General features: G+C 65.8%; 52 protein-coding genes (1 of these 52 only partly in view). 25 read left to right on the forward strand and 27 right to left on the reverse strand.

What is annotated here, in order from left to right; translation table 11 throughout:
• Nucleotides 1-39, forward strand: the 3' end of a protein-coding gene (locus tag GTZ99_RS08655; protein WP_161717900.1) for a hypothetical protein. The gene continues 1,749 nt to the left of window position 1, outside the view; 39 of the gene's 1,788 nt are visible here — the last part of the coding sequence; its start codon lies beyond the left edge, outside the window; it ends in the stop codon at nt 37-39.
• A gap of 2 nt (nt 40-41) precedes the next feature.
• Here the strand turns inward: GTZ99_RS08655 and GTZ99_RS08660 are convergent, their stop codons facing one another.
• Nucleotides 42-983 (reverse strand): AEC family transporter, encoded by a 942-nt coding sequence (locus GTZ99_RS08660; protein WP_161717901.1) that lies wholly within the window; start codon nt 981-983, stop codon nt 42-44.
• Between the two features lie 516 nt (nt 984-1,499).
• On the opposite strand from GTZ99_RS08660, the gene GTZ99_RS08665 reads away from it, so the two are divergent.
• Entirely contained in the window at nt 1,500-4,337 is a 2,838-nt protein-coding gene (locus tag GTZ99_RS08665; RefSeq protein ID WP_161717903.1) for a TonB-dependent receptor domain-containing protein, read from the forward strand.
• 70 nt (nt 4,338-4,407) lie between these two features.
• Entirely contained in the window at nt 4,408-5,352 is a 945-nt protein-coding gene (locus tag GTZ99_RS08670) for an isocitrate lyase/PEP mutase family protein (RefSeq protein WP_161717905.1), read from the forward strand.
• A 148-nt stretch (nt 5,353-5,500) separates the two neighbouring features.
• Here the strand turns inward: GTZ99_RS08670 and GTZ99_RS08675 are convergent, their stop codons facing one another.
• The 6 genes from GTZ99_RS08675 to GTZ99_RS08700 all read right to left on the reverse strand — a co-directional run bounded on the left by GTZ99_RS08675 (nt 5,501) and on the right by GTZ99_RS08700 (nt 10,689).
• On the reverse strand, nt 5,501-5,665 hold the full coding sequence (locus GTZ99_RS08675) for a hypothetical protein (RefSeq protein ID WP_161717907.1): 165 nt from the start codon (nt 5,663-5,665) through the stop codon (nt 5,501-5,503).
• 123 nt (nt 5,666-5,788) lie between these two features.
• Nucleotides 5,789-7,138 (reverse strand): spinster family MFS transporter, encoded by a 1,350-nt coding sequence (locus GTZ99_RS08680; RefSeq protein WP_161717909.1) that lies wholly within the window; start codon nt 7,136-7,138, stop codon nt 5,789-5,791.
• Nucleotides 7,139-7,202: 64 nt separating this feature from the next.
• Complete coding sequence (locus tag GTZ99_RS08685) at nt 7,203-8,120, reverse strand: NAD(P)-dependent oxidoreductase (protein ID WP_161717912.1); 918 nt, start codon at nt 8,118-8,120, stop codon at nt 7,203-7,205.
• A complete protein-coding gene (locus GTZ99_RS08690; protein ID WP_161717914.1) occupies nt 8,117-9,202 on the reverse strand; it encodes a LacI family DNA-binding transcriptional regulator in 1,086 nt (361 codons plus the stop codon). Before GTZ99_RS08690 ends, GTZ99_RS08685 begins: the two co-directional genes overlap by 4 nt.
• An 84-nt stretch (nt 9,203-9,286) precedes the next feature.
• A complete protein-coding gene (locus GTZ99_RS08695; protein WP_161717916.1) occupies nt 9,287-9,619 on the reverse strand; it encodes a hypothetical protein in 333 nt (110 codons plus the stop codon).
• On the reverse strand, nt 9,616-10,689 hold the full coding sequence (locus tag GTZ99_RS08700; protein ID WP_161717918.1) for an L-idonate 5-dehydrogenase: 1,074 nt from the start codon (nt 10,687-10,689) through the stop codon (nt 9,616-9,618). The genes GTZ99_RS08695 and GTZ99_RS08700 overlap by 4 nt, the downstream gene beginning before the upstream one ends.
• A gap of 213 nt (nt 10,690-10,902) precedes the next feature.
• Here GTZ99_RS08700 and GTZ99_RS08705 point away from each other — a divergent pair, with 213 nt between their 5' ends.
• The 10 genes from GTZ99_RS08705 (at nt 10,903) to GTZ99_RS08750 (ending at nt 20,613) form a co-directional block, all read left to right on the forward strand.
• Entirely contained in the window at nt 10,903-11,667 is a 765-nt protein-coding gene (locus GTZ99_RS08705; RefSeq protein ID WP_161717920.1) for an SDR family oxidoreductase, read from the forward strand.
• A gap of 6 nt (nt 11,668-11,673) precedes the next feature.
• Complete coding sequence (locus GTZ99_RS08710; protein ID WP_161717922.1) at nt 11,674-12,621, forward strand: 2-hydroxyacid dehydrogenase; 948 nt, start codon at nt 11,674-11,676, stop codon at nt 12,619-12,621.
• Nucleotides 12,618-13,382, forward strand: coding sequence for an SDR family oxidoreductase (locus tag GTZ99_RS08715; RefSeq protein ID WP_227711203.1), 765 nt, complete (start codon nt 12,618-12,620; stop codon nt 13,380-13,382). Before GTZ99_RS08710 ends, GTZ99_RS08715 begins: the two co-directional genes overlap by 4 nt.
• The gene (locus tag GTZ99_RS08720; protein ID WP_161717924.1) at nt 13,382-14,389 is read left to right on the forward strand and encodes a sugar kinase; all 1,008 of its coding nucleotides are present in this window, start codon (nt 13,382-13,384) and stop codon (nt 14,387-14,389) included. The genes GTZ99_RS08715 and GTZ99_RS08720 overlap by 1 nt, the downstream gene beginning before the upstream one ends.
• A gap of 23 nt (nt 14,390-14,412) precedes the next feature.
• Nucleotides 14,413-16,200, forward strand: coding sequence for an IlvD/Edd family dehydratase (locus GTZ99_RS08725; protein ID WP_161717926.1), 1,788 nt, complete (start codon nt 14,413-14,415; stop codon nt 16,198-16,200).
• A gap of 221 nt (nt 16,201-16,421) precedes the next feature.
• Nucleotides 16,422-17,837, forward strand: a complete 1,416-nt coding sequence (locus GTZ99_RS08730; protein ID WP_161717928.1) for an aldehyde dehydrogenase family protein — start codon at nt 16,422-16,424, stop codon at nt 17,835-17,837.
• 156 nt (nt 17,838-17,993) lie between these two features.
• Nucleotides 17,994-18,794 (forward strand): molybdate ABC transporter substrate-binding protein, encoded by an 801-nt coding sequence (gene modA, locus GTZ99_RS08735; RefSeq protein ID WP_161717930.1) that lies wholly within the window; start codon nt 17,994-17,996, stop codon nt 18,792-18,794.
• Complete coding sequence (gene modB / locus GTZ99_RS08740; protein ID WP_161717932.1) at nt 18,791-19,477, forward strand: molybdate ABC transporter permease subunit; 687 nt, start codon at nt 18,791-18,793, stop codon at nt 19,475-19,477. Before modA ends, modB begins: the two co-directional genes overlap by 4 nt.
• The gene (locus GTZ99_RS08745) at nt 19,467-20,093 is read left to right on the forward strand and encodes a molybdenum ABC transporter ATP-binding protein (protein WP_161717934.1); all 627 of its coding nucleotides are present in this window, start codon (nt 19,467-19,469) and stop codon (nt 20,091-20,093) included. Before modB ends, GTZ99_RS08745 begins: the two co-directional genes overlap by 11 nt.
• A 52-nt stretch (nt 20,094-20,145) precedes the next feature.
• Nucleotides 20,146-20,613: a GreA/GreB family elongation factor gene (locus tag GTZ99_RS08750; protein ID WP_161717936.1), complete on the forward strand. Its 468-nt coding sequence runs from the start codon at nt 20,146-20,148 to the stop codon at nt 20,611-20,613.
• Between the two features lie 59 nt (nt 20,614-20,672).
• Here GTZ99_RS08750 and hcp read toward each other — a convergent pair whose 3' ends face one another.
• A complete protein-coding gene (gene hcp / locus GTZ99_RS08755) occupies nt 20,673-22,313 on the reverse strand; it encodes a hydroxylamine reductase (protein WP_161717938.1) in 1,641 nt (546 codons plus the stop codon).
• 148 nt (nt 22,314-22,461) lie between these two features.
• Between hcp and GTZ99_RS08760 the strand changes: the two genes are divergently transcribed.
• Entirely contained in the window at nt 22,462-22,845 is a 384-nt protein-coding gene (locus tag GTZ99_RS08760; protein ID WP_161717940.1) for an Rrf2 family transcriptional regulator, read from the forward strand.
• A 46-nt stretch (nt 22,846-22,891) separates the two neighbouring features.
• On the opposite strand, the gene GTZ99_RS08765 is transcribed toward GTZ99_RS08760, so the two are convergent.
• The 13 genes from GTZ99_RS08765 to GTZ99_RS08825 form a co-directional block, all read right to left on the reverse strand.
• Nucleotides 22,892-25,183 (reverse strand): TonB-dependent receptor, encoded by a 2,292-nt coding sequence (locus GTZ99_RS08765; protein ID WP_227711204.1) that lies wholly within the window; start codon nt 25,181-25,183, stop codon nt 22,892-22,894.
• 65 nt (nt 25,184-25,248) lie between these two features.
• Nucleotides 25,249-25,659, reverse strand: coding sequence for a hypothetical protein (locus tag GTZ99_RS08770; RefSeq protein WP_161717942.1), 411 nt, complete (start codon nt 25,657-25,659; stop codon nt 25,249-25,251).
• Nucleotides 25,660-25,669: 10 nt separating this feature from the next.
• Nucleotides 25,670-26,455 (reverse strand): uroporphyrinogen-III C-methyltransferase, encoded by a 786-nt coding sequence (gene cobA / locus GTZ99_RS08775; RefSeq protein ID WP_161717944.1) that lies wholly within the window; start codon nt 26,453-26,455, stop codon nt 25,670-25,672.
• A complete protein-coding gene (locus GTZ99_RS08780) occupies nt 26,448-28,979 on the reverse strand; it encodes a nitrate reductase (RefSeq protein ID WP_161717947.1) in 2,532 nt (843 codons plus the stop codon). The genes cobA and GTZ99_RS08780 overlap by 8 nt, the downstream gene beginning before the upstream one ends.
• The gene (nirD, locus tag GTZ99_RS08785; RefSeq protein ID WP_161717949.1) at nt 28,976-29,329 is read right to left on the reverse strand and encodes a nitrite reductase small subunit NirD; all 354 of its coding nucleotides are present in this window, start codon (nt 29,327-29,329) and stop codon (nt 28,976-28,978) included. The genes GTZ99_RS08780 and nirD overlap by 4 nt, the downstream gene beginning before the upstream one ends.
• Entirely contained in the window at nt 29,326-31,833 is a 2,508-nt protein-coding gene (nirB, locus tag GTZ99_RS08790; protein ID WP_161717951.1) for a nitrite reductase large subunit NirB, read from the reverse strand. The genes nirD and nirB overlap by 4 nt, the downstream gene beginning before the upstream one ends.
• A 266-nt stretch (nt 31,834-32,099) precedes the next feature.
• Nucleotides 32,100-33,380: an alginate export family protein gene (locus GTZ99_RS08795; RefSeq protein ID WP_161717953.1), complete on the reverse strand. Its 1,281-nt coding sequence runs from the start codon at nt 33,378-33,380 to the stop codon at nt 32,100-32,102.
• Between the two features lie 207 nt (nt 33,381-33,587).
• Nucleotides 33,588-34,388 (reverse strand): ABC transporter ATP-binding protein, encoded by an 801-nt coding sequence (locus GTZ99_RS08800; protein WP_161717955.1) that lies wholly within the window; start codon nt 34,386-34,388, stop codon nt 33,588-33,590.
• Between the two features lie 29 nt (nt 34,389-34,417).
• Nucleotides 34,418-35,374: a nitrate ABC transporter permease gene (ntrB, locus tag GTZ99_RS08805; RefSeq protein WP_161717957.1), complete on the reverse strand. Its 957-nt coding sequence runs from the start codon at nt 35,372-35,374 to the stop codon at nt 34,418-34,420.
• Between the two features lie 20 nt (nt 35,375-35,394).
• On the reverse strand, nt 35,395-36,675 hold the full coding sequence (locus GTZ99_RS08810) for a CmpA/NrtA family ABC transporter substrate-binding protein (RefSeq protein WP_161717959.1): 1,281 nt from the start codon (nt 36,673-36,675) through the stop codon (nt 35,395-35,397).
• 321 nt (nt 36,676-36,996) lie between these two features.
• A complete protein-coding gene (locus GTZ99_RS08815; RefSeq protein ID WP_161717961.1) occupies nt 36,997-38,214 on the reverse strand; it encodes a CmpA/NrtA family ABC transporter substrate-binding protein in 1,218 nt (405 codons plus the stop codon).
• The gene (locus GTZ99_RS08820) at nt 38,211-38,792 is read right to left on the reverse strand and encodes an ANTAR domain-containing response regulator (RefSeq protein WP_161717963.1); all 582 of its coding nucleotides are present in this window, start codon (nt 38,790-38,792) and stop codon (nt 38,211-38,213) included. The genes GTZ99_RS08815 and GTZ99_RS08820 overlap by 4 nt, the downstream gene beginning before the upstream one ends.
• 225 nt (nt 38,793-39,017) lie before the next feature.
• The gene (locus GTZ99_RS08825; protein WP_161717965.1) at nt 39,018-40,721 is read right to left on the reverse strand and encodes a bifunctional protein-serine/threonine kinase/phosphatase; all 1,704 of its coding nucleotides are present in this window, start codon (nt 40,719-40,721) and stop codon (nt 39,018-39,020) included.
• Between the two features lie 136 nt (nt 40,722-40,857).
• Between GTZ99_RS08825 and GTZ99_RS08830 the strand changes: the two genes are divergently transcribed.
• The 4 genes from GTZ99_RS08830 to GTZ99_RS08845 all read left to right on the forward strand — a co-directional run bounded on the left by GTZ99_RS08830 (nt 40,858) and on the right by GTZ99_RS08845 (nt 44,403).
• Nucleotides 40,858-42,081 carry a nitrate/nitrite transporter gene (locus tag GTZ99_RS08830; RefSeq protein ID WP_201742443.1) on the forward strand — a complete coding sequence of 408 codons (1,224 nt, stop codon included), beginning with the start codon at nt 40,858-40,860 and terminating at the stop codon, nt 42,079-42,081.
• A gap of 124 nt (nt 42,082-42,205) precedes the next feature.
• Entirely contained in the window at nt 42,206-43,129 is a 924-nt protein-coding gene (gene msrP / locus GTZ99_RS08835; protein ID WP_161717969.1) for a protein-methionine-sulfoxide reductase catalytic subunit MsrP, read from the forward strand.
• 8 nt (nt 43,130-43,137) lie between these two features.
• Nucleotides 43,138-43,767, forward strand: a complete 630-nt coding sequence (locus GTZ99_RS08840; RefSeq protein WP_227711205.1) for a protein-methionine-sulfoxide reductase heme-binding subunit MsrQ — start codon at nt 43,138-43,140, stop codon at nt 43,765-43,767.
• A gap of 87 nt (nt 43,768-43,854) precedes the next feature.
• Nucleotides 43,855-44,403, forward strand: a complete 549-nt coding sequence (locus GTZ99_RS08845) for a hypothetical protein (protein WP_161717971.1) — start codon at nt 43,855-43,857, stop codon at nt 44,401-44,403.
• A gap of 3 nt (nt 44,404-44,406) precedes the next feature.
• Here GTZ99_RS08845 and GTZ99_RS08850 read toward each other — a convergent pair whose 3' ends face one another.
• Entirely contained in the window at nt 44,407-45,060 is a 654-nt protein-coding gene (locus GTZ99_RS08850) for an NUDIX hydrolase (protein WP_161717973.1), read from the reverse strand.
• Between the two features lie 102 nt (nt 45,061-45,162).
• Here GTZ99_RS08850 and GTZ99_RS08855 point away from each other — a divergent pair, with 102 nt between their 5' ends.
• Together GTZ99_RS08855 and GTZ99_RS08860 are read left to right on the forward strand one after the other, a co-directional pair.
• Nucleotides 45,163-46,227, forward strand: a complete 1,065-nt coding sequence (locus tag GTZ99_RS08855) for a bifunctional nicotinamide-nucleotide adenylyltransferase/Nudix hydroxylase (RefSeq protein WP_161717975.1) — start codon at nt 45,163-45,165, stop codon at nt 46,225-46,227.
• 65 nt (nt 46,228-46,292) lie between these two features.
• Nucleotides 46,293-47,675 (forward strand): nicotinate phosphoribosyltransferase, encoded by a 1,383-nt coding sequence (locus GTZ99_RS08860; protein WP_161717977.1) that lies wholly within the window; start codon nt 46,293-46,295, stop codon nt 47,673-47,675.
• Here the strand turns inward: GTZ99_RS08860 and mdlC are convergent.
• The gene (mdlC, locus tag GTZ99_RS08865) at nt 47,672-49,225 is read right to left on the reverse strand and encodes a benzoylformate decarboxylase (RefSeq protein WP_161717979.1); all 1,554 of its coding nucleotides are present in this window, start codon (nt 49,223-49,225) and stop codon (nt 47,672-47,674) included. The two genes, GTZ99_RS08860 and mdlC, sit on opposite strands and share 4 nt — an antisense overlap.
• Nucleotides 49,226-49,315: 90 nt before the next feature.
• On the reverse strand, nt 49,316-49,699 hold the full coding sequence (locus GTZ99_RS08870) for a ribonuclease HI (protein WP_161717981.1): 384 nt from the start codon (nt 49,697-49,699) through the stop codon (nt 49,316-49,318).
• A 212-nt stretch (nt 49,700-49,911) separates the two neighbouring features.
• Here GTZ99_RS08870 and GTZ99_RS08875 point away from each other — a divergent pair, with 212 nt between their 5' ends.
• From GTZ99_RS08875 to GTZ99_RS08890, 4 genes are all read left to right on the forward strand, one after another.
• Nucleotides 49,912-50,631, forward strand: coding sequence for a hypothetical protein (locus tag GTZ99_RS08875; RefSeq protein ID WP_161717983.1), 720 nt, complete (start codon nt 49,912-49,914; stop codon nt 50,629-50,631).
• A gap of 11 nt (nt 50,632-50,642) precedes the next feature.
• Nucleotides 50,643-51,455, forward strand: coding sequence for a COG4705 family protein (locus GTZ99_RS08880; RefSeq protein ID WP_161717985.1), 813 nt, complete (start codon nt 50,643-50,645; stop codon nt 51,453-51,455).
• Between the two features lie 89 nt (nt 51,456-51,544).
• Nucleotides 51,545-52,210: a response regulator gene (locus tag GTZ99_RS08885; protein WP_161717987.1), complete on the forward strand. Its 666-nt coding sequence runs from the start codon at nt 51,545-51,547 to the stop codon at nt 52,208-52,210.
• Entirely contained in the window at nt 52,207-53,508 is a 1,302-nt protein-coding gene (locus GTZ99_RS08890; RefSeq protein WP_161717989.1) for an ATP-binding protein, read from the forward strand. Before GTZ99_RS08885 ends, GTZ99_RS08890 begins: the two co-directional genes overlap by 4 nt.
• An 18-nt stretch (nt 53,509-53,526) precedes the next feature.
• Here GTZ99_RS08890 and GTZ99_RS08895 read toward each other — a convergent pair whose 3' ends face one another.
• From GTZ99_RS08895 to GTZ99_RS17110, 3 genes are read right to left on the reverse strand one after another with little or no spacing between them, the layout of a single operon-like run.
• A complete protein-coding gene (locus GTZ99_RS08895; protein ID WP_161717991.1) occupies nt 53,527-53,853 on the reverse strand; it encodes a hypothetical protein in 327 nt (108 codons plus the stop codon).
• Nucleotides 53,854-53,888: 35 nt separating this feature from the next.
• A complete protein-coding gene (locus GTZ99_RS08900) occupies nt 53,889-54,884 on the reverse strand; it encodes an aldo/keto reductase (protein ID WP_161717993.1) in 996 nt (331 codons plus the stop codon).
• A gap of 12 nt (nt 54,885-54,896) precedes the next feature.
• Nucleotides 54,897-55,145: a lipocalin-like domain-containing protein gene (locus GTZ99_RS17110; RefSeq protein WP_406818586.1), complete on the reverse strand. Its 249-nt coding sequence runs from the start codon at nt 55,143-55,145 to the stop codon at nt 54,897-54,899.
• A 337-nt stretch (nt 55,146-55,482) separates the two neighbouring features.
• Between GTZ99_RS17110 and GTZ99_RS08910 the strand changes: the two genes are divergently transcribed.
• Complete coding sequence (locus GTZ99_RS08910; RefSeq protein ID WP_161717995.1) at nt 55,483-56,373, forward strand: AraC family transcriptional regulator; 891 nt, start codon at nt 55,483-55,485, stop codon at nt 56,371-56,373.
• Nucleotides 56,374-56,423: the final 50 nt, after the last annotated feature.

Consider the following 56,423-nt stretch of genomic DNA (forward strand, 5'->3'; position numbering starts at 1 on the left):
GGCGGGCCGGAAAAGAGCAAGATATTGATGATCCTGTAAATTCAGGGATGGGCGGGCAAATGCACGCCCAGCATCCCCATCACCACCACCAGCGTCACAAACGACACGGCCGTTGCCACCAACAGCGCGGCACTGGTGGTTTCCACGTCGTCGGCGCGTTGGGCGATGATCGGAAAGACCGAAGCGGTGGGAATCGCCGCCGCCAAGATCACCATCGTGGCAAACACCGGATCGCCCACCGGAATCAGCCACAGCAGCACCGCGGCCAGCGCCGGATGCACCAACAGCTTGCCCACCGTGATCCCGGCAATCGCGCCGCGCCGCCCATGCAGGCTGACCCCCGCCAGACTGGCCCCGATGGTGAACAGCGCCAGCGGCGCCGATGCACCCGCCATCATCGCCACCGGCTTTGCCAGCACCGGCGGCAGGCTGACGCCCGCCAGCGAGCACGCGCCCCCCAGCAGGATGGCGATCAGGATCGGCGTGCGCAACAACCCTTTGCCAATCGTCGCCAGCGTTTGGCCAATATGCGGGTGCTGGCTGGTGGATGCCTCGATCAGGGTCAGCGTCAGCGGGATGATGACAATGTTTTCGACCAGCAGGTTGATCGCCAAAGGCCCCGCAGCGGCCGGGCCAAACAATTGTGTCGCCAATGGAAAGCCGACAAAGGCGGTATTGGACAGCGACATGCCCAAGCCCCGCACCGCCGCCGTTGCCGTGTCGCATCCGGCCGCCAGACGGAACCACGCATAGCCCAGCCCCATGCTGCCCAACGAGGCCAGCCCATAGACCACCAGATAGTCGGCGCGCAGCACCTGACTGATATGGGTGTTTGCCAGCGCGTTGAACACCAGCGCGGGCAGCGCCACCAGCAGGACGAAGCGGCCAAAGCCGCGCACATGATCAGGGCTGAACAGCCCCAGCCGCCCAATGCCAAATCCCAGCCCGATAAGCAGGAAAACAGGGGTGATTATCGCTATCATTGACAACATAATGCGCCGTTTTGGCCAGCTTGGCGCTGTCGTCAACCCCTGACGGTCAGATCTGGCGCCGGACATTGGTAACGGTGTGGCGCTGATCCGGGCGCCGGGCGGGAATATGGCCGCGCGCAAGGCATTGTTTCTGTGGGTGGAATGCGGGGCGGGACCGATACCATGACGGCCTTGCGCCGGGCATGGAATGGGCGGTGGGAGGGGGCGTCACCATCTCACCGCGCTGTCGTCCCCCGCCGGGAAGGAGGAGATCCCTTGGCGCAGGCCCCGAATCTGTCGGGAAATCGCCATGATCTCGATATCATCATGCGTTACCGCAGGAGGGATACGGTGGCGTTTGGCAATGCCAAAGGCCAAGAATATGCTGCTGATAGAAAATCATAAAACGGCCATTCCCTGGGGCGTTTACCAAGGGGCCGCAGGACCTGTGTTGACTTGATGTTGTTTTATGATATCGGTCCCATAAGGCCCGCTGAAGCATGGGCGAGAATTCAAGGAGGGGCTGTGATGAAATTGCGTCAAGACGCGGCCATGGGGCGCCGCTTTGCCATCGGTCTGGGGCTGCTGTGTAGCACCATGCTGGCGCCTGCCGTACTGGCTCAGGAGGCGCCCGCGCCTGCCGCGCCCAAGGCCACCGATGCCGAAATCATCGTCACCGGATCGCGAATCAAACAGAACGGTTTTCAGGCGCCGACCCCGGTCACCGTTGTGGGCGCCGAGGCGATGCAGAGCCGCGCTGTCACCAACGTGGCCGATGCGCTGAACGAAACGCCGCTGTTCCGTCCGCTGATCACGCCCGCCACGCAACAGGCGGTGGGCGGCAATGTGGGCGCGCGCATTCTGGATCTGCGCGGTCTGGGCTCGACCCGCACGCTGGTGCTGGTCGATGGCAAGCGGTTCGTGCCGTCCACCACCACCGGCACGGTTGACGTCAATCTGGTCCCCTCGATGCTGGTCAAGCGCGCCGAGGTGGTGACGGGTGGCGCTTCGGCGGCCTATGGTTCGGACGCGGTGGCCGGTGTGGTCAACTTCATCCTTGATCGCACCTTTACCGGGTTCAAGGCCTCGGCGCAGGCCGGGTTCTCGCAGCGGGGCGATGCCAATTCGCAGAACGTCCAGCTGGCCTGGGGCACCAAATTTGCCGACGGCGCGGGCCATTTTGTCATCGGCGCGGAATATGACAATGCCACCGGCATGGGCGATTGCTACACCCGCTCGTGGTGCCCGAACGAGCAGCTGGTGGGCAACACCGCCGGCTGGAACGGCCTGCCCGCCAGCCTGCGTACCGGCCCGGCCGGCACCGGCACGCTGTCGTCGGGCGGGTTGATTGTGGCCGCCAGCGGCCCGCTGCGCGGCATCGCCTTCAACCCCGACGGCACCTATCACAATTACAATTTCGGCACGATCTATGGCACCAACCCCTCACCGCTGTTCACCGGCGGGGGCGAGGAAAGCAGCCGCAACGGCTTCCTTGACGGCATTTTGCTGATGCCGCCGGTCGAACGCGTGGTCGGCTTTGCCCATGGCGATTACGAGGTGTCGGACGCGCTGAAGCTGGGCATGGACCTGAGCTATGGTCAGGTGCGCGGCATGGTGATCGGTTCGGACGCGCGCTCGACCGTGACGATCCGGCGGGACAACGCCTATCTGCCCGGCGCGGTCGCCGCGATCATGGACGCCAACGCCATCACCTCCTTCTCGCTGGGCCGCGCGTTCACCGATCTCAAGGGGTCGGTCAACCACAGCATGAACAAGACCTATCGCGCGGTCTTTTCCGCCGAGGGCCGGATTTCCAGCGCGATCAAGTGGGACGCCTATTACCAGTACGGCCGCAACGAGTTCCGTCAGGACTATAGCGGCAACATCGTCGCCGCGCGCGTGGCCAATGCGGCGGACGCCGTGCAGGTGGGCAGCAACATCGTGTGCCGGATCAACGCTGTAACGGTCACCGATCCCAATTGCGTGCCGGTCAACCTGTTCGGTTCGGGCAATATCTCGGCCGCGGGCAAGGCCTATATCGCGCCATCGGGCTATCAGGCGATCAACACCGATCAGCATGTGCTGGCCGCCAATCTGCAGGCCGATCTGTTCCGCCTGCCGGGCGGCATGTTCAGCGTGGCGGGCGGTGGCGAATGGCGCCGCGATTCGATGAGCGGCGCGGCTGACGCGCTCTCGGCCTCGAACGCGTTCTGGTCGTTCAACGGCAAGGCGATCAGTGGCACGCTGGAAGTCACCGAAGGCTATCTGGAAGGCAATGCCCCCGTGCTGGCCGACCTGCCGCTGGTGCGCAAGCTGGAGCTGAATGGCGCGATCCGCCGCACCCATTACAACCGCTCCAGCCCCGGTCTGGCCAGTTCCAGCCTGGCGGTGACGACGTGGAAGTTTGGCGGCGTGTGGGAGCCGTTCGACATGCTGCGCCTGCGCGCGACACGTTCGCGCGACATCCGCGCGCCCAACATCGCCGAGCTGTACGGCCCGGTGACGTCCGGCCGCACCACCGTGGTTGATCCGGCCAATGCCGGGGCGCAGGTGCAGGTCACGTCATACTCGGGCGCCAACCCGCGCCTGCAGGCGGAAAAGGCCGATACCTTCACCATCGGCGCGGTACTCAGCCCGCGTCTGCCGTTTGCCCGCTCGCTGCAACTCTCGGTCGATTACTTCTCGATCCGCATCAACGGGGCGATCGCCACGCTGGGCGCGCAGACCGTGGTCAACCGCTGCAATTCGGGCGCGACCGAGTTCTGCTCGTTCATCACCCGCGACAGCACCAATGCGCTGACCGTGGTGCAGGACGTGTTGCAGAACGTGAACCAGCAAAAGGTGCGCGGTCTGGACATCAACCTGGCCTATAGCACGCATACCGGCCCGCTGGGTTCGGTCGATGTCAACCTGATCGCCACGCGCTATCTGGAGTTTTCGACCCGTGACAGCGTGGGCGTGACCGACCGCGTGTGCCAGACCGGCTATCGCCCCGGCACCACCACGGGTGTGCCGTGCTGGATCGTGGATGGCAACATCGGCTGGAACATCGGCAAGGTGAAGCTGAACCTGCATGGCCGCTATATCCCCGGCGGCAAGTTTGACGTGCTGATGGTTGGGCCCGAAGATCCGGGCTATACCGCCACCGCCTCGAACAGCGTGAGCAGCAACCGCGTGGCTGGCCGGTTCTATCTGGATCTGGGCACCACGGTAAAGATCAACGACCGGTTTGAACTGTTTGGCGTGATCAACAATCTGATGGACAAGGATCCGCCGATGGCCGCCAGCGCGCAAGGCGCGACCAATCAGGTCTATTTCGACCCGATCGGCCGCAACTTCCGCATCGGCGCGCGCGTCAAGATGTAAGCATACCCGCCTTTCCCCGGCCCGTCCTCCCTCGGGCGGGCGGGGAAAGGCACAGACAAAGGTGACGATGATGGCAAAGAAATCTCTGGAACAGGTCCTGATGGAAGCGGACCGCTGTGTAGTGGCCCCTTGCGTCTATGACTGCGCATCGGCGCGCGCGGTGGAAATGGTGGGCTTTCCGGCGATGATGCTGTCTGGCGGCGAAGTGTCGATCGCGATGAATGGCGTGATCGACTATGGTTTTTCGAACCTGACCGACATTGAATGGATGTGCAGCCGCGTGACGCAGACCAATGCGATCCCCATGGCCGCCGATATCGAGGACGGCTTTGGCGGGCCGCTGGCGGTGTATCGCAGCACCAAGCGGATGATCGCGGCGGGTGCGACGGCGTTGCAGCTGGAAGATTCGGGCGACATGGAGAATTCCACCAGCCTGCTGCCGCGTGAAAAATATTACGAGAAGGTGCGCGCCGCGCTGGCCGCGATGGAGGGCACCAACTGTTTTCTGATCGCGCGCACCAACGCCGACCCCGAAACCGAAATGGACGAGGGCTGTGAGCGCATGCGCGCCGCCGTCGAGATGGGCGCCAAGATGAGTACCGTTGTGCGCATCAGCACGCTGGACCACGCCAAGGTCAACGCTGCCAAGGTGCCGGGCTGGAAGATGTTCCCCGACGTGCGCGACATCGACGGCAAGCCGGGCGTGACGGTTGAGCAGATCTATCCGCTGGGCTTCAATTTCCTGACCATGCATTACACGCTCAAGGCGGCGATGGACGGCATGCTGGAGCACGGCATCCACAATTTCGCCCAGCAGGGCTGCCACTATACCTGCCAAAAGCAGGACGCGACCGGCATCATGGGCATGAGCGCCACGCCGCTGTTCGATCCCCATTCGTATATGGAGCTGGAAAGCCGCTTTGGCGGCGCGCGCAAGGATTTCACCATCGTGGGCAACGCGGTGGAGGACTTCCCCAAGGGCTTTGTGCGCAGCGCGATCGACGATCGCCTCTAAGCTTTGACGTCATCCTCCCTGGCCCGTGGCGATAGGACCGCTGCGGGCCGGGTCACTGGCCCCGGTCATGGCCTGCCGTCTGGCGGGTGGTGGCCGGGGTATTTTTGCGCCCCCATGCGTGGCGGGGCGATGCGGTATGGCGCGCGCTTCAGCGCTGAGCCTTGCGGCTTTGCAGATAGCGCCCGATGATCCAGCCGACCACCGCGCCAGCCACCATCGAGCCGATGCTTTTCTCCGGCGGCTCGCCATTGGCGATGCTGGCCAGCATCCCCACAACCGCGCCAATCGCCAGAGCGCGATGTGCTAAACCCATGTCCGGTTTCTCCTGTGGCATGGAGGGTGGTTCGTCCCGTGCCGGAACCGATATGCCCGATGCGCCACATCCCTGCCACCCCAAAGGGCGGCAGGGATGCGTTTACGTGTCAGGCTAGAGGGATCAGGCGTCGCGCAGCGCTCGATAGGGGCGCAGCGCCAGCAGCAACAGCCCCACCATCGTGGGCGCGGCCATGCCCACGACCAGCGCCATGGAATAGCGGATCTCGTGCGGGTTGCGGAACACATAGTCGGTGATCGCGCCAATCACCATCGGCCCGATCGCCAGCCCGACCAGCGTGGTCAGTGTGATATACAGCGCGCTGACCTGTGCGCGGGCGCGGTTGGGGACGATCAGCTGGATCGATGTCGCCGCGCAAGGATAGGGGAAATTGCCAAAGAACACCGTGGGCGCCAACAGCGCCAGCGCCAGCTCTGCGCTGGGCATCAGCGGGGCCAGTGCGCCGCACACGCCCCCAATGGCAAAGCCGCCCGCCGCCACCCGCAGCGGCGCATCGCTATGGCCCCGCGCGGCCAGACGGTCCGACAACCAGCCGCCCATCCATACCCCGCCTGTGCCAAACACCATCAGCATCGGGCCATAACTCCACCCGATCTGCTGCGGGCTCCAGCCATAGCTGCGCGAGAGCAGGGCGGGCGTCCAGATGGCAAAGGCATAGGACACCAGGCTGACACAGGCGAAACTGGCGAACATCGGCGCCAGCGCGCGGGCGCGGTCACGCACGATGCCCCAGACCTCGGCGGCGGGCAGGGCGTCGCGCCCGCCGGTGCCACGGCGCAGCGGTTCGGGGAACAGAAAGAACAGCGGCGCCAGTACCAGCCCCGGCAGAGCCACGATGATGAACGCCGCCTGCCACGGCGCCAGTCCCGAAAACAGCGCCCCATGCATCACCGGCGAGGTGTTGAGCCACACCAGCAGGCTGCCCCCGCCCATGAAGGCCAGCCCTTGCCCAATCGGCGCGCTCATCAGGAAACCGCTGAGCGGTTTGCCCAGACGCTCGGGCGGGAACTGGTCGGACAACAGCGAAAAGGCGGCCGGTGACAGGCTGGCCTCGCCCACGGCCACGCCGATGCGCGTCAGGAACAATTGCCAATAGCCGCGCGCCAGTCCCGACCCCATGGCAAAGAGGCTCCATAGTGCCAGCGCGACGCCGATGATTACCCGCCGCTGATACCGATCCGCCAACCGCCCGATGGGCACGCAGGCGGTGATATAGAAGATGCCAAACGCCACCCCCTGCAACATGCCGAATTGTGTGTCGTTCAGGCCAAACGCGCCCTTGATCGGTTCGACCATCAGATTGATGACGGTGCGGTCAAACTGCGACACGATCGAGGCCAGCGCCAGCAGGCCGACCAGCAACCAGCCACGCACCGGGCTGGGCCAAGGGCGCGCATCGGTGTGGTCGGGCTGGTCCGGCGCAGGCGCTTCGGCCGTGGCGGGGGTGGTCATCGGTCCTCTCCTCTGATGATGGTGCGACCCGCTTTTTTGCGGTGTGGCGCGCTGCGCGCCGGGCCTATGTGTGGCCCAGATCGAACAGGCGCATATATTCGGCGCTGTCGGCCGGACCGTATCCGCCCGCCACCAGCATCCGGTGCAAATCGGCCGCCATGCTGGTCAGCGGCAGGGGAATGCGCCCCGCCAGCGCGGCGGATTGCGCGGTTTCCAGGTCTTTCAACATGTTGTCGATCCGCCCGGTCGAGCTGAAATCGCGTGCGGCCATCTTGGCCATGAATTCCTGCATGATGCGGCTGTCGGCGCGGCCCCCGGCCAATGCGGCGGGGATCTGGCTGGCGTCGATGCCATGCCCTTCGGCAAAGCGCACCGCTTCGGCCACGGCCAGAAAGTTCAGCGCGCACAGGATCTGGTTCACCAGCTTGACCGTCTGGCCCGCGCCCACCGCGCCCATATGGCTGGCCCGCGCCGAGAGCAGCTCCAGCACCGGTTGCGCCTGCGCGACATCATCTGCTTCGCCGCCGATCATCAGCGTCAATTCACCCTTCAGCGCGGCCGGCGCCCCACCAGACAGCGGCGCGTCCACCCACGCCACGCCCGTGTCCGCGCGCAGCCGCGCGGCCAGCGCCGTGGTGCGGTCGGGCGCGATGCTGGACATGTCGATCAACAGGCCGGGCAGGGGGCTGGCCTGCGCCACGCCATCGGGGCCAAACACGGCGGCCTCGACAATGGCGGCGCTGTTCAGGCTGGTGATCACCGCGTCCATGCCCGCCGCCGCCTGCGCCGGGCTGGCACAGGCCCGCGCGCCCAGTGCCACCAGCGGGGCCATCGCCGCATCCGACAGGTCAAACAGCGCCACATCCGCGCCGCAGGCGATCAGGCGCCGGGCGATGGCTGATCCCATCACCCCCACGCCGATCACGCCCACGCGCATCTCCTCCGCACGGGGGGCTGTTGTCCCTGTCGTCTGCTCGCTCATTTCACTCTTCCAACCGAGGCGCGCTCGATGATCGAGAGGCCGATGTCCTCGATATGCGGGGGGGTGTCGCCATCGCGCCCCAGCAGTTCCAGAATCAACGCGCCCGTCCGCTGACCCAGCGCGCGGAAATTGACATTCACCGTGGTGAGCGGCGGGTTGACCTCGCCGCCGATCTCGAAATTGCCGAAACCCATGACCGACAGCTTGTCCGGCACGGGCACATGGCGGCGCTGGCATTCCATCAGCACGCCCACCGCCGACAGGTCGGACACGGCAAACACCGCCTGAATGCCCGGATCGCGTTTCAACAGGATGGCGATGGCCGCCGCGCCATGGTCATAGGACAATGGCGGGCTGCCGTGGCGCAGCACCAGATCGGTCGCCAGGCCTGAAAAGCGCAGCTCGTCCTCGAACCCGCGCATACGTTCCTCGCCGCGATGGTCGCGCACGGCGGCCTCTTGCGATCCGCCCACTGCGCCGATGCGGGTAAAGCCGCGCTCGATCAGATGGCGCGCGGCGGTGCGCCCCACCTCGTAATTGGAAAAGCCGATGGAATGGTCGATCGGCTGGCTGGGCAGGTCGGCGATCTCGATCACGGGGACATCGCATTGCATCAGCATCCGCGCCGCATTGCGCGTGTGCGAGGCGCCCGTCATCACGATCGCCTCGGGGCGGCGGGCCAGCAGCTTGTTCAGCTGGCGCTCCTCCTCGGCCTGATTGTATTCGGTATAGGCGATCAGCAACTGGTAATCGGCTTCGCGCAATTGCTCGGTCAGGCCCTGTGCCACGGCGGCAAAGTTGGCGTTGGTCAGCGTCGGCAGCATCAGCGCGACAAAGCCGGTGCGGCGGCTGGACAGGCTGCCGGCCACGCGGTCGGGGACATAGCCCAGATCGGCCACGGCCTTGAGCACCTTTTCGCGCGTGGCAGGCAGCACCAGATCGGGATCGCTGATCACGCGGCTGACGGTCATGCGCGACACGCCCGCCAGTTGCGACACATCGCGGATCGTCGGCCGCCCGGTGCCGCGCGTTTTGCCACGCGGTTTGACGGGCGGGACGGTCCCCTCGCTGGTGCTGCTCATCTTGGTCCTTTCGATCACCTGACGTCTTTTGCCGCGACTATAGCATCGCGCCCATCGCCCGCCATGGCGTCCTTGGGCTTATGCTCAGGTGTTGACCAATTCGTCCTGGCCGCTGATCAGATGGTAAAAGCGGCCCTCGAACATCTGCATCAGTTCCAGCGTCAGCGCCCGCGCCCGGTCGCGCTGGGGCGAGGCAATGGCGGCGGCCAGCGCCGCGCGGCTGGGGTAATCCACCTGCTGGATCATGGCGATGGGGGCCGCGTCCGCGTCCGCATCGTTCACCCGGAACCAGCGCACATTGCATGCGCCCGGAAAATCGGCCCACATCGGCGCCAGACGGCTTTCCACCGCGCCAAAGAAATCCTCTTCCTTGCCCGGCGTTACGCGGCCTTCGAAAATGGCGGTACGGGTAATCATGCGGTCGGTTCTTCCTGAATGGCGCCGTCCTGAATGGCGATGTGCAGTTTGATCACCCGGCTGCGGTCACCGGCCTGATGAAAGGCGTCTTCGGCGCGGGCGATGGGGAATGTGCCCGACAGGATCGGGCGCACGTCGATGCGGCGGGTGACGATGGCCTCCACCGCGTCGCGGAACTCGCCATTGGCGCGAAAGGCGCCCAACAGCTCGATTTCGCGGGCTTGCAACATGTTGATCGGGATGGGCGCGGGGCCGGGCGGGCACATGCCCACCTGCACGATCTTGCCCCCCTTGCGCAGGATCGGGAACAGCGAGTTCAGCGCCGCATGCGTGCCCGAAGCCTCGAAGGCGACGTCGAAATGACCCCCGGCGGCGGCCCAGTCGTCAAAGCGGGCGGCATCGCGCGCCACGTTCACCGTGTCGGTCGCGCCCATGTGCGCGCGGGCAATGGCCAGCGGGGCGTCCTCGATATCGGTGCAGACCACCTGCGCCGCGCCCGCCAGCGCCGCGCTGCGCGCCGTCAACAGGCCGATCGGGCCGGACCCGGTGACAATCACCCGCTTGCCCAGCAGATTGCCCGCGCGGTTGACCGCATGCAGCCCCACCGACAGCGGTTCGGCCACCGACAGTTCCAGCAGATCGGTGTCATCGGGCACCGGGATGATCTGATCCATGCGCAGCGTCAGCGCCTGCGAAAACCCGCCCTGCGAGTGCGGAAAGCGGCCCGCGCTGCCCAGAAACCACATGTCGGCGCACAGGTTCATCCGCCCTTCGCGGCAATAGGCACATGTCAGGCAGGGGCGGCTGGGGTCCAGCGCCGCCTTCATGCCGGGGCGCAGATGGGTCGCGGCCGCGCCCACCTCGGCCACCACGCCCGAGATCTCATGGCCCAGCACCAAAGGCTGCCGCACGGCAAAATCGCCCACCGCGCCACGATGGAAATAATGCATGTCCGATCCGCAAATGCCGCCAAACGCCACCGCCACGCGCACCTGATCGGCGGCCAGCGGGGTGGTTTCAACGGGTTCGACCCTCAGGTCATGGCGGCCATGACAGACAACAGCGCGCATCGGCATCTCCACGGGTATGTGCGTTTCGTTGGGACCGATATCATCAATTGCGGCGCGATGTAAACCGGCAGAATGCGCATGCGGCAATCCCTGGTCGGAGTTTCCCGGAAAATTGGCGGAAAATGGGCGATGTGCAAAATAGGCCTTGCAATGGTATCGGTCCCTTTATAGGCCAAGAGCAAGACGAATCCGCGAAAGTTTGGGGGTGGAGGAATGAGCCGGCTGTTTGACTTGTCCGGGCGCACGGCGCTGATTACCGGCGGTTCGCGCGGGATTGGCCATGCCATTGCGCAGGCGCTGACCGGGGCGGGCGCGCGGGTGGTGATCAATGGTCGCAGTGCCGATGCGCTGGCGCAGGCGGCGCAGGCCTTGCGGGTTGATGGCGCGCAGGTCGACACCGCCGCCTTTGACGTGTGCGACAGCGCCGCCGTCACCGCCGGCATCGCCGATATCGAAAGCCGGATCGGCCCGATCGACATTCTGGTGAACAATGCAGGCATTCAACGCCGCGCGCCGCTGGACCAATTTGCCGATGATGATTGGCATGCGTTGATGGACACCAATCTGAACAGCGTGTTCTATGTCAGCCGGGCCGTTGCGCAGGGGATGCTGGCGCGCGGTCGGGGCAAGATCATCAATATCGCTTCGGTTCAGTCGGAACTGGCGCGGCCCAATATCGCCCCCTATACCGCCAGCAAGGGGGCGATCCGCAACCTGACGCGCGGCATGTGCGCCGATTGGGCGGCGCGGGGCTTGCAGATCAACGCCATCGCGCCGGGCTATTTCGATACCCCCCTGAACAAGGCGTTGGTCGAGGACCCGGTGTTCGATGCGTGGTTGTGCAAGCGCACCCCCGCCGGGCGCTGGGGCCGGCTGGAGGACCTGCACGGGGCCGCCGTGTTCCTTGCTTCGTCCGCTTCGGATTTTGTCAACGGCCAGACCATCTTTGTCGATGGCGGCATTGTATCGGTGATTTGATTGGCCATGACCGCTTCTCTTCCTTTGGCGCTGCAACTGTGCCCGCTCTCGCCCTATCTGGAGCAGGCACTGGGCCAGCGCGTGGCGATCTGCCGCTGGTTTGAACTGGATGGCGCGGGTCAGGCCGCATGGCTGGCGGCGCATGCCGGTGATGTGCGCGCGGTGCTGACGGGCGGGCATATCGGCTGCCCGGCGGATCTGATGCAGGCGTTGCCCGCGTTGGGGCTGATCGCGATCAACGGCGTGGGTTTTGACAAGGTGGACCTGAAGCTGGCCGCCGCGCGCGGGGTGCTGGTGGGCAATACGCCCGATGTGCTGACCGATGATGTGGCCGATCTGGCGGTGGGGCTGGTGATTGGCCTGTTGCGCGATCTGGCGGGGGCGGATGCCTATGTCCGGGCGGGCCATTGGGGCCACCGCGACTGGCCGCTGGCGCGCAAGGTGTCGGGGCGGCGGTTTGGCATTGTCGGTCTGGGCCGGATTGGCGCGGCCATCGCCCGCCGGTTGGAACCGTTTGGCCCGGTCAGCTATTGCGGCACCGCGCCCAAGGATGTGGCCTGGGCCTATCACCCGGATGCGGCCACGCTGGCGGCCCATTGCGATGTGCTGGTGGTGGCCTGTGCCGCCAATGCCGCGACGCAGGGGCTGATCAATGCCGATGTGCTGGCAGCGCTCGGGCCGCAGGGCTATCTGGTGAATGTGGCGCGCGGGTCGGTGGTGGATGAGGCCGCTTTGGCGCAGGCTTTGGCGGCGGGGCATATTGCCGGCGCCGCGCTGGACGTCTTTGCCGACGAGCCCAATGTGCCCGACAGCCTGCTGGCCTGTGACAACACGTTCTTTACCCCGCATATCGCCAGCGCCACGGTGGAGACGCGGCTGGCGATGGCCGATCTGGTGTTGGCCAATCTGGACGCTTTTCTGGCCGGGCGCGATCTGCCCGCCCGCGTCGTATGAGCGCGGTGCCCGACATGACCGGATCGGTCGCGCTGATCACGGGGGCGGGCAGCGGCATTGGCCGCGCGGCGGCGCTGGCGCTGGCGGGGCGGGGGTTCCGTCTGGTGTTGGCGGGGCGGCGGCTGGGGCCTTTGCAGGAGACGGCGGCGCTGATGGGCGGGGCCGACACCCTGTGTGTCGAGGCGGACGTCACCAGCAGTGCCAGCGTCACCGCGCTGTTTGACGCGGCGGTGGCGCGGTTTGGCAGGGTGGATGTGTTGTTCAACAACGCGGGGATCAGCCTGCCTTCGACCCCCATCGCCGATGTGGCCGAGGACGATTGGCGGCGGGTGATCGACACCAATGTCACGGGCATGTTCCTGTGCCTGCAGGCCGCGTTCCGGGTGATGGGCGCACAGTCGCCACAGGGCGGGCGGATCATCAACAACGGGTCGATCTCGGCCTATGTGCCGCGCCCCGGATCGATCGCCTATACCGCCAGCAAACACGCCGTGTCCGGCATGACCAAGGCGGCATCGCTGGATGGGCGGGCGCTGAACATCGCCTGTGGCCAGATCGACATCGGCAATGCCGCCACCGACATGGCCGCCGCGATGCTGCGCGGTGTGCCACAGGCCAATGGCACGATGGCCCCCGAGCCGGTGATCGACGTGGCACTGGTGGGTGAGGCGGTGGCCAATATGGCCTGTTTGCCCCTGTCGGCCAATGTGCAATTCATGACGGTGATGGCCACGGCCATGCCGTTTGTCGGGCGCGGCTGATGGCGCGGGTCGCCTGTTTTGGCGAAGCCCTGCTGCGGCTGAGCACGCCCAATGGCCGCCGCCTGTCGGGCGTCGACACACTGGACGTGGTGGCCGGCGGGGCAGAGGCGAATGTGGCGGCAACGCTGGCGGGGCTGGGGCATGGGGTGCGCTATGCCTCCTGCGTACCGGGCAACGGGCTGGGCGACCGCTTCGTGGGGGCGATGCGCGGGGCGGGCGTGGATGTGACGCATCTGCGGCGCGGGGCCGGGCGCATGGGCGTCTATTATCTGGAAACCGGTTCGGGTGTCCGCCCGGCGCAGATCACTTATGACCGCGATTTCAGTGCCTTTGTTCAGGCCGACCCCGACGCGTTTGACTGGGACGGGTTGCTGGCGGGGGCCGATCTGTTGCACCTGTCGGGGATCATCCCGGCGCTGGGCCCAAATGGCGTGGCACTGATCCGCGCGGCATTGGCGGCGGCGCGGGGGGCGGGTGTGCCCGTCAGCTTTGATCCCAATTACCGCGTGCTGTTGTGGCAGGCATGGGCGGGGGACGCCGCCGCGATCCTGAGTGAATGCGTGGATCAGGCCGATATCCTGTTTGCCAACCACCGCGATCTGGCGCTGTTGACCGGGCGCGATCTGCCCGCCGATACGCCTGATCAGCGCCGCGCGGTGGCCGATCTGGCCTTTGCCACATTCCCGCGCCTGCGCTGGATGGCCAGCACACAGCGCGCCATGCTGGGCCATGACCACCACCGCCTGTCGGCCCGCGTGGATGCGCGCGATGGCGGGCATGAAACGGCACCTGTCGATGTTACCGCGATTGTCGACCGGGTGGGCACGGGGGACGCCTTTGCCGCGGGGGTGCTGCATAGCTGGCTGATGGGGGCGGATGTGGCGCAGGCGGCGCGCGATGGCCTGACGCTGGGCGCGGTAAAGCACGGCATCCACGGCGATTTCTGCCAGATCAGCGCGGGTGAACTGACCAATCTGGCCAATGGTGGTGGCGACATCCGCCGCTGATCAACCACAGGCGATTTGCGATCATGACTCAGCCCAACTGGCGCTCGGCGGCGTGGTTTGACAACCCCGACAACATCGACATGACCGCGCTCTATCTGGAGCGTTACCTGAATTATGGCCTGTCGATGGAGGAATTGCGCAGCGGCAAGCCGATCATCGGCATCGCCCAGACCGGCAGCGACCTTAGCCCGTGCAACCGCCACCATCTGGTGCTGGCCGAGCGGGTGCGCGATGGGATCCGTCAGGCGGGCGGCGTGCCGTTTGAATTCCCCGTTCACCCCATTCAGGAAACCGGCAAGCGTCCGACCGCCGGGCTGGACCGCAATCTGGCCTATCTGGGGCTGGTCGAAGTGTTGTACGGCTATCCGCTGGATGGCGTGGTGCTGACCATCGGTTGTGACAAGACAACGCCGGCCTGCCTGATGGCGGCGGCCACGGTCAACCTGCCCGCGATTGCCCTGTCGGTGGGGCCGATGCTGAACGGTTGGTACAAGGGGCAGCGCACCGGCAGCGGTTCCATCGTGTGGGCCGCGCGCGAGATGCTGACGCGTGGCGAAATCGACCATGATGGTTTCGTCCGCATGGTCGCGGCCAGCGCGCCCAGCACCGGCTATTGCAACACGATGGGCACCGCCGGCACGATGAATGCGCTGGCCGAAACGCTGGGGATGAGCCTGCCCGGGTGCGCGGCGATCCCCGCCCCCCACCGCGACCGGCAGGAGATGGCCTGGCGCACCGGGCTGCGCATCGTCGACATGGTGCGCGAGGATCTGAAACCGTCCGACATCATGACCCGCGCGGCGTTTCTGAACGCCATCCGTGTGACTTCGGCCATCGGCGGCAGCACCAATGCGCCGATCCATCTGATGGCGATTGCCCGCCACATGGGCGTCGATCTGGACATCACCGATTGGCAGACGCACGGCCATCAGGTGCCCTTGCTGGTCAATATGCAGCCTGCTGGCGCCTATCTGGGTGAGGATTTCTACCGCGCGGGCGGGGTGCCCGCCGTGGTGTCGCAACTGATCGCGGCGGGCCTGATTGACGAGGCCGCGATGACCGCCAATGGCCGCACCATCGGTCAGAATTGTCGCGGCGTGCCGACCGAGGACGCCGATGTCATCCGCCCCTTTGCCGCGCCTTTGGTGGATCAGGCCGGGTTTATCGTGCTGCGCGGCAATCTGTTCGACAGCGCGGTAATGAAGACCAGCGTCATCAGCCCGGAATTCCGCGCCCGATACCTGTCCAACCCCGATGACCCCGATGCGTTTGAAGGCCCGGTGGTGGTGTTTGACGGGCCGGAGGATTACCACGCGCGCATCGATGATCCGGCCAGCGGCATCACCCAGAACACCTTGCTGGTGATGCGCGGGGCGGGGCCGATCGGCTATCCCGGCGCGGCCGAGGTGGTGAACATGCGCCCGCCGGCCCATCTGCTGCGCGAAGGTGTCAGCCATCTGCCCTGCATTGGCGATGGCCGGCAATCGGGCACCAGCGGCAGCCCCTCGATCCTGAACGCCAGTCCGGAGGCGGCGGCGGCAGGCGGATTGGCGCTGTTGCACAGTGGTGACCGGGTGCGGATCGACCTGCGGCGCGGCACGGCAGATGTGTTGATTGACGATGCGGAACTGGCGGCACGGCGGGCGGCTTTGGCGCAGGCGGGCGGCTATCGCTATCCGGCCAGCCAGACCCCGTGGCAGGCGATCCAGCGCGCCCATGTCGGCCAATTGGGGCAGGGCGCCATTCTGGAAGGCGCCGAAGCGTTTCAGCGCATCGCCCAGACGCAAGGGCTGCCGCGCGACAACCACTAAGGCGGCGCGGGTCATGCTGCGCGAAAAACAGCTATTGAAAATAACAATTGCTGCATTACCTTTGCGGCACTGGCGATGCGGCGTACAAAGCCCACGCCCGAGCGATGCAGGGCGGCTGTGACAGTGGACGTGGCCGCGATTGCATCGTAAATATTGTTAGAGTCGGCCGGGATGGCGGGGGATCGGTTCCCGCGCACGGCCTGCACGCGTGGAGAGGCAAAATGTCGCACGAATACCGTCTGTTGATTGATGGTCAGCTGGTTGCTGGTGCCAGCAGCTTTGACGTGATCAATCCCGCCACCGAAGCCGTGGTCGCCAGCTGCCCCAAGGCGGACGAGGCCCAGCTGAACGCCGCCGTTGCCGCCGCCAAGGCCGCTTTCCCGGCATGGTCGGCCCGCACGCAGGACGAACGCGCCGCCATGGTGCACGAAATCGCCGACCGCCTGATGGCGCGCATCGACGAATTCGCCCGCCTGCTGACCGCCGAGCAGGGCAAGCCGCTGGATCAGGCCCATGGCGAGGTGATCGGCACCGTCTTCACGCTGAAGGCTTTTGCCGACATGCGCGTCAAGGAGAAGGTGCTGAAGAACGAGGGCGGCAATCAGGTGTTCGAACACCGCACCCCGCTGGGCGTGTGCGCCGCGATCACGCCGTGGAACTTCCCGATCATCCTGCTGGCCAACAAGCTGGGTCCGTGTCTGGTGACCGGCAACACCATGGTGGCCAAGCCCGCGCCGACCACCCCGTTGACCACGCTGCTGTTTGGCGAACTGGCCAATGAAGTGCTGCCTGCTGGCGTGTTGAACATCGTGTGCGACCAGAACGAACTGGGCGCGCTGATCACCAACCACCCCGACATCGCCAAGGTTGGCTTTACCGGCTCGACCGCCACCGGCAAGAAGGTGATGGCGTCCTCGGCCAGCACGGTCAAGCGCGTGACGCTGGAGCTGGGCGGCAATGACGCGGCCATCGTGCTGGACGACATGCCCGCCAAGCTGGCCGCCGAGAAGGTCTATCAGGGCGCGATGACCAACGCCGGGCAGATCTGCGTGGCGATCAAGCGCGCCTATGTCCATGAATCGGTCTATGACGAATTCCTGAGCGAAATCACCGCTCTGGCCCAGAATGCCGTGGTGGACGATGGCACCAAGCAGGGCACCACCATCGGCCCGGTGCAGAACAAGATGCAGTTCGACAAGGTGTCGGCGCTGCTGGCCGATGCGCGTGAGCGCGGGCAGGTGCTGGCCGGTGGCGCGCCGCTGGACCGCCCCGGCTTCTTCATCCCGCCCACGATTGTCGCCGGGCTGGATGACGATGCGCCGCTGGTCAAGGAAGAGCAGTTTGGCCCGGTTCTGCCGGTGCTCAAGTTCAGCGACATCGATGATGTGGTCGCCCGCGCCAATGACAGCGAATATGGTCTGGGTGGCACCGTGTGGGGCCGCGACACCGCGCGCGCCATCGAAATCGCCCGCAAGATCGACACCGGCACTGTCTGGGTGAACCAGCATCTGGCGATTGACGGCAACATCCCGTTCCGCGGCGTCAAGCAGTCGGGTCTGGGCGCCGAACTGGGCGAGGCGGGTCTGCTGGAATACACGCAGGCGCATATCGTCAATGCGGTGGAACTGGTGGACTGATCCACCCCAACGTTTGAAATGCATGACCGGCGGGGCAGTGATGTCCCGCCGGTTTTGTTTTGGCTGCGCTGGCGCGCTGGGCGGGGGGCTTGCGGTGGGGTGGTATTTATATATGAACGGATATCGCTTTCCCCTTGGTCATGGAGCCTGCCGATCATGTTTGCCATTCCCCGCCGTGCCACGCTGGGCGCGATTGTGGCCGCTGTGGCGCTGTCGCTGGCGCCGGCGGCGGCGGCTCAGCCGCGCGGGCCGGTAGTGCTGGCCGCGGCCAGTATGCAGGAATCGCTGAACAAGGCCGCCGATGCCTGGGCCGCGCGCGGGCATGTGCGGCCGGTGCTGTCCTTTGCCGCGTCATCGGCACTGGCGCGTCAGATCGTCAATGGCGCGCCCGCCGATCTGTTCATTTCCGCTGATGAGGAATGGATGGATTATGTCGCCACCGCGCCGGGGCGTCCGGGCGGATGGTTGCGGGCGGGCACACGCGCGACTCTGGTGACCAACCGGCTGGCTTTGATCGCGCCTGCGGGCAGCAAGGTGACGATGACCATCCGCCCGGGTTTCCCGCTGGCAGCGGGGCTGGGCGCTGATGGCCGCCTTGCGCTGGGACAGCCCGGCGCGGTGCCGGCGGGCAAATATGCGCAAGAGGCCCTGACCCGTCTACGGGTCTGGCCCAGTGTGGCGGGCCGCGTGGCGGGCGCGGAAAGCGTGCGCGCCGCGCTGGCGCTGGTGGCGCGGGGTGAGGCGCCGCTGGGCATTGTCTACGCCACCGATGCGCGGGTGGAGCCCAAGGTGCGGATCATCGCCCTGTTCCCGGCGGGTAGCCACAAGCCGATCACCTATCCGGTGGCGGCCTTGTCGGGCGCGGGGGCGGGCGCTCAGGCAGAGGGGTTCCGCCGTTTCCTGCTCTCACGCGATGGGCGGGCGATTTTTGCCGGTTATGGGTTCGGCACCAAATGATGCTGGACGCGGATGGCTGGGCGATTGTGGCCCTGTCGCTAAAGGTCAGCGCGGTGGCGGTGCTGGGCGTGGCGCCGCTGGCCTTTGGCGTGGCCTGGGTGCTGGCGCGTGGGCGCTTTGCCGGGCGGGTGGTGCTGGACGCGCTGGTGCATCTGCCTTTGGTGCTGCCGCCGGTGGTGGTGGGCTGGCTGTTGCTGCTGGCCTTTGGCGCGCAAGGGGCCGTGGGGCGCTGGCTGGCGGGGATGGGCATCACGGTGATGTTCCGCTGGACCGGGGCGGCGCTGGCCAGTGCGGTGATGGCGTTTCCGCTGATGGTGCGCGCCATGCGCCTGTCGATCGAGGCGGTGGACATCCGGCTGGAGGACGCGGCCCGCACACTGGGCGCGCATCGGTGGCGGGTGTTTGCCACGATCACCCTGCCGCTGGCGATGCCGGGGGTGCTGGCGGGGCTGGTGCTGGGCTTTGCCCGGTCGCTGGGCGAATTTGGCGCGACGATCACCTTTGTTTCGAACATTCCGGGCGAAACGCAAACGCTGCCGCTGGCGATCTATGCCGCGATGCAATTGCCCGGCGGCGAGGCGGCCGTCACCCGGCTGGCGATGGTGGCGGTGGCGCTCTCGCTGATCGCGCTGGCCGCGTCAGAGGCGCTGGCGCGGCGGATGGGGGGCAAAGGTGGGCTTTGATATCGACGTCACCCTGCGCCGGGGCGAAGCGACCATCGCCGCGCAATTCACCAGCGCGGGCGGGCTGACGGCGCTGTTTGGCCCATCGGGCGCGGGCAAGACCAGCGTGCTGGACATGGTGGCCGGGCTGTTGCGGCCCGATGCGGGGCGGATTGTCGTGGGCGGGCGCGTGCTGTTTGACAGCGCCGCCGGGGTGGATGTGCCGGTGCAGGCGCGCGGCTGCGGCTATGTCTTTCAGGACTATCGCCTGTTCCCGCATCTGAACGTGCGGCACAATCTGCTGTATGGCTGGCAATTGGCCGCGCCCGATCAACGCTGGATCACGCTGGACGAGGTGTGCGATCTGCTGGGCATTGGCGCGCTGCTCACCCGCCGCGTCCGCCACCTGTCAGGGGGCGAGAAACAGCGTGTGGCGATTGGCCGGGCGCTGTTGTCGGGCGCGCGCTGCCTGTTGCTGGACGAGCCGTTGTCCTCGCTGGACGCGGCGCGCCGGGAGGAAATCATGGGGCTGATCGAACGCCTCCGCGACGAATTGCGCCTGCCGATCCTGTATGTCGGCCACGACCGCGCCGAAGTCGACCGGCTGGCGGGGCAGGTGGTGACGATACGCGCTTGACGGGGCGTGGGCGCAGGCGGCACAGCGCCCGCCCTGACCACAGGAGCCAAGCATGAGTGTCGCGTTTCGCCGGGATGGCGATGAGGAACATCTGGAGCCGAAATTCGAGCTGCCGATCCCGCCCGGTCCCAACCGCGTGACGCCGCAGGGCGCGGCGCAAACGCTGGCCCGCATGGCCGAATTTGAGGCGCTGATCCCCACCCTGAGCGACGAGGCCGAGATCACCAAGGCCCGCCGCCAGTTGCGTTACTGGCGCACCCGCGCCGCCACGATGGAGCCGCAACCCGCGCCCGATGGCAGCGAGGTGGCGTTTGGCTGTACCGTGGATTTCACCCTGAACGGGCGGGCGCGCAGCGTCACCGTTGTGGGCGATGATCAGGCGGACCCGGCGGCGGGCATGCTGGCGTGGTCGGCGCCATTGGTGCGGGCGATGATGGGGGCGCAGGTGGGCGATTGGTGCGATTTCAACGGCCGGGAAGAAGCGATCGAGATCACCGCCATCGCCCCGTCCTATACCTGACACGCAAAGGGGGCAGGCCATCGCTGGCCCACCCCCCATCATGTGTGCTGGCTGCCCGATCAGGCGGCGGTCAGCATCCGGTTCAGGTCTTCCTGCACATCGCCGGTCGGGCGGATGTCGAAATTGTCGACCAGCACCTGCAGCACTTCGCTCGTCAGGAACTGGGGCAGGGTGGGGCCCAGGTGGATCTTCTTGATCCCCAGATGCAGCATGGTCAGCAACACGGCGGTGGCCTTTTGCTCGAACCAGCTGATGGCGTAATGCAGCGGCAGGTCATTGACCCCACAGCCCAGCGCGCCAGCGACCGCAACCGCCACCTGAATGGCCGAAAACGCATCGTTGCACTGGCCCATGTCCAGCACGCGCGGCACGCCGTTGATGTCGCCCAGATCCTCGCGGTTAAAGCGGAACTTGCCACAGCCCAGCGTCAGGATCAGGCTGTCCTTGGGCGTGGCCATCGCCAGATCGTGGAAATAGTTGCGGCCCGGACGCGCGCCGTCGCAACCGCCGATCAGGAACAGGTTCTTGACGTCACCCTTGCCGATCATGTCCAGCAGCGTGTCGGCCACGCCCATCACGGTGTTGCGGGCAAAGCCTGCCGGGATGCGCTGTTCAGGGGCGTCCTGTTCAAAACCGGCCTGTGCCTGCGCGCAGGCGATGACGGGGGCGAAATCATGGTTGCGGATATGCGCGATGCCGTTCCAGCCCACCGGGCCCGCGGTGAACAGACGGTCGGCATAGCCCTTGATTTCCGGGTTGATCAGGCAATTGCTGGTCATCACGATGGCGCCGGGGAAGGCGGCAAAGTCGCGCTGTTGATCCTGCCACGCGCCGCCGTAATTGCCGGCCAGATGGGCGAATTTCTTCAGCCCCGGATAGGTGTTGGCGGGCAGCAGTTCGCCATGGGTATAGACGTTGATGCCTGTCCCTTCGGTCTGTTGCAGGATCGTTTCCAGATCGCCCATGTCATGGCCCGACACCAGAATGCACTTGCCCGCCACGGGGGTCATGCGCACCATCGTCACTTCGGGGTGGCCAAAGCGGGTGGTGTTGGCCGCGTCCAGCAGCTCCATGACCTTGAGGTTGAGCGCGCCAATGGCCAGCGATTGCGCCACCAGCGCGCCGACATCGGTCGGGTCGGTGGCCAGAAAGGCCGAAATGCGGTGGAATTCGGCGCAAACGGCGGCTTCTTCATGGCCCAGCACGCGGGCATGTTCGGAATAGGCGGCCGTGCCCTTCAGCCCGTACAGCACCAGATTGCGCAGGCCCACGACCGAGGGGCCGTCACGGTCCATAAAGCGCTGGATCGCGGCCATCGGCGCGGCGGCGGCCAGTTCGGACGGGGTGGTGCCGGGGTTCCATGTGGCGGGCTCGGGCAGGTCCGACAGGTCGGCGCCAGCGTCCTCGGCCAGCGCGCGGGCGCGGGTGCGCATCGTCAGCGCTTCGCCGATCAGCGCGGTAAAGCGGTCCGCGTCAAAGTTCACATTGGTCAGCGTGGTGAACCACGCGTGCGGGGTAAAGGCATCGACCTGCGCATCGCGGGCGCCCTTTTGCGCGGCGCGGTCGGCATAGACCGACACGCCCTGCATCAGGCGCAGCAGCACGTCCTGCATGTCGGCCACATCGGCGGTTTTCCCGCAGGAGCCGACCTTGACCGCACATCCGCCCTTGTTCGACTGTTCGCACTGCACGCAATACATCGGCTCTCTCCCGATAAGTTGACTTGTGAAGTCCACTTATCGCAATCGGGAAAAGATGCCTTTGCGATGAATCAATTTGGACGGACGGAATGTCGCGCCACCTCGGCCTGTCTCGCTTGTCGGATAGAAATGCGCTACACGCGGCGCCATGCAACTGACCCGTCACACCGACTATGCCTTGCGCCTGCTGATCTGTCTGGCACAGGCCGGAGATCAGCGCGTGTCGATCGGACAGGTGGCTGAAACCCAGGACATTTCCCGCACCCACCTGATGAAGGTGGCCAACCATCTGGTCCATGCCGGCTTTATCGAGGGCGTGCGCGGGCGGGGCGGCGGCATCAGGCTGGCGCGCGCCGCTGATCAGATCAACATCGGCGATGTCGTGGCCGCGATGGAGCCCAATTGCGAGCTGGTGGATTGCACCGCCTGCCGTTTGATACGCGGCTGTACGCTGCCACTGGCGCTGCGTCAGGCCAAGGCGGCGTTTCTGGAGGTGCTGCGCCAGTCAACGCTGGCGGACATCATGCGTTAAGGCGCGCGGCGGCCGGCCTGACGCGCGCATCAGCCCGGCCGGGCGGTTACAGCTTCCACCCCACGCTGGCGAAGAATGACCGCTGTGGGAATGGGTGGAACAGGAAATAGCGGTCATTGTTGACGTTATCGACGCCCACCGACCATTCGAAATGGTCGCTTACCCGGAACTGTGCCCGCAGATCCACCACGACATAGCGGTCAAACCCCTGATAGGTGTTGCCCACGGTGTCGCTGTTGTCCAGATTGGCGAAATGGCGGCTGGCATAGCGCAGCGCGGCCGACAGGCTGATCTGGCGCGTGGGGTGATAGGTGACGACCGCGCTGGCCTTCATCCGGGGGACGCCGGGCAATTGCTTGCCCACGGCAGCGGGGAACACCGTGTCGCGCGCGGTGATGACATCGGCCAGCGTGATGCTGCCCTGAATGTCCACCCGGCCCAGAATGCCGCGCCTTTCGCCCGCGATTTCCACCACGCGCCCACGCGTCAGATCCACGTTCTGGACATAGGTGGTGGCGGTCGCCGCGTTCAGTTGCGAAATCAGCGCGTTCTGGATCAGCTCGTTCAGCAAGGACACCCGCAGGCTGCCGCGCCGGGCGCGATATTCCACCGCCAGTTCCACGCTGCGCGCGCGTTCGGGCAGCAGGTTGGGGTTGGGGTTGGTCAGCAACACGCCATTGGCGACCGTCTGGTACAGCTCGCCCACGGTGGGCATGCGGAAGGCCTGCCCTGCGCTAACCCGCGCCGACCAGTCGGGGGCAAAGCCCCATGTCAGACTGGCCTTGGGACTGAAGCCGGCAAAGCTGCGGGTGGGCTGGACCAGCCGCGTGTTGGCAGTAGAGGACAGCGTGACGTTATAGCCATCCCACGCCCGCCACCATTCCTGCCGCCCGCCCAGCGTCAGGGTCAGATGCGGGGCCAGAGCCAGCTCGTCCTGCGCCCACAGCGCCAGCGTGCGGGTCTGGCCATGGCTGGCCGAACGGGTCTGGCCGGTGGCCGATCCACTGTCCAGCCAATTGGCGATCGACTGGGTCTGGGCGTTCAGGATTTCATGGTCGGCATGGGCGCCGATGCTGATCGTGCCCATGCCGCCCGCCCGCGCCAGCACCCGCCCGTCCAGCGTGTCCCAGCCGGTGCCATCCTGCCGCGCGATGATCCCCGCCCCACCATTCAGCGCGGCCGGCAGATCATTGCGCGTGGCCACAAAGCCGGTGGCCAATGTCGTGCCGCTGGCCGTATCGGGCGAGGGGTTGTTCTGCCGGTCATGGGCATAGCGATAGCGCGTGGCGATCACCTGCCAGTCCAGCGCCCCGCCGTGCCCCGCCAGCTCGGCCACATGGCTGACATGCAGCGCATCGCGGGTATAGACCGCCGAATTGAACCCCGTGGTCGCCCCCGACGCCGCCGTGGCATAGGTGGTCGCCCCCGATGCCGTGCCGGTCAGGTATGACTGCACATCGCCCCGCGTGTCATCGCGCCAGATGCCCAGGACATAGCGCGCCATCACCCCCGGCGCGATGTCCAGCACCGCTTTCAGCTTATACGTGTCCTGCACATGATGCTCGATCCCGCCCGCGCCCAGCACGCGGATCGCCGCGCCGGTCTTGTTCACATCACCATAGCCGCCAGTGGTGCCCGCAGGCAGGCTGGTGGCGGTGACATAGCTGACCGGCTGGCTGCGCGCATTGGTGCGGGTAAAGGCGGCCATCAACGCCAGCGGTCCGAACCGGTCACCTACCGATGCGGCCACCTGCCATGTCGGCAGCGTTTGATGCGTGCCGTAATAGGCATATTGCTGGACATGGGTGGTGGCGCTGATCTGGGCTTCCAGACGGTCGGGGGTGCGGGTGGTGATGTTGACCACCGTGCCAATCGCATTGCCCGAATAGGCCGCGCTGAACGGGCCATACAGCACATCCACCCGCGCGATCTCGGCCGGGGTGACCAGCGTCCAGCGCGGGCTGCCATTGCCATTGTTGTTGCCGATCAGCGCCGAGAGCAACGCCCCATCGGCATAGATCAGACTGCGCGCGCTGGAGCCAAGCCCGCTGGTGCGGGTGGCGATGGGGGCGAAATTGTCGCCTATGTGGCGTTTGCGGATCACCAGGCTGGGCAGGTACTTCAGCGTGTCTTCGGTGCTGACGGCGTTGACCTGCGTGGCGATGGCAGCGGCGGTGAGGCTGGCCTGTGTGTTAGGCGCGCGCTCGATCGAGGCGGTTTGCGCCTGACCGGTCACAACGATGGTGCGGGTATCGCCATCGGCATCGGCCTCCGCCGCATGGGCGGGCATAGCCCACAGCACAGCGGCCAGTGCCACCGTGGAAACAGCAGTATTCATGGGAAAAATCGCTTTCGCTATATACGCGTGATCATGGACCGCGTGACGCGCGGCCATCGAGGAGATCAGGCGTAAAGCGGCGGCCCGCTGGCAGGGGGCAGCACCCATGTCGCGCGGGCCAGACGGGGCCGCGCCACCGGCGCAAAGCCCAGCGCCAGCACAAAGGCCAGCGCGCCCGCCAGCAGCCAGCCATCGGCTCCGCCCATCAGGGCGGCGGCATGTCCAGTAAAGGCGCAGGGCTTTTTGGCCATGTCGGCCTTGGCGCTGTCATGGGCGTGGGTGGCGGCATCGGACGCCACGGCAATCTGCCGCGTCATGGCGCTGCCGCTGGCGTCGGCGCAGATGGTGATGGTCAGCGTCCGCCCGGCCGACACCATATAGCCGCTGGGCACCAGCGCCTTCATGCACAGTGCCACCGCCAGCAACAGGGCGGCCAGCGGCCAATTGGCCCGGCTCCAGAGGCGCAGACGCATCATCCCCCGCGCTTTAGCGGGCGGGGACCGCCGTGGCAATGGGCTGGGCCTGCGCGGTGGCTGGGACATCCTGTCCCACCGCCTGACCGATCAGCAACAGCGCCGGACCATCCCCGCGCAACCCCTTGGCCGCCAGCGGCAACAGGTCCAGCCGGGTGGTGACGGTGGTTTCGTTGGGCAGGCTGGCGTTTTCGATCACCGCCACGGGCGTGTCGGGCGCCATGCCCGCGCCGATCAATTGCGTTGCCACTTCGGGCGCCGCCGCCTTGCCCATATAGACCGCCAGTGTCGCCCCCGGATCGGCCAGCGCCGCCCAATCCATCGCCAGCGCCTCACCGGCGCGGGCATGCGCCGTGACAAAGGTCAGCCGCCGCGCCATGCCCCGCAGCGTCAGTGACACGCCCAGACTGGCCGCCGCCGCACTGGCCGCGGTGATGCCGGGACATACCTGCACCCTCACACCAGCGGCGCGACAGGCGGTCATTTCCTCGGCGCTGCGGCCAAAGATCGACGGGTCGCCGCCCTTGAGCCGCACCACCCGCGCGCCGGTCAGCGCGGCCTCGACGATCAACTGATCGATGCTGCCCTGATCGCGCGAATGCCGCCCCGACCGTTTGCCGACATAGACCAGCTGCGCGCCCACCCGCGCCAGATCCAGCACGCCTTCGCCAACCAGCGCATCATACAGCACCACGTCCGCCATGCCGATCAGCCGGGCGGCCTTGCGCGTCAACAGTTCCGGATCGCCGGGGCCAGCGCCCACCAGCCACACGCTGCCATTTGGAAAATCCTCATGCATCGGACGCCTCCATCATCTGGGCCAACAGGCGGGAAAGGGCGGGGCGGCACGACCCGCAATTGGTGCCCGCCTTTGTCGCCGAACCAATCGCCGCGACGCTGCATGCGCCCTGTGCCACGGCATCGGCAATGTCGTTGGTGCCCACGCCATGACAGACGCAAACGATCGCGCCACGGTCGGGGGCAGGGGTGCTGGGCCGGGCGGCCAGCCATTCGGTGGCGGCGCCCGGCGCCCCCAATTGCGCCGCGATCCAGTCGCGCGGCGGCAGGGTGCCGTTGCGCGTGACATATAGCGCCGCTAACAGGGTCTTATTGTTGTCAATGATAGCAAAACGGCGCATCCCGCGCGTGGTGTCCACCACCTCCAGCCGCGTGCCATTGGGCAGCAGGGCGTCGATGTCGACAGGGGCGGTCCCGGCCAGTTCATACAGCCACCCGCCCTTGACCGCCGAGCGGCTGAACCACAGCACACCGGCCGGCGCAATGACATCGCGATGGACCAGAAAAGCGCGCCATTTCGGGGTGATAGGCGATACGCGGGCAGGGGTGTTCTTGAACCCCGGCTGGCCGGAAACCGGGTCGACATGCTGTCCGGGCAGCAGATTGGCGCGCCCGCCATTGCCCATCACATCGGTCCAATGCATGGGCACAAACAGATCGCCCCGGCGCTGCGCATCGGTGATGGTGACGCGGAAAATGCTTTCGCCATAAAGGGTTGCGACACGCGCCAAGCCCCCGTCCGACAGGTCATGGGCGGCCGCGTCATCGGGATGCACCTCCAGAAGGGGTTCGCGCCGGTGCAGAGCCAGAGTCGGCGCCAGACCAGTGCGCGTCATGGTGTGCCACTGATCGCGGTAACGCCCGGTATTCAAACGGAAATCATAGCCTTCGGGCAGAGGCGCGCGCGCCCGCGCTGTCACCGGCACCAGCTTCATCGCCCGCCCGTCCATGGGATAGGCGCCACCCCATTGAAAAGGCGTCATTTCCTCATATTCGGCATTGGTCACCGCGGCTTGGGGCGTCAGGTCCAGCGCCTTGCCATGGCGCACGGACAATGCCGTCATTGCCGCATATTCGCGCCAGATTTCAGCCACATGGGTATAGGCAAAGGCTTCTGCCCAGCCCATTCGGGCGGCCACCTGCGACATGATCCACCAATCGGCGCGGGCCTGACCGGGGGCGGGGAAAAGCGCCCGCTGGCGGCTGATCCGGCGTTCGGAATTGGTGACGGTCCCGTCCTTTTCCCCCCAACCATGGGCGGGCAAACGGATATGCGCCAGGCGGGTGGTGTCGGTGTCGGCGATCACTTCGGACACCACAACGGTCGGGCATTTGGCCATCGCGGCGCGCACAAATCCGGCGTCAGGCATTGAAACGGCGGGATTTGTGGCCATCACCCACAGGAATTTGATCCGGCCTTCGTCGATGGCGCGGAACATGTCGACCGCCTTTTTGCCGGGGCCGGAACAGATGTTGGCGGTGTTCCAATACCCCGCCACATCGCGCAATTCATTGTCCGAAAAACCCAAGTGGCAGGCCAGCATATTGGCCAGCCCACCAACCTCTCGGCCGCCCATGGCGTTGGGCTGGCCGGTCATGCTGAACGGCCCCATGCCCGGCGCGTTGATGCGGCCCATGGCGATGTGCAGGTTCAGGATGGCGTTGCCCTTGTCGGTGCCGCTGACCGACTGATTGGCACCCATCGAAAAAACCGTGACCATGCGCGGGGTTGCCGCCACCCAATCGGCCAGCGTGGCAAACAGTGCCGGGTCAATCCCGGCATCGCGCGGCAGGCTGTCCCAGAACCCGTCGGGCGCATCGCCCTCCGTCAATCCGCGCGCGCGCATGTCGGCCAGCAATGCGCCAAACAGCGCGACATCGCCATCGGGGCTGACCGGAATGTGCAGATCGGCTTGCTCGGCCGTTTCGGTGCGGCGCGGATCGATCACCACGATGCGGGTGCCGCGCGCGGCGCGGGCGGCCTCGATCCGCTGCCAGATCACCGGGTGGCACCAGGCGGTATTGCTGCCCAACAGCACGATCAGATCGGCCGCTTCCAGATCGGCATAGCTGACGGGGACGACATCCTCGGCAAAGGCGCGGTTGTGGGCCGCCACCGCGCTGGCCATGCAAAGCCTTGAATTGGTGTCGATATTCGCGCTGCCGACAAAGCCTTTCATCAGCTTGTTGGCAACGTAATAGTCCTCGGTCAGCAATTGGCCCGAGACGTAAAAGGCCACCGCATCAGGGCCGTGCTGCTCGATCGTGTCGCGCAACCGGTCGGCCACGGCGTCCAGCGCCGCGTCCCATTCCACCGCGGTGTCGCCCAGCATCGGCGTCAACAAGCGCCCATCCAGTCCCACCGTTTCGCCCAAATGTGTGCCTTTGGAACACAATCGGCCGAAATTGGCGGGGTGATCCGCATCGCCCCGGATGGTGACAGCGCGCGGCCCTGTCACCTCTGCCCGGATGCCACAGCCCACGCCGCAATAGGCGCAGGTGGTGCGGATCGCCGCCCCTGTCACGCAGCCACCTGCGGCGCACGGGCCGCCATCAGTGCGGAACGCAGCAGATACAGCCGCCCGGCGTCGACGCGGATCGGGATGGTGGGCACACAGCCCTTGTCATCGCCTTGCGCCTCGCCGGTTTTCAGGCTGATCTTCCAGCTGTGCAGCGGGCAGGTGACCTCGGTGCCATGGACGATGCCTTGGCTCAAAGGCCCATGCTTGTGCGGGCATTTGTTGACCAGCGCATAGAACTGGTGATCCATGGTGTGGAAGATCGCGATCTCCTCACCGCCCTGCACCGGCAGGGTGCGGGCGTTGCCGGGGCTGATCTGGCCGGTTGGGCCGATGTCGATCCATTCGCCGATCATTGCGCGGCCTCCGTGATGTTCAGCGTGGGAAAGGGGCGGAATTCCGCCAGATGCTGGTGCAATTCGGCGTCCTCACCGGCGGCGCGGCGGGCCCAGGGATCGTCCTGCATGAACTGTTGCGAATAATGGAACCGCGCGGCCAGACGGGCCACCGCGTCGGGATCATCGAACAATTGCGCCTTGACGCTGTCCAGCCCGACACGTTCGATCCACGGCGCGGTGCGTTCCAGATACCACGCCTGTTCGCGGTACAGCTGGATAAAGGCGGCGCAGACGTCCAGCGCTTCCTGCTCGGTCGTGACCTTGGACAGCAGGTCGGTGCCGCGCAGGTGGATGCCGCCATTGCCGCCCACATGCAGTTCGTACCCTGAGTCCACGCAGATCACGCCAAAGTCCTTGATCGTCGCTTCGGCGCAATTGCGGGGGCAACCCGACACGGCGATTTTGAACTTATGCGGCATCCACGAACCCCAGGTCATCCGCTCGGTCTTGATGCCAAGGCCGGTGGAATCCTGCGTGCCGAACCGGCACCATTCGCTGCCCACACAGGTTTTGACCGTGCGTAGCGATTTGCCATAGGCGTGGCCCGATACCATCCCGGCCGCGTTCAGATCGGCCCAGATGCCGGGCAGATCTTCCTTCTTGATGCCGAACAGGTCGATGCGCTGACCGCCGGTAACCTTGACCAGACGGGCCTGATATTTGTCGGCCGCATCGGCAATGGCGCGCAATTCGTCGGGCGTGGTGACACCGCCCCACATGCGCGGGACCACCGAATAGGTGCCGTCTTTTTGGATGTTGGCGTGCAGGCGTTCATTGACGAACCGGCTCTTTTGGTCGTCAACATATTCGCCCGGCCATGCGCACAGCAGGTAATAGTTGAGCGCCGGGCGGCACGAAGCGCAGCCATCGGGCGTCTTCCACGTCAGCGCCTGCATCACGGCGGGGATCGCCTTCAGCTCCTTTTCGACGATCTGGCGGCGCACATCGTCATGGCTGAACGTGGTGCATTTGCACATGGTCTTGGGGCCGGATTTGACCTCATCGCCCAGCGCCAGCGACAACAGGCTTTCCACCAGCCCGGTGCACGAGCCGCAAGACGCGCTGGCCTTGCACTGGCTGCGCACGGCGTCCAGGCTGCACGCGCCCGCGTTGATGGTGGCCAGCACCGTGCCCTTGGTCACGCCGTTGCAGCCACAGATCTCGGCATCGTCCGAGAGGGCGGCAACGGCGGCATTAGGGTCCGCAAGGGCGCCCCCGCCGGAAGCAAAGGCCTGACCAAAGATCAGCGCCTCACGGATGGCGCTGATGTCCTCCTCGCGCTTCAACAGGTCGAAATACCAGCTGCCGTCGGCGGTGTCGCCATACAACACCGCGCCGACCAGCTTGTTGTCCTTGACGATGACGCGCTTGTAGGCGCCGCGCGCGGCGTCGCGCATGACGATGTCCTCGCACCCTTCGCCGCCCGAAAAGTCACCGGCCGAGAACAGATCGATGCCCGATACCTTCAGCTTGGTGCTGGTGACCGAGCCGGCATAGCCTGCCCCCGGTGCGCCCACGGCCGCATCGGCCAGCACGCGGCACATGTCCCACAGCGGCGCGACCAGCCCATAGCAGATGCCGCGATGCTGGACACATTCGCCCACCGCCATGATTGCCGGGTCGCTGGTCAGCATGTGGTCGTCGACCAGAATGCCGCGCTCGACCTCCAGCCCGGCTTCGCGGGCCAGAGCGGTGGCGGGGCGGATGCCCACGGCCATCACCACGATGTCGGCGGCGATCTCGCGGCCGTCCTTCAGGCGGACGCCGGTGACCTTGCCATCGGCGCCCAGAATTTCGGCAGTGTCGGCGCCCGTCAGGATGGTCTGGCCACGGCGCTCCAGCTCGGTCTTCAGCAGCCAGCCCGCCGCCTCGTCCAACTGGCGCTCCATCAGCGTGGGCATCAGGTGGATGACGGTGGTGGCCATGCCGCGCAGGCACAGGCCATGCGCCGCCTCCAGCCCCAGCAGGCCGCCGCCGATCACCACGGCGGACCCGCCGGTTTCGGCCGCGGCCAGCATCTTGTCCACGTCATCCAGATCGCGGAAGGTGACGACGCCCGCCAGATCCTTGCCCGGCACCGGGATGATGAAGGGATCGCTGCCGGTGGCGATCAGCAGGCGGTCATAGGGCTCCACATGGCCCGCCTTGCTGATCACCGTCTGGGCCGCGCGATCGATCGAAACGACCGGATCGCCCGAAATCAGCGTGATGGCGTTGTCAGCATACCATTGCGCGGTGTTGATGACGATATCATCAAACGTCTTTTCGCCCGCCAGCACCGGCGAAAGCATGATGCGGTTGTAGTTCACCCGCGGCTCTGCGCCAAAGATGGTGATGGCATAGCGGGCCGGATCGCGGGCCAGGATCTCTTCGACCGCGCGGCAGCCGGCCATGCCATTGCCGATCACCACCAGACGTTCGCGGCCCATGGGGGCGGGCGGCAGGTTGGGCGGGGCGTTCATTGGGTCAACTCTCCTGTGCCGACGCGACAACGCGAAAAAGCCGCCACGAACACAGCCCGAAGGGGGCTGGACCGAGGCGGCTTCGTTGCCACGCAAAATGGAATGAAAAGCGCGAAAGGGAGGCGGTGAGTCGCCCGTCTTTGGGCTACGTCCCTATCACTGATGCACCATGTCTAACCTGTCCCGGCCCGCCCGCCAAGTGGATTTTTGTGCATTTGCGAAAGACCTGTCTCTTTTGCACATGCAGGCGGGCGGGCCGGGGAGGATCAGAAGGCGTATTCGGCCTGCAACCAGAACTTTTTGGTATTCGCGCCAAAGCCTTGGGCGCGATAGTCGGCATATTTAACCAGCCAGCTGACCTTGCCCGTCTTGATCCCGATCGAGGCGTTCAGTTCGTCACCATATTTCTGGCTGCGGATGTCGCTGCCGAACCAGTGATAGGTCAGCGCATAGGTGAAGCCGGGCAGGGCGGTCAGCTTGGGCAGCTTGCCCGACACGCCGACATAGGTGTCCTCCAGACCGTTGGCAGGCGTTGTCAGGAACATGTCGGCCCAGCCGTTGAACTTGTGCAGGGTGGCCATCGGCGTCTGCATGGCGCGCGGCCCGCCCGTGGCCCCAGCGTCCGAGCCCAGCTTTTCATAACCGCCCGTCAGCACGATCCCCTTGACGTCCAGCCCCAGTTCGCCCGCCAGATAGTCGGTGTCATAGCGGAACGGATTGGAGCCATAGTTCTGCTGCGTGGCCCAAGAGGCGGCATAGGTCAGCTTGGCGGCCTTGTTCAGCGGATAGACGCCGGTGGCGCGCACGCCATAGGTCTGCGAGCTGTTGGTCTGGAAGGTAAAGCCAGTGGGGTCATAATCCAGCAGATAGGCGAAGGCCTTCACGTTGGCGTATTTGGTCTTCACCCCGCCGCCCAGGAAGTAGAAGCTGCCGGTGTAATAGACGCGCGGGCCACCATCATTGCCAAAGATGCTGCGCTGACGGCGGGCATAGGTGGCGTCCAGCGACAGCGGGCCAGCGCGATATTCGGCGCGCACCGCGTCAAAGGTCTGCTCGTTCTGGCGCCAGCCCACCGAACCGACAAAGCGCTGATCGTCCAGATTGATGCGCTGACGGCCCAAGGTCACGGTCAGCGGCTTGGTCGCGTACTGGATCTGGATGCGGTTCAGCTCGACGTTTTCAGGATCGGGAATGACGGCCTGCGCCGGGCGGTACTGATGGCTGGGCGCGGCAAAGGCAAAGGCGCTGTAATGCTTGCCCAGTGCCAGCGTGCCTTCGCCCTCGACCAGGAAGGCCAGATGCGAGGGCTTGTTCTTGATTTCAAAGCCGGCGCGGATGCGCAGGGTTTCGGCATCGGCCGCCTTGGTGGTGGCATCGACGTCTTCCCAGCGGACGCGCGCGTCCAGCATCGGGTCAAACGTCGTGCCCGGCGCAAAGGTGATGGGATCGCCAAATGCCTTTTTGGCCGTGGCGGCCTGTGCGCCATTGGCGCCCAGCATCAGCGGCGCGGCCATCGCGGCGGCGATCATCAGGTGGCTCTTGGTCATGTTCCCTCACTCCTTTTTGAATGTCCCTGTGCGCGTCGATGCGCGCCGCTTTTGGGGCATCCTCTCCCGCCGCATGGGTGGCCGTTTGGGCTCTGGCGCGGCTGTATATCTTATGGTGTGGGTGGCCCGGCGCCCCCCGCAGTCGCTCTCGCGCCGGGCCGGGCCTGCCGCTGATGCGAGGCAGTGGCTGGCCGGTATGCGTTGTTCTCAGGCCGCAACCGAGGGGTTGCGATAGCGTTCGTGCAGGAAGTGGATGATCTCGCTGCGGGCGTGGGTATAGGCAGGCATGTCGATCACGTTCAGGCGGTTGCGCGGGCGGGGCAGATCCACGATCAGATCCTGGCCGATGCGCGCGGCCGGGCCGTTGGTCATCATCACCACGCGGTCGGCCAGCAGCACGGCTTCGTCCACGTCATGGGTGATCATCAGCACGGTACTGTTCAGTTTGGCCTGCAGTTCCATCACCACGTCCTGCAACGCGGCGCGGGTCAGCGCGTCCAGCGCGCCAAAGGGTTCGTCCATCAGCAACACGCGCGGGTTCATGGCGATGGCGCGGGCGATGCCCACCCGCTGCTTCATGCCGCCGCTGATTTCGGCCGGGCGCTTGGTGGCGGCATGGGTCATCTGGACCAGCTCCAGATTGTGCATCACCCAATCCTTTTGCTCGGCCTTGGACTTGCCATCGGCGGTCTTGGCCACGGCCAGCGCGACGTTCTCCTCCACCGTCAGCCACGGCAGCAGCGAGTGGTCCTGAAACACCACCGCGCGGTCGGGGCCGGGGCGATCAACCACCTCACCGTCAAGGAAGATCACGCCCTTGGACGGCTTGGTCAGGCCCGCCACCGCGTTCAGCAAGGTGGACTTGCCACAGCCCGAATGGCCGATCAGCGCGACGAACTGGCCCTTTTCAATGTTCAGGTCGATGCGGTCCAGCGCACAGAACAGGCCGTTCTTGGTGGGGAATTCGACGCTAATGCCTTCCAGCGCCAGATAGGAACGTTGCTTCATGGGGAATGTCCTTTTGCTGGAAAGGGGGATCAGCTGCGGGCGATCAGGCGGCCAATCAGGCCCACGATGCGATCCAGCGCAAAGCCGACCATGCCGATCCACACCAGGGCGACGATCGTGTCCGACAGCAGCGAGGAGTTGTAGCTGTCCCAGATGAAGAAGCCGATGCCCGTGCCGCCCTGCACCATTTCGGCGGCCACGATCGCCAGCCAGCTCATGCCGACGCCAATGCGCAAGCCGGTGAACATGTGCGGCACACAGGCGGGCAGCACGATGCGGACGAAATATTCGATGGGATTCAGCGCCAGCACGCGGGCCACATTGCGATACTGGCTGGGGATGTTCTGCACGCCCACCGCGGTGTTCATGATGATCGGCCAGATCGCGGTGACAAAGATCAGGAAGATGGCGCTGGGCTGGGCTTCCTGAAAGATCGCCAGAGAGATCGGCAGCCACGCCAGCGGCGGCACCGTGCGCAGCACCTGAAACAGCGGGTCCAGCGCGCGGAAGGCATATTTGTTGGTGCCCACCAGCATGCCCAGCGCCACGCCCACCACCGAGGCCAGCGCATAGCCTTTGAGCACGCGGGAGAGCGATTTCATGATGTGGGCGCCAATGCCGACATCGCCGCCGTCCTGAATGTCGGGGATGATGCCGTTGAATTCCACGCCCTTGAGCGGGTGCATGATCACGTCATGCGACTGTTCCCACACGGTCAAGGGCGCGGGCAGGGCCGAACCTTCCTTGCCACAGGCGATCTGCCACACAGTCAACAGGATCAGCAGCATCGCCAGCGTGGGCAGGACATGGGATGCCACCGCATAGGCGCGGGACAGAACAGGGTTGGTGGGTTTGGACATGGCGGGGATGAACCTGCGTTTCACGGCTTCTGCGGGATAGGGGACGATCACCCCGCTGGCCGGTGTGGTCTGGGTGGCGGACGAGGTGACCTCGTCCGCGTTCAGTTGATCGGGTGCGGTAGCCATCGGGGTGTCTCCCTGCCGTATCAGCGCTTGATGCCCAGGCTCGCCAGATAGGCGCCGGGGTTGCCGGGGTTGAACAGCTTGCCGTCAAAGAACTTCTCGACGCCGCGGCTGTCGGAAGGGGGCACCGGCACACCACCGACCTTGGCGGCCGCGGCGCGCCAGATGTCGGAACGGTTCACCTTGGCGATGGCGGCGTTGGTGTTCATGCCCTTGGGCAGCTTGCCCCAGCGCTGGTTCTCGGTCAGGAACCACAGGTCGTGGCTCTTGAACGGGAAGCTGGCGTTGCCGGCAAAGAAGCGCATCTTGAACGGCGCGTTGGCCACGCGGCGCCCGTCGCCAAAGTCAAAGTTGCCCTGCAGACGGCTGGCGATATCGCCCACCGGACACTTCAGGTAGTCGCGGCCAGAGATCATCATCGCCAGACGGGCGATGTTGGCGGGGTTGTCGCACCAGCGCTGGGCCTCGATCACGGCGGCGGTGATGGCGATGGCGGCGTTGGGGTTGGCGGCCACCCAGTCGCCCCGCATGGCAAAGCTCTTTTCGGGGTGGTTCATCCACATCTGGCCGGTGGACACTGCGGTATAGCCCAGCTTCTGGTCCACCAGCTGTGCGTTCCACGGTTCACCCACGCAGAAGGCGTCCATCGTGCCGGCCTTCATGTTGGCGACCATCTGCGGCGGGGGAACGGTGATCAGGCCCACATCGTTGTCGGGGTCGATGCCGCCGGCCGCCAGCCAGTAACGGATCCACAGGTCGTGCGTGCCGCCCGGGAAGGTCATCGCCATGGTGATCTTTTTACCAGCGGCCTTCTTCTGGGCGATGATACCCTTCATCTTGGCAGAGTTGATGTCGGCCTTGGCGGCCAGATATTCCTTGTCGACCGAAATGCCCTGACCATTGACGTTCAGGCGGGCCAGAATGGTCATCGGGGTGGCGCGGGCCTGCACGCCCAGTTGCAGGAAATAGGCCAGCGGCGTCAGGATATGGCCACCGTCGATGCCGCCAGCGGCCCCGCCCAGCACCAGATTGTCGCGCGTCGCGCCCCAGCTGGCCTGCTTCATCACCTGCACTTCGGGCATGCCATATTTGGCAAACAGGCCCAGTTCCTTGGCCGCGATCAGCGGCGCGGCATCGGTCAGCGCGATAAAGCCCAGCTTGGCACCCTTGACTTCGGGCGGGCCACCAGCGGCCAGCGCGCTGCCGGCAAACAGGCTTTCGCCCGCCACCGAGGCGGCGACGATGGCGCTGGCCTTGATCAGGTTGCGGCGGCTCAGATTGGTCAGGTCGTTGTGGTCTGCCATGTGCCCAAATCCCTCTGTTTGAACAAGAATTCCTGTCAGACAGCAGCCTTCGCGAGGGCTGCGGCGGGCGTCAGGGGGCGTTCGGAAAAGCGCCTTGTCGCGCCATTCCCGTTGACCAGTGCCCAAACGCAAAAACCGCCACGGTCCGTCCCCACGCAAATGGAGAAAACCGAGGCGGCGCCATTGCCACGACTGTTGCTGTCAGACCCCGTCTGCGGCGTCATCCCAACCTTGGAATGGGCCTCTGAAGTCTTGGGTGAAGGCTAAGGTCGGGTGGGGGTATTGTGCAAGTGCGAATGTGCGGTTGCAGCGGTGATTACGCTATTTGGCGTACATGTCCTGCGCGATATACGCCGACAAATTGTCGGGATCAAAGATCCTTCCGTCGAAAAAGCTGTTGCTGTGCAAAGTAATGCTGCCCTGCGTTGCCGCCACCGGAGTCGGCTTTTGCACGCTACCCTCGACCTTGGACGAGGCGGCGGGCAGGGAGGCATCGCTGCCACGCAGCGCGTTGCGATAGACATCGGGGCGGAAAACCCCTGCCGCGCGCGCCGCCGCATCGGCGTCATGCGTGCCCCCGTCCCAGCGGACCATTTGCGTGTACAGCCATTCGGCCTGACTGACCCAAGGGAAATTGGCGGCTTCGCGGTGCTGGAACATGAAGTCGGGGTAATGGACCAACGTGCCCTCGCGCCGCAGCAACAGCCGGTCGGTGATGGCGCGGCGAATCAGCGCGGGATCGGCGCCCAGATATTCGGGCCGGGCCAGAATCGCCGCATTGTCGTCCAGCGCGCCTTCGTCGATGAAATGCTGGCCCGCGCGGTGCAGCGCGCGGATCAGCGCCTCCACCTCGTCGCGGCGCGTGTCCAGCACACTGCTGCGCATCGCCAGCACCTTTTCCACGCCGCGCTGCCAGACCTGCGCCGTGGCCAGCACGATCACCCCCACGCCGCGTTCCACCGCCACGCTGTTCCACGGTTCGCCCACGCACATGCCGTCGATCTCGCCCGCCTCCAGTGCGTCGGCGCAATAGGGCGGTGGGACGGTGGTGATGCGCACGTCTTCGTCAGGGCGGATACCGCAGGCCGCCAGCCAATAGCGCAGCATGTAATTGTGGCTGGAATAGCGGTGCACCACGCCAAAGCGCAGCGGGTCACCGGCCGCTTTGCGTTGCAGGGCGATGGCGCGCAATGCGGTGCCGACCCGCGCGGGATCGCCCAAGGCGCCATCGGGCGTGACCAGCGCCGCCAGATCGGGCCGCAGCGTGATGGCATTGCCGTTCAGTCCCAGCACAAACGGCACCGCCAGCGGTTGGGCCGGGCGGCCCCGGCCCAGTGTGGTGGCAATCGCCAGCGGCGCGACCATGTGCGCGGCGTCGGTGTGGCCGTACAACAGGCGGTCCAGCACGGTGGCCCATGACACATCGCGCACCAGCCGCAGCCGCAACCCTTCGGCCGCGGCAAATCCGTGTTCATGCGCCAGAATCGGCAAGGCCGCATCCACCAACGGCAGGAAACCGATCGCAAATTCTGTGCTCACGCAGCACCTCCCATCAACTTGTGCGCCGTGACCACCGCCTCGGCGATGTCGGCAATGCGCTTGCCCTGATTCATCGCGGTCTTGCGCAATTCGGCATAGGCGTCGGGTTCGCTCAGGCGGCGGGTCTGCATCAGGATGCGCTTGGCCGCATCCACACTTTCGCGCTCGGCCAATTTGCCGCGCGCGTCGGCCAGATCGTTCTGCAACCGCGAAAAGGCGTGGAAGCGCCGGATCGCCAGGTCCAGGATTGACCGGATGCGGTGCGGGGCAAAGCCGTCCACCACATAGGCAGAGACCCCCGCATCGATGCTGGCGCCGATCGATTCCTGATCGGAATCATCGACAAACATGGCGATGGGCCGGGCCAGCGCGCGGCTGACCGCGAAATATTCCTCCAGCACGTCGCGGCTGGGATTGCCCAGATCCATCAACACGATATCGGGATCAATCTCGGCGATGCGGCGCACCAGCCCGCGTCGATCCGGGATCACGAAAATCTCGCAATCGTCCAGTTCGGTCAGGCCATCCTGCATGACCGAGGCGCGGACCGCGCTTTCATCGATAATTGCCACTCGCATACGCGCGAGGGTGGCGGGGTGCGCGGGCCGATGCAAGAGGCTTTGGCCTGATGGTTTTGCTATCCGCCGCATTTCGCACTTGCATCATGGCGCGCAAGGCGGCATTTTCAGCGCTCTTGCCACAAGGACGTGGCAACTCCATCGCCCCCTTTTGCGGGGCATTTCACCAATTTGGCCGGCAATGACGCCGCCCCCTTTGACGGGTGCAGCCTCATGCCGATTCGCCTATTTCCAGATCAGCACCGCCACCAGCGCCGCGGCCAGCAGCGCGCTGATGCCCTGCCAGACGGCCACCGGGTTGCGCTCGATCAGGGCGGGGGCGCGCAAAGGCTTGCGCTCGACGGCGGCGCCGCCTTCCAATGCCCGCAACAGTTCGATCACATCGCCAAAGCGGTCCTGCGGGGCAATCGCCACGCTACGCATCAGCACCGCGTCCAGCCATCCGGGCAGTTCGGGGCGGGCCTTGCTGGGCGGTTGGGGCTCGCGGAAACGGGGGCGGGCAAAGGCTTCCGCCTCGCCATAGGGCCAGCAGCGGGCGAACAGCCGCCACAAGGTGACGCCCAGCGCGAATTGGTCGCTGGCCTCGCTCCCGGCCTCGCCGGTGAACATTTCGGGCGCCAGATAGCTGGGCGTGCCGGGGATCTCGTCGGCGGCGAAATCCTCGACGCGGGGCAGGCGGGCCACGCCCAGATCGACCAGCTTGAGCCCCCCATCCTCGGTCAGGATGACGTTTTCGGGCTTGATGTCGCGGTGGATGATGCCTTGGCGGTGCAGCGCGGCCACGCCGCGCGTCAGGCCGATGGCGATGCGCAAGCCTTGATCCAGCGGGATCGGCCCGGCCAGTGCGGCCTCCAGCGTGCGGCCCGCGTGATAGGGCTGGACGCCGTACAGCCGCGTCTGGCGATCAGGCGACAGGGGGATGGCTCCGCCCACGAACGGGCTGGCCACGCGTGTGCCGATCAGCAATTCGCGGGTAAAAGCGGCGCGCGCGCCCGCTTCGGACAGCAGCGCGGGCTTGGGGAATTTGACCACCACGCTGGCGCCATCGGTGGTGTCGGTGGCGCGGAACAGGCGGGTATAGCGCCCATCGGACAGCACCGTTTCCAGCCGGAAACCGTCGATGCTGTCCCCCTCTTGCGGCGGGGGCAGGATGGGCAGCGCGGCCAGATCGCCCGCGATCGCGTCATGGCCCACCGCGGGCAGGCTGACGATGTCCAGCACCATGGCGCTGGCGTTGTCCTGACCGCCTGCGTCCAGCGCCGCATCGGCCAGCGCCTGCGCATCGGCCTGTGCCGACTGGCGGCGGGCCAGCAGCGCTTCCATCTTGCGGCGCGAGAGCACGCCATGCACCCCGTCACTGGTCAGGATCAGCCGGTCATGCTCGTTCAGGGCGATCTCGTGGTGGTCCAGCCGCAAGGCTTCCTCCAGCCCCAGCGCGCGCAGCAGGATGTGGCGGCGGTCGGGGTGGGCGTGGGTGTGATCGGTGGTGATCTGGCCGAGGTGTCCATCACGCAGCAGCCACGCCCGGCTGTCGCCCACGTGGCACACATGCGCGCGGCGGCCCCGCACCACCAGCGCGGTCAGCGTGGTGGCGGCATGGGCCATCGTGTCGCTGCGGCCCATCGCGCACAGCCAGCGGTTATACGGGGCCATCACCCGGCCAACGGCCTGTGCCGTGCCGATCGTGTCGCTTTGGGCGTAATACCCGTCCAGCAGGCTGGCGACCGCCAGTTCGGCCGCGATCCGGCCGCCCTTGTTCTCGCCATAGGCGCCGCCGCTGACGCCATCGGCCAGAGCGGCGACCATGCCCAATCCCGCCCGTTGCGCCTCTGTCCCCAGATGGGCCGCCACAAAGTCTTGATTTTCCGCGCGTGGGCCACGTTCGCTGGCGATGCCCGCACTGACCCACAACCTGCCTGCCTCGCGCATTGGCGCTCTTCCCGTCTTATGCCCGCCTGTGGGGCCCCTCATGTGTGCGTACACCGCGTGCACGTACGCGATTGGGCGCTCTGGCCGGGGGGCACGTCAAGCCGCTATTGCATTTTCCGATCCGGAGTTCGAATCCATGAGTGACAAATCCTTCTGGCAATCAGGCCATCGGCCGACGCTGATCATGGCGTTTCTGTATTTCGACGTGGCCTTCATGGTGTGGAACCTGTTGGGCCCGCTGGCGCCGATCTTTGCCAAATCGTTGGCGCTGACCCCGGCGGAAAAGGGCTTTGTCGTGGCGGTGCCCACGCTGGCTGGCGCGGTGTTGCGTCTGGTCAACGGCTTTTTGGTGGACCGCATCGGGCAAAAGCTGACCGGCACCATCGGTCAGGTGATCGTGATCGCGGGCCTGTTGGTGGCATGGCATTTCGGCGTGGCATCGATGCAGGGGCTGATCGCGGTGGGCATCGTGCTGGGCTTTGCCGGGGCCAGCTTTGCCGTGGCGCTGCCGCTGGCCAGTCGCTGGTATCCGCCCCAGCATCAGGGCAAGGCGATGGGCATCGCGGGCATGGGCAATTCGGGCACTGTGCTGGCGGCGATTTTTGCCCCGCTGCTGGCCAAGGCCTATGGCTGGGAAAACGTGCTGGGTCTGGCGGTGGTGCCGCTGCTTGTGGTGTTCGTGGCCTATCTGGCGCTGGTAAAGGACAGCCCGCATCAGCCCCCGGCCAAATCGACCGGCGAGTATGTGAAGGGCTATTTCAAGATGCTGGGCGAAGGGGACGCCTGGTGGTTCATCCTGTTCTATGGCGTGACCTTTGGCGGCTTTGTCGGCCTGTCGGGTTCGCTGCCCAGCTGGTATGTCACGGAACTGGCGATGAGCCCGGTGCAGGCCGGTTACGCCACCGCCGCCTGTGTGTTCGCCGGATCGCTGGTGCGCCCGTTTGGCGGGGCGCTGGCCGATCGCATCGGCGGGATCAAGACGCTCTCGGGCGTATACGCGCTGGCGGCAGTGCTGCTGGTGGTGATCTCGCTGGCGCCGATCAGCTTTTGGGTCATGTTCCCGCTGTTCTTCGCGGTGATGGGCACGCTGGGCGTGGGCAATGGCGCGGTGTTCCAGTTGGTGCCACAGCGTTTTCGTCATGAAATCGGCGTGATGACCGGCCTTGTCGGCTTTGGCGGCGGCGTTGGTGGCTTTTATCTGGCCTCTTCGCTGGGTCTGGCCAAGCAGATGACCGGCAGCATGAGCGCGGGCTTCCTGGTGTTCGCGGTGCTGGCGCTGGTGGCGCTGGCCGGGCTGACCGGCGTGAAGAAGCGCTGGCGCACGACATGGGGCGCGGCGATCAGCGGCGTGCGGATCTGATCGGGCGCTGCGATGGGGCGCGGGGGATAGCCCGGCGCCCCATCGGGCAATCGCGGGAAAACACTTGGCGTTGGGGCATGGGTGGGGGCATAGCTGCGTCTTCCTTCGCGAAAGGCACGCCCCCATGCTGATCCGCACACCCAATCTGCTGCACCCGACCGAGGCCGAGGCGACCGATGAAGCCCTGTACTGGAACCGCCGCGCGGTATTGGCGGGGTTGGTGGCAGCGGGCGCTTTGCCACAGGCAGCGCAGGCACAGACTCCTTTGCCCGCGCGGCGCACACGGACTTTGGACGAAGAGCCGACCCCGTTCGATACCGTCACCCATTACAACAATTTCTATGAATTCGGGACGGGCAAGGAAGATCCCGCGCGTACCGCGGGCCGTTTGCGCCTGCGGCCATGGACGGTGCGGGTCGAAGGCATGGTGGCCAAGCCGCAGACCATCGACATCGACCAGTTGATCCGCCAGTTTCCGCTGGAAGAGCGCGTTTATCGCCTCCGCTGTGTCGAGGCGTGGTCGATGGTGATCCCTTGGGTGGGCTTTCCCTTGGCCGCGCTGTTGCGGCAGGTGGAACCGCTGGGCAGTGCCAAATTCGTCGCCTTTGAGACTTTGCGCGATCCGCGCCAGATGCCGGGGCAAACCACGGCCGCGCTGCAATGGCCCTATGTCGAAGGCCTGCGGCTGGACGAGGCGATGCATCCGCTGACCATGCTGGCGGTGGGGCTGTATGGCCGCACGCTGCCCGCGCAGAACGGGGCGCCGCTGCGGTTGGTGGTGCCGTGGAAATATGGCTTCAAATCGATCAAGTCGATCGTGCGCATCCGTTTGCTCGACCGTCAGCCGCCGACCAGCTGGAACCTGTCCGCGCCCAATGAATATGGCTTTTTTGCCAATGTGAACCCCGATGTTGATCACCCCCGCTGGACGCAATCGCGCGAAAGGCGGATTGGCGATTGGTTCCCGCGCCGCACGCTGCCATTCAATGGCTATGGCGCAGAGGTGGCGGGGCTGTATCGCGGCATGAATCTGGCGCGCTACTACTGATGCGTCCGATGGCGCGGTGGGCTGTGCGTTGGGGCGTACAACTGGCGATGGCGCTGCCGCTGGCGGTGCTGGTGGCGCGCTGGGGCGCGATGGCGTGGGGGCTGTCGCCCCGCGCGGCGGGCCTGACGGCCGAGCCTGTGGCTGAAACGATCAACCAACTGGGCCTGTGGGCGCTGCGGGCGTTGTGGCTGACGCTGGCCGTGACGCCTTTGCGCGCGGTGACGGGGTGGAATTGGCTGGCGGCGTGGCGGCGGCCTCTGGGCCTATGGTGCTTTGCCTATGCCACGCTGCATCTGATGGTCTATGTCGGGCTGGACATGCTGGGCGATCTGGGATTGCTGTGGGCCGACGTGGTCAAGCACCGCTTTATCCTGCTGGGCATGGCGGGATGGGTGATGCTCTTGCCGCTGGCGCTGACCTCGCCGCGCGCGGTGGCGCGTTGGCTGGGCGGGCGGCGGTGGCGGGTGCTGCACCGGCTGGCCTATGTGGCGGGACTTGCGGTGGCGGTGCATTTCCTCCTGCGGGTCAAGGGCTTCCAGATCGAGCCATGGATATATGCCGGCCTGCTGGCGCTGTTGCTGGGGCTGCGCCGGTGGCCGGCGCGCGCGATAATGCATTGGACGCGCCCGCGCGCATGATGTAACGGCCGCCCACCGGCAGATGTCCCGCATCAAGCCCTGTCGGCTGAGAGTCCTTGTGCTCCCGCTTGGTTGGGGGCAGGTTTGATGATCCACCGTGACCGCAAGGCCTTTGTCCAAGGCGAAGAAGCATGGCCCGCCGACCCGCGTTTGGCTGCGCTGTGGCAGGCGCATACGACGATGGTGGCCGGGTGCCGGATGCTGATCGCGCGCGCCGCATCGGATATCGCCCCCACCGCGCCGATCAATGTGCGGATGCGGATGGCGGGCAATCATCTCAAGGAACTGGACCGTTTTCTGGCGCTGTTGTTGCGCGCGCGCGGGCAGGTGTTGCGCACGGCGGGCGGGCGTGGGGCCATGATGCCGCCGCGATTGCAGGCGTGCTGGCCCCGGTTGCGGGCGGTGCGGCGGTTGCGGCTGGCAGCCAGCGACAGCCTGAGCGCATTGAGCGGCACCGGCCTGCGGCGCGATCTGGCGATGGCGGCCTGTGGTGTGGGTGGTCCGGCAGCCCCCGCGCCCGCCCCGGTCGAGATCGGCGATGCGGCATTGGCGGAAATTGCCCGCTTCTATCTGTTTCTGGCCGAGGCTTTGGTGATTGTGCATCTGCCTCCGGTCGAGCAACACGTCGCTCCGTAACCGTCAGTCGGCCTGGCGGTACAGTTCGGCCGGGCGAAAGGCGGTCTCGGTCTCGCGCGTGCCGGTGGGGGTGATCCAGCCGCTGTCCAGCATCCGCCGGCGAAAGGCGGGCTTGTGAAAACGGGTGCCGGCAATCGCTTCATGCACGGCTTGCAGATCGCGCAGGGTGAAGCGCGCGGGCAACAGCGCCAGCGCGATCGGCGTATAGGCCAATTTCCCCCGCAACCGTTCCAGCGCCAGCGCGACGATGGCGTCATGGTCAAATCCCAGCGGCGCGGGCAGGGCCTCTATCGGCATCAGCGCCAGATCATCGCGGGCGGCGACCGCCTGCGTAAGGCCCGCGGCGGGCAATAGCGCGAAATAGGCGACACTGACCACCCGCAGGCGCGGATCACGGCCGGGCGCGCCAAAAGTATACAGTTGCTCCAGCCATGCGGCGCGCTCGCTGGCCAGCCCGGCCTTGGCGGTCAGCACGCGGCGGGCGGCATCGTCCAATGTTTCCTGTGCGGCGACAAAGCCGCCCGGCAGCACCCACTGTCCGGCAAAGGGCGCCGCATCGCGCCGCTGCAACAGCACCGCCAATTGCCCATCGATCAGGCTCATCAGCACCAGATCAACGGTCACGGCCATTGGCGGAAATGAGGGGGTGTCGGTCATGGTGCGATCTTATAACTTGACTGGATATAAGTCAAATGCGAATAAGGTCGCATAGCGAGTCGGGGAGTCCGGCTTGCCCATTTTGTCCAGGGAGCCTGCGACATGAGCACCATTGATTTTGGCGTCTTCATCGGGCGCTTTCAGCCGCTGCATATCGGCCATGAACATGTGATCGCACACGCGCTGGAACGCTGTGACCGGCTGATCGTGCTGGTCGGATCGGCCAATGTGGCGCGCGATCCGCGCAACCCCTTTACCTATGCCGAACGGGCCGCGATGCTGCGCGGGGCGTTTCCCGATGCGGTGGCGGCGGGGCGGTTGATCATCGCGCCGCTGGACGATCACCTCTATTCCGACACCGCATGGGTGGCGCAGGTGCAACGCAGCGTGCGCGCCCTTGTGCTGGAGCATGGCAATGGGGGCGGGTTCCACACCCACGGGCTGGCCGATTTCCGCGTTGCGCTGACCGGCTTTGGCAAGGACGCTTCGTCCTATTACCTCAAGCTGTTCCCCGAATGGGCCAACCTGCAAATTGACAGCCAATACGGCACCTTCTCGTCCAGCGATGTGCGCAGCCGCTATTTCCAGCGCATTCCAGAGGTGCCGGCCGCGATTCTGTCGGCTGGCGTGGCCGATTTCCTGCGCGGCTTCATGCTGGGCGAAACGTTCCGTGCCCTGCTGGAGGAGGCCGAGTTTCTGGCCGCCTATCCGGCGCAATGGGGGCGCGGGCCATTTGTCACGGCGGACGCGGTGGTGGTGCAATCGGGGCATATCCTGCTGGTCGAACGTGGCCGCGCACCGGGCAAGGGCTTGCTGGCGCTGCCCGGTGGCTTTGTAAACCCCGACGAGCGGATCCGCGACGCTGCCATCCGCGAGCTTCGTGAGGAGACATCGATCAGCGACGCCAAGGGGCAGATCCCGCCCGCCATGCTGGCCAGCTTTATCGAGGACGCGCGCACCCGTGTGTTCGATGCGCCGGGGCGGTCGCTGCGGGGACGGATCATTACGCATGCCTTTCTGTTCCGCCTGCCCGAACGGCGGCAATTGTTCGCGGTCAAGGGCGGCGATGATGCGGCCCACGCGCGCTGGTACCGCTTTGGCGACCTGTCGCCCGAGATGCTGTTCGAGGACCATTGGGCGATCATCGAGGAGATGGCCGACCTTTAAGGGCCGACCTGTAACGGGCCAGCGGGGGAGTCCCGCAAGTGGCCCATCTGTGAGGAGTTCACACCATGACCAATCTGATTCTGGCCACCGACAGCTACAAGCACAGCCATTTTCGCCAATACCCGCCCGAAACCCGCGCCATCAGCGCCTATGTCGAGGCGCGGGTCAATGATTTCGCCGATGCGGTCGTGTTCTTTGGCTTGCAGGCGTTCATCATCGACTATCTGGCGCGGCCGATCACAGCCGCCGACATCGACGAGGCCGAGGCGATCTGCGCCGCCCATGGCGAGCCGTTCAACCGCGCCGGATGGGAGATCGTGCTGAACGATCACGCCGGCTTCCTGCCGATCGAGATCCGCGCCTTGCCCGAAGGGATGGTGGTGCCCGCTGGCGTGCCGCTGTTGCAGGTCGAAACCACCGATCCGCGCCTCCCGTGGCTGGCGACCTTTATCGAGACGGCGCTGTTGCGGGGTATCTGGTACCCCACCACGGTCGCTACACTCAGCCGCCAATGCCGCCAGATCATCGCGGCGGGACTGGAACGCACCAGCGATGATCCGGCTGGGCAATTGCCGTTCAAGCTGCACGATTTCGGCGCGCGTGGGGTCAGCAGCGCGCAGAGTGCGGGCTTGGGCGGGATGGCGCATCTGGTGAACTTCATGGGCACCGACACGATGGAGGCCCTGTTGGCCGCGCGGCGGTATTATGACGCGGATATGGCGGGCTTCTCCATTCCCGCGGCCGAGCACAGCACGATCACCAGCTGGGGCCCGGCGCGCGAACAGGCCGCCTATGCCAATATGCTGGACGCGTTTGACGGCGTGGTGGCGGTGGTGTCCGACAGCTATGATCTGGATGCGGCGTTGGGCGGCATCTGGGGAGGCACTTTGCGCGATCGGGTGCTGGCACGCGATGGCACGCTGGTGGTGCGGCCCGACAGTGGCGATCCGGTGGATACGCCGTTGCGGGTGATCGAAGGGCTGTGGGACGCCTTTGGCGGGACGGTGAATGGCAAGGGCTATCGCGTGCTCGACAGCCATGTGCGGGTGATACAGGGCGACGGGATGACCCGCGACAGCATCGCGCGGCTGATCGACCGGCTGATCGGGGCTGGCTATGCCGTGGACAACATTGCCTTTGGCATGGGGGGCGGGCTGTTGCAGCAGGTCAACCGAGACACCTTGCGCTTTGCCATGAAGGCGAACGCGATGCGCGATGCTGATGGGGTGTGGCACGACATCGCCAAAACCCCCGCCACCGATCCGACCAAGGCCAGCAAGGCCGGACGGCAAGCGGTGGTGTTGCGTGATGGCCAGATGCGCGCGGCGGCGATGGATGGCGTGGCCGATGCCGACAATCTGTTGGTGCCGGTATGGCGCAATGGCACGCTGTTGGTCCGCCACAGCTTTGACGCGGTGCGTGCCCGTGCGGCGGGGGGCGTGGTTTAATCCACCACCGCCTCGACCAATGTCGGACCGGGTGTCGCCAGTGACCAGCGCAGCGCTTCCTCCAGGCGCGCAAGGTCGCTGGCGCGCCGCGCCGCCACCCCATGCCCTGTGGCCAGATGGACAAAGTCCAGCTCGGGGAAATGGGTGCCCACCACCTGTTGCATGCCAAACTGGCGGCCGAAGTTGTGCAGCGCTTCGTACCGGCCGTTTTTGATGATCAGGAAACTGATGTTGGCGCCCCATTGCGCCGCCGCATGCAACCCCTGAATGGCATACATGGCCGAGCCATCGCCCAGCACCGCGATCACTTTGGCATCGGGCCGGGCCAGCGCCATGCCCACGGCGGCGGGCAGGCCATGGCCCAATCCGCCGCTGGCCGTGGTATAGAACGTGTCGGGGGCGATGATCGGCAAATGGTCGTGCATGGCTCCCCGACTGGAGGGGGCTTCCTCGACGATGATGCTGTCGGGCGTGCGCAGCGCGGCCAGCAGGCGCAGGACATGGGCGTCCCGCATCCCGCCATCACTCAGCGCTGCGGGCAGGGCGCGCGGCGGCGGGGCCGGGCGTATGGGCGCGGGATGGTTCAACAGCATCGCCACCGCGCGATCCACCTGTGCGACGATGGCGCTGCCCACCGGGGCCCATGCGGCATGGACATGGTTGTCGCCAATCATCCAGACCTTGGTGTCATCAGCAATGTGCGGGCCGTGGCCTTCGACGTGGTACAGGTGCATCGGCCCACCCAGCGCCAGCACCATGTCATGCCCGGCCAGCTGGCGCACAATCGCCTCGCGCCCGGCGGTCAGGAAACCGGCGAACAGCGGGTGGTTTTCCGGGAAGGCGCAGCGGGCCGACATGGGCGCAACCCAGACCCGCGCCTGATGGTGTTGCGCCAAGGCGATGATCTCTTCCCATGCCCCATCGCGCGCCGCGCCGGCACCCACCACAATCGCGGGCGCGCGCGCGGCGGCCAGATCGGCGGCGCAGGCGGCGATGGCCTCTGGCGCGGGCAGGCGATGGGTATGGATGGTGCGCGGCGGGCAGGGCGTTGCGGGGCGCTCCCAATCGTCAATCGGGATCGAGACAAAGGTCGGGCCACAAGGCGGCTCCATCGCCACGGCCCATGCGCGGTGGATGGCGGCGGGCACGTCCTCTCCGCGCGCCGGTTCGCAGGACCATTTGACAAAGGGGCGGGGGAATTCGCTGGCCCGCTCGGCATAGAGGAAGGGTTCATAGGGCAGGATTGACCGCGCCTGTTGCCCGGCGGTCACCACCAGCGGCGTCTGGTTTTTCCACGCGGTGAACAGATTGCCCAACGCATGCCCCGTGCCTGCCGAACTGTGCAGGTTGACCAAAGCCGCGCGGCCGCTCCCTTGGGCATAGCCATCGGCCATGCCCAGCACCACGCTTTCCTGCAGGCCCATGACATAGCGGAAATCAGCGGGAAAATCGCGGAACATCGGCAGTTCGGTCGACCCCGGATTGCCAAAGATCGTGGTCATCCCCAAGGCGCGCAACAGGGCCATGGTTTCATCGCGGACGGTGGACATGCTCTCTCCTGCGGCCTTTGCCTTTGGCCTTTGGCACAGGGTGCCTGCCGCGCGTGGTCGCGACAATGGGTTTTTGCAGATGGGTGGTTTTTAACGCGGGTGACGGGCGGCCAGCGCGATCCCGGCCAGATTCTGCTGCCGCTTGACCCAGCGGACGCGGGGGCGCGCGTCTGTGCCCACCTGCGCCAGCAAGGCGGCGGCATGGGGATGCGCGGTCTGGCCAGTGGTCAGCGCGTGTTGCGCCTGTATGATCACTTCGCGCGCGTCACCAATCAGGGTGTAATGCGTCAGCCCGCTGTCCTGCGCCAACCGCACCGCCCACAACAGCGCCAGCCATTCCGCGTCATGATTTGATCCGTGCCCCAAGGCCGCGCGATAATGGGGCTGGCCACGGATCACCACGGCTGCCTCGATCGGGCCGGGGTTGGGGCGGCATCCGCCGTCGAAAAACACCTTTGCGCAGGGCTGGGTCATGTCGGGCGGCCTAGCCGAGGCGGCCTGTGGCGCGCAAGCGAATCGCGGGCGGTCCCACCCGACTGCGCCTGCGCCATGTGGGGCCATTCCGTGGCGGGCTGGGCCGGGCCGTACCGGCGGTTTTTCTCCATGGCATTGATCCCCCCTTCTAAGCTTGGGCTAAGTTTGGGGGGGCATAGCGCGCACATCACCAACGCAAGAAAGCAGGTTTGATGTTGCCATCTTTCCATTTCCGTTCGGTCCTGGGCGTCATTGCCGCCTTTGGGCTGTCCAGTCCCGCCTATGCCGGGCCGCCGTTTGTCACCGATGATCCACAGCCGACCGAATACCATCGCTGGGAGGTCTATCAATTCGCATCACTCAGCCGCGAGGACGGTGTGACCGGGCTCGATACCGGGTTGGACCTGAATTACGGCGCGATCAAGGATCTGCAACTGACCGCCACCTTGCCGCTGCACAGGGAAACCGGGGCGCCACTGGATGTGGGCGAGGTGCAATTGGCCGCCAAGTACCGGATCCTGCATCAAGGCGGCGGCCACTTGCCGATTGATGTCAGCCTGTTTCCCCGCGTGATCCTGCCGACCGGGCGTGGAGCGGGGCGCGCGCGGGTCCTTTTGCCGGTGTGGGGGCAACGCAATCAGGGCCGCTGGCAGTTCTTTGGCGGGGGTGGCTATGTCCTTAATCCGGGCGAGGGCAACCGCAATTACTGGGTGCAGGGCGCGGCGGTTATGCGCCAGATGCGGCCGGGATGGCAGTTGGGTATCGAGGAATACCACCAAGGCCCGACCGCGCAGGGTGAGCGTGCGGTCACGGGCCTCAATCTGGGTACGCTGATCCATATCAAGGGGCCGGTGTCGCTGATCGGTTCGGCGGGGCAGGGCCTCAACCGGCGCCAAAGCCTGTTTTACGCCGCACTCAAGCTCGATCTGTAAAGGACAGGCACATGCAGGACACCTCCAAGGCGTTGGCAAAAGTGCCCGCCATCACGCTCGGGTTCTGGGCGATCAAGATTTTTGCCACCACGCTGGGCGAAACGGCCGGGGACACTGTCTCGATGAGCTGGCTGGGCGAGACGACCGCGCAGGCCACAGGTTGGGGCTATTTGATCGGCACCGGTCTGTTTCTGTTGCCGCTGATCGTTTTGGTTGCGGCGCAGATCCGCGCCAAAGCCTTTCACCCCTTGCTGTATTGGTCCACGATCATCGCCTCGACCACGGCGGGCACGACGCTGGCCGACTATTTCGACCGGTCGCTGGGCATTGGCTATCTGGGGGGATCGCTCTCGCTGTTCGCCTGCGTGGTGGCCTCGCTGGCGATCTGGAAACACCGGTTGGGCAGCGTCTCGGTCGGCAGCATTTCCAGCCCGCAGGCGGAACTGTTCTATTGGATCACCATCACCTTTTCGCAAACACTGGGCACGGCGCTGGGTGATTGGACGGCCGACAGCTTTGGCGAGGCCACGTTCATGGGCCTGGAATCGGGCTATGTGCTGGGCGCGCTGGTGTTTGCCGCGGCATTGGCGGCGGTGGCGCTGGCGTGGTGCTGGACGGGCATTTCGCGCGCGGCCCTGTTCTGGATGGCCTTTATCCTCACCCGGCCTTTGGGCGCGACCGTCGGCGATTTTCTGGACAAGCCGCTCGACAAGGGGGGATTGGATTTCAGCCGCCCGATTGCCTCGCTGGTCTTGCTGCTGGCCATGGGCTTGTGCCTGATGCTGCTGCCTCAGCGCGCGGCCAGCGCCGATGCGGCGCATTGATGCGGCCGGTGGCGTGGCTGGACCGGTTCGACACCGGGCGGTTGCCGCGATAAGGTGGCGTGACTGTCACAAGGCAAGAAAGGCATCGCATGCGCCTGTTGCTGGTGGAAGATGACCCGATGATCGGCGAAGCGGTGCAGGCGGCGTTGAAAGACGCCGCCCATGCCGTGGACTGGGCGCGGGACGGCGCAACCGCGCGCGAGGCGCTGGCCTGTGGCCATTACGATGCGATGCTGCTGGATCTGGGGCTGCCTGATGGTGATGGCCTGACCCTGCTGGCCGAACTTCGCGGCAGACGTGACCGATTGCCGGTGCTGATCCTGACGGCGCGGGACAGTATCGAGGACCGCCTCAAGGGGCTGGACGGCGGGGCGGATGACTATCTCGTCAAGCCTTTTGCCATGGCCGAACTGTTGGCGCGGCTGCGGGCGATCCTGCGTCGACAGGGCGGTCAGGGCGAAGCATTGCTGGGCAATGGCGCGATCACGTTGAACCCGGCGACCCGTGTGGCCACGGCACCCGGCACTGGCGACATCGCGCTGTCGGCGCGCGAATTCGCGTTGCTCCATGCGCTGTTGCTGCGGCCGGGGGCAATCCTGTCACGCGGCGCGCTGGAAGACCGCATCTATGGCTGGGGCGAAGAGGTGGAAAGCAATGCGGTCGAGTTTCTGATCCATGCCCTGCGCCGCAAATTGGGCCGCGACGCGATCCGCAATGTGCGCGGGGTGGGCTGGATGGTGGTAAAGGAGGCATGATGGGCTCGTTGCAATGGCGTTTGTCCGTGGCGCTGGCGCTGCTTATCGTGCTGGTTGGGCTGTTGGGCGGGGTCTATGCCTATCGCGCCGCCTATCACGAGGCCGAGGAGTTGCAGGACGGGACCTTGCGGCAGATCGCGGTGCTGGTGGCGCGGCAGGATCAGGGGGCAGGGGCGCGGGCCGCCACCGGACGCCCCACCGATGCCGAGGACGCCCCCCAGTTGGTGATCAGCCGCTATGACGGGGCGCCAGACGCGATTTTGCCGCTGCCCGCCGGGTTGCCCTTGGGGCTGGGCACCTATGATGTGGCCGGGCTGTCCTATCGGGTGTTGATCGCCAGCGACAACCATGGCCGGCGTTTCGCCTTGGCCCAGCGCGCCAGTTTCCGCGACGAAATCGCCCGCGACAGTGCCCGCCAATGTCTGCTGCCGCTTGGCTTGCTGGTGCCTGCGCTGTTGCTGCTGGTGCCGGGCGTGATACGGTACAGTTTTCGCCCGGTCGATCGCGCCGCGCGGGATCTGGCCGCACGCTCGGCCAAGGATATCCATCCCATCGCCGCCGGTGATCTGCCCGCCGAAGTGCAGCCGTTTGTGCAGGCCATCGATGCCCTGTTGGCCCGGGTCAGCCAAAGCGTTGAGCAACAGCGCCGCTTTATCGCGGATGCGGCGCATGAATTGCGCTCGCCCATGGCGGCCCTGTCGTTACAGGCGGAACGTTTGGCCCAATGCGACCTGTCGCCAGAAGCAGAGTCCCGGTTGTCGGCCATGACGGGCGGGATCGCCCGTAACCAGCGCTTGCTGGAGCAATTGCTGGATCTGGCCCGGGCGCAGTCGGGGCCGTCAGCCGCAACAGGTGGCCCACTGGCCATGGCCGATGTGCTGCGCGAAGTGATCGAGGAGGCGATGCCATTGGCGCTGGCAAAGGGGGTGGATCTGGGGGTGTCGGGGGCGGCGGATGGCCATGTCGAGATGAATCGGATCGATATGTTGGTGGCGTTGCGCAATCTGGTGCACAATGCCATCCGCCATTCGCCCAAGGGTGGCGCGGTGGATATGCATTTCGCCCTGATTGATGGTGGCTGGACCATCGCTGTCACCGATCAGGGCGGCGGCATGGGCCCAGACGACATCGCCCGCGCGACGATGCCGTTTTATCGGGTCGCGGGCACGCAGGGGGCGGGATCCGGCCTTGGCTTGGCGATTGTGTCGGCCATTGCGGATCGCGCGGGGCTGGAGCTGCGCCTGACCAACCGGGCCGAAGGCGGGTTTTGCGCGGCGCTGACCGCATCTTGCCCCTGACGCACAGGTCAGGGGCGATCAATCCGTGACGTCAGCGGCCTGATCGGCACGCAATTTGGCCGCTTCGGCCTCTTTCTTCTTTTTCTGATCTTGATCGTAATGCCATTTGATCGAGAAGAACATGCCCGTTCCCAGCACGATACACTTGATGGTCAACAGAAAAACCGGGACCCATTCCATCATTTTGGCCTGACATTGTTGGTTGTGGACGCAATGGTCGAACATCGTTGGCGTTGCAGCCATGTGCCGGGAACAGGCGAAGCACCATTGCCCTGATTCGATCACGGCTTGCCCGTAGTGGCGGCGTGCCTCTTTGCGCAAGCCCTGTTCGCAGGCGGCGGGCATGGGGCGCCGCCCGCCCGCCGTCCCTTCTGCCGCGGTCAGTGCTCGCTCATTGCCTCGATGTTGGCGGGGTAGCGGGCGCCCTGAATGTCGATGGCAGCGGCGGCTTGTTCGATGTCTGCCAGATCGTTGGCGTCCAGCGTCAGGCTGGCGCCGCCGATGTTTTCGGCAAGGCGTTCGGCTTTTCGGGTGCCGGGGATGGGCACGATCGACGGGCGCTGTGCCAACAGCCATGCCAGCGCCACTTGTGCCGGACTGGCATCGTGACGCGCGGCAATGCCGCCCAGCAGATCCACCAAGGCCTGGTTGGCGGCGCGTGCATCGGGGGCGAAGCGGGGGATGGAATTGCGGATGTCGACGCCGGGAAATTCGGTTGCCGGATCGATCTTGCCGGTCAGGAAGCCTTTGCCCAGTGGGCTGAAGGGCACAAAGCCAATGCCCAATTCGTCGAGGACCGGCAAGATGTGCGCCTCGGCTTGGCGATACCACAGGGAATATTCGCTTTGCAGCGCCGCCACGGGGGTGACCGCATGCGCGCGGCGGATGGTTTCCACGCCCGCTTCCGACAGACCGAAATGGCGCACTTTGCCCTCGGCGATCAGGTCGCCCACGGTGCCGGCCACATCCTCGATGGGGACGGCCGGATCCACACGATGCTGGTAGAACAGGTCGATGACGTTGCTGCGCAGGCGCTGAAGCGAGGCTTCGCACACGCGGCGGATCTGTTCGGGACGGCTGTCCAACCCGCCATGGCCGGTGTGCCCGGCATAGCCGATATCAAAGCCGAATTTGGTGGCGATCACCACCTGATCGCGCACCGGCGCCAAGGCCTCGCCCAGCAATTCCTCGTTGGTGTAGGGGCCATAGACTTCGGCGGTGTCGAAAAAGGTCACCCCCAGATCGACCGCTTGGCGCAGGAGGGCGATATTGTCGGCGCGCTCGCCCGCGGGGCCGTAATGCACCGATGACATGCCCATCGCGCCATACCCGATGGCGGACACTTCGAGCCCTTGGCCCAGAATACGCTTTTGCATGTGGTTTTCCTTTCAGGGGCGCTGCCAGACGACACGCCAATGTTCGGCCGGATTGGTCGAGGTGATGATCAGGCGATTGCCGTCCAGCCGGATCGCGCGGGGCAGATCGCGCCCCACCAGATCGCGCACCAGCGCGCCATCGACATGGAACACCATGCTTTTGCCATCCGGCGCCAGTTTGAACGTGCCATAGGAGGCTTCGTAGCCGCCGTGAGAATAGGCGTTGATCATGCTGTCGGGCAGCATGACCTGCACCGCCATGTGGCCATCTTCTGTCAGCGTTAGCAGGCCGCAACACGGCGTTGCCTGCACCTGCCCATTGGGTCCGGGTTGCTCTAGACTGGCGATCCGCCAAGCCCCCAGAATATCCGGGCGAGGGTGCGGTTGAGCGGCGGCCGGGACAGACAATGGGCCGGTCAGCATGGCAGCCAGTAAGACGAAGCGGTGCAGCATCTGTTTTCCTTTGTGGCCGGGGGTGCGGACGGTTTAGCCCAAGCGCGCCTGTCAGGCTTTCCTGATCCTGCTTGATTTTTGCCTGATTCTCTGTGGTTCCGAAATCGTGCTTGCGTGTGTGCATGCCGGCGCGCAAAGGGAAAGCATGTCAGATGCTCCCGTTTCCGCGCCAGACTTGGGCAAATTGCAGCAGGCGATCGTTGTGCATACGCCGCTGGTGGGGGAAAATGCCACCGCCATCACAGGGCTTTCACTCTATCGCCGCATTGCCCAAACCCCTTGCTATCGGGCGATTTATGATCCCAGCCTCACGCTGTTTGCACAAGGGTGCAAGGCGGTGAATGTGGGTGGGGTGGATTATCAGGGCATGGCCGGGCGGTTCCTGATCACGTCGGTCGACTTGCCGGTGCAAAGTCAGGTGATCGACGCCAGCGCGCAAAGGCCGCTGCTCTCGATGTTGCTCTCGATCGACAGCGCGATGTTGCGTGAGGTGATCGCCCAGCAAGAGCCGCAACCTGCAAGGCCCGCACAAGGAGCATTGGCGCTGGGGGAGGCGTCCCCTGACATCATCGACGCTTGCGCGCGGCTGGTCGGTCTGCTGGATCGCCCCCATGACATCGGCTTCATGGCACCGCTGATCCAGCGCGAAATCCTTTACCGCCTGCTGCAAACGCCCCAGGCGGCGCGGCTGCGTGCGATCGCCTCGGCCAGTGACCACAGCCATCGTACCGCCCGCGCCATCGGCTGGTTGCGCCGCAACTATGACCAGCCGCTGCGGATCGAGGCGCTGGCTGATCTGGCCTGCATGGGCGTGTCGACGCTGCATCACCATTTCCGCGCGCTGACCGCGATGAGCCCGTTGCAATATCAAAAGCAACTGCGCCTGCAGGCCGCGCGCGAAAAGATGATCGGTGGCCTGGACGCCACCGGCGCGGCCTATGCTGTGGGTTATGAAAGTGTCAGCCAGTTCAGCCGCGAATATGCCCGGCTGTTCGGGCAGCCGCCTTTGCGGGACATGAAGGCGTTGAAAGATTGATGGCTGAGCAGGGGGCAACGGACGTTGCGCCGCCGGCCGCATCGTTGATG

Origin of the sequence: Novosphingobium ovatum (genome assembly GCF_009909235.1) — a bacterium.
Lineage (GTDB): Bacteria > Pseudomonadota > Alphaproteobacteria > Sphingomonadales > Sphingomonadaceae > Novosphingobium > Novosphingobium ovatum.

Excerpts from the sequence above, each read along its gene's own strand:
- GTZ99_RS08660 (WP_161717901.1), bottom strand. The coding sequence starts at position 983 with ATGATAGCGATAATCACCCCTGTTTTCCTGCTTATCGGGCTGGGATTT.
- GTZ99_RS08665 (WP_161717903.1), top strand. The coding sequence starts at position 1,500 with ATGAAATTGCGTCAAGACGCGGCCATGGGGCGCCGCTTTGCCATCGGT.
- GTZ99_RS08670 (WP_161717905.1), top strand. The coding sequence starts at position 4,408 with ATGGCAAAGAAATCTCTGGAACAGGTCCTGATGGAAGCGGACCGCTGT.
- GTZ99_RS08675 (WP_161717907.1), bottom strand. The coding sequence starts at position 5,665 with ATGGGTTTAGCACATCGCGCTCTGGCGATTGGCGCGGTTGTGGGGATG.
- GTZ99_RS08680 (WP_161717909.1), bottom strand. The coding sequence starts at position 7,138 with ATGACCACCCCCGCCACGGCCGAAGCGCCTGCGCCGGACCAGCCCGAC.
- GTZ99_RS08685 (WP_161717912.1), bottom strand. The coding sequence starts at position 8,120 with ATGAGCGAGCAGACGACAGGGACAACAGCCCCCCGTGCGGAGGAGATG.
- GTZ99_RS08690 (WP_161717914.1), bottom strand. The coding sequence starts at position 9,202 with ATGAGCAGCACCAGCGAGGGGACCGTCCCGCCCGTCAAACCGCGTGGC.
- GTZ99_RS08695 (WP_161717916.1), bottom strand. The coding sequence starts at position 9,619 with ATGATTACCCGTACCGCCATTTTCGAAGGCCGCGTAACGCCGGGCAAG.
- GTZ99_RS08700 (WP_161717918.1), bottom strand. The coding sequence starts at position 10,689 with ATGCGCGCTGTTGTCTGTCATGGCCGCCATGACCTGAGGGTCGAACCC.
- GTZ99_RS08705 (WP_161717920.1), top strand. The coding sequence starts at position 10,903 with ATGAGCCGGCTGTTTGACTTGTCCGGGCGCACGGCGCTGATTACCGGC.
- GTZ99_RS08710 (WP_161717922.1), top strand. The coding sequence starts at position 11,674 with ATGACCGCTTCTCTTCCTTTGGCGCTGCAACTGTGCCCGCTCTCGCCC.
- GTZ99_RS08715 (WP_227711203.1), top strand. The coding sequence starts at position 12,618 with ATGAGCGCGGTGCCCGACATGACCGGATCGGTCGCGCTGATCACGGGG.
- GTZ99_RS08720 (WP_161717924.1), top strand. The coding sequence starts at position 13,382 with ATGGCGCGGGTCGCCTGTTTTGGCGAAGCCCTGCTGCGGCTGAGCACG.
- GTZ99_RS08725 (WP_161717926.1), top strand. The coding sequence starts at position 14,413 with ATGACTCAGCCCAACTGGCGCTCGGCGGCGTGGTTTGACAACCCCGAC.
- GTZ99_RS08730 (WP_161717928.1), top strand. The coding sequence starts at position 16,422 with ATGTCGCACGAATACCGTCTGTTGATTGATGGTCAGCTGGTTGCTGGT.
- modA (WP_161717930.1), top strand. The coding sequence starts at position 17,994 with ATGTTTGCCATTCCCCGCCGTGCCACGCTGGGCGCGATTGTGGCCGCT.
- modB (WP_161717932.1), top strand. The coding sequence starts at position 18,791 with ATGATGCTGGACGCGGATGGCTGGGCGATTGTGGCCCTGTCGCTAAAG.
- GTZ99_RS08750 (WP_161717936.1), top strand. The coding sequence starts at position 20,146 with ATGAGTGTCGCGTTTCGCCGGGATGGCGATGAGGAACATCTGGAGCCG.
- hcp (WP_161717938.1), bottom strand. The coding sequence starts at position 22,313 with ATGTATTGCGTGCAGTGCGAACAGTCGAACAAGGGCGGATGTGCGGTC.
- GTZ99_RS08760 (WP_161717940.1), top strand. The coding sequence starts at position 22,462 with ATGCAACTGACCCGTCACACCGACTATGCCTTGCGCCTGCTGATCTGT.
- GTZ99_RS08765 (WP_227711204.1), bottom strand. The coding sequence starts at position 25,183 with ATGAATACTGCTGTTTCCACGGTGGCACTGGCCGCTGTGCTGTGGGCT.
- GTZ99_RS08770 (WP_161717942.1), bottom strand. The coding sequence starts at position 25,659 with ATGATGCGTCTGCGCCTCTGGAGCCGGGCCAATTGGCCGCTGGCCGCC.
- cobA (WP_161717944.1), bottom strand. The coding sequence starts at position 26,455 with ATGCATGAGGATTTTCCAAATGGCAGCGTGTGGCTGGTGGGCGCTGGC.
- nirD (WP_161717949.1), bottom strand. The coding sequence starts at position 29,329 with ATGATCGGCGAATGGATCGACATCGGCCCAACCGGCCAGATCAGCCCC.
- nirB (WP_161717951.1), bottom strand. The coding sequence starts at position 31,833 with ATGAACGCCCCGCCCAACCTGCCGCCCGCCCCCATGGGCCGCGAACGT.
- GTZ99_RS08795 (WP_161717953.1), bottom strand. The coding sequence starts at position 33,380 with ATGACCAAGAGCCACCTGATGATCGCCGCCGCGATGGCCGCGCCGCTG.
- GTZ99_RS08800 (WP_161717955.1), bottom strand. The coding sequence starts at position 34,388 with ATGAAGCAACGTTCCTATCTGGCGCTGGAAGGCATTAGCGTCGAATTC.
- ntrB (WP_161717957.1), bottom strand. The coding sequence starts at position 35,374 with ATGGCTACCGCACCCGATCAACTGAACGCGGACGAGGTCACCTCGTCC.
- GTZ99_RS08810 (WP_161717959.1), bottom strand. The coding sequence starts at position 36,675 with ATGGCAGACCACAACGACCTGACCAATCTGAGCCGCCGCAACCTGATC.
- GTZ99_RS08820 (WP_161717963.1), bottom strand. The coding sequence starts at position 38,792 with ATGCGAGTGGCAATTATCGATGAAAGCGCGGTCCGCGCCTCGGTCATG.
- GTZ99_RS08825 (WP_161717965.1), bottom strand. The coding sequence starts at position 40,721 with ATGCGCGAGGCAGGCAGGTTGTGGGTCAGTGCGGGCATCGCCAGCGAA.
- GTZ99_RS08830 (WP_201742443.1), top strand. The coding sequence starts at position 40,858 with ATGAGTGACAAATCCTTCTGGCAATCAGGCCATCGGCCGACGCTGATC.
- msrP (WP_161717969.1), top strand. The coding sequence starts at position 42,206 with ATGCTGATCCGCACACCCAATCTGCTGCACCCGACCGAGGCCGAGGCG.
- GTZ99_RS08840 (WP_227711205.1), top strand. The coding sequence starts at position 43,138 with ATGGCGCGGTGGGCTGTGCGTTGGGGCGTACAACTGGCGATGGCGCTG.
- GTZ99_RS08845 (WP_161717971.1), top strand. The coding sequence starts at position 43,855 with ATGATCCACCGTGACCGCAAGGCCTTTGTCCAAGGCGAAGAAGCATGG.
- GTZ99_RS08850 (WP_161717973.1), bottom strand. The coding sequence starts at position 45,060 with ATGACCGACACCCCCTCATTTCCGCCAATGGCCGTGACCGTTGATCTG.
- GTZ99_RS08855 (WP_161717975.1), top strand. The coding sequence starts at position 45,163 with ATGAGCACCATTGATTTTGGCGTCTTCATCGGGCGCTTTCAGCCGCTG.
- GTZ99_RS08860 (WP_161717977.1), top strand. The coding sequence starts at position 46,293 with ATGACCAATCTGATTCTGGCCACCGACAGCTACAAGCACAGCCATTTT.
- mdlC (WP_161717979.1), bottom strand. The coding sequence starts at position 49,225 with ATGTCCACCGTCCGCGATGAAACCATGGCCCTGTTGCGCGCCTTGGGG.
- GTZ99_RS08870 (WP_161717981.1), bottom strand. The coding sequence starts at position 49,699 with ATGACCCAGCCCTGCGCAAAGGTGTTTTTCGACGGCGGATGCCGCCCC.
- GTZ99_RS08875 (WP_161717983.1), top strand. The coding sequence starts at position 49,912 with ATGTTGCCATCTTTCCATTTCCGTTCGGTCCTGGGCGTCATTGCCGCC.
- GTZ99_RS08880 (WP_161717985.1), top strand. The coding sequence starts at position 50,643 with ATGCAGGACACCTCCAAGGCGTTGGCAAAAGTGCCCGCCATCACGCTC.
- GTZ99_RS08885 (WP_161717987.1), top strand. The coding sequence starts at position 51,545 with ATGCGCCTGTTGCTGGTGGAAGATGACCCGATGATCGGCGAAGCGGTG.
- GTZ99_RS08890 (WP_161717989.1), top strand. The coding sequence starts at position 52,207 with ATGATGGGCTCGTTGCAATGGCGTTTGTCCGTGGCGCTGGCGCTGCTT.
- GTZ99_RS08895 (WP_161717991.1), bottom strand. The coding sequence starts at position 53,853 with ATGCCCGCCGCCTGCGAACAGGGCTTGCGCAAAGAGGCACGCCGCCAC.
- GTZ99_RS08900 (WP_161717993.1), bottom strand. The coding sequence starts at position 54,884 with ATGCAAAAGCGTATTCTGGGCCAAGGGCTCGAAGTGTCCGCCATCGGG.
- GTZ99_RS17110 (WP_406818586.1), bottom strand. The coding sequence starts at position 55,145 with ATGGCGGTGCAGGTCATGCTGCCCGACAGCATGATCAACGCCTATTCT.
- GTZ99_RS08910 (WP_161717995.1), top strand. The coding sequence starts at position 55,483 with ATGTCAGATGCTCCCGTTTCCGCGCCAGACTTGGGCAAATTGCAGCAG.